Source organism: Bradyrhizobium sp. CCGUVB14, from assembly GCF_024199935.1.
Lineage (GTDB): Bacteria > Pseudomonadota > Alphaproteobacteria > Rhizobiales > Xanthobacteraceae > Bradyrhizobium.
The window spans coordinates 7,709,290-7,761,430 of sequence record NZ_JANADS010000001.1; the positions used below are offsets into that span (position 1 = coordinate 7,709,290).

The 52,141-nt window shown below is 63.7% G+C and carries 66 protein-coding genes and 1 riboswitch (2 of these 67 running past the window's edge); of the genes, 38 read left to right on the top strand and 28 right to left on the bottom strand.

The features are described from left to right. Together NLM32_RS35965 and NLM32_RS35970 are read left to right on the top strand one after the other, a co-directional pair. On the top strand, positions 1–187 hold the 3' end of the coding sequence (locus tag NLM32_RS35965) for an ABC transporter permease (RefSeq protein WP_254133434.1). The gene continues 1,076 nt to the left of window position 1, outside the view; the window shows 187 of its 1,263 coding nt (coding positions 1,077–1,263); its start codon lies off the left edge, out of view; it ends in the stop codon at positions 185–187. Further along, positions 184–1,014 carry an ABC transporter permease gene (locus NLM32_RS35970; protein ID WP_254133435.1) on the top strand — a complete coding sequence of 277 codons (831 nt, stop codon included), beginning with the start codon at positions 184–186 and terminating at the stop codon, positions 1,012–1,014. The genes NLM32_RS35965 and NLM32_RS35970 overlap by 4 nt, the downstream gene beginning before the upstream one ends. Positions 1,015–1,073: 59 nt before the next feature. On the opposite strand, the gene NLM32_RS35975 is transcribed toward NLM32_RS35970, so the two are convergent. After that, the gene (locus NLM32_RS35975) at positions 1,074–2,813 is read right to left on the bottom strand and encodes a caspase family protein (RefSeq protein ID WP_254133436.1); all 1,740 of its coding nucleotides are present in this window, start codon (positions 2,811–2,813) and stop codon (positions 1,074–1,076) included. Between the two features lie 328 nt (positions 2,814–3,141). Here NLM32_RS35975 and NLM32_RS35980 point away from each other — a divergent pair, with 328 nt between their 5' ends. Continuing rightward, on the top strand, positions 3,142–4,356 hold the full coding sequence (locus NLM32_RS35980; protein WP_254133437.1) for an ABC transporter substrate-binding protein: 1,215 nt from the start codon (positions 3,142–3,144) through the stop codon (positions 4,354–4,356). Between the two features lie 209 nt (positions 4,357–4,565). Here the strand turns inward: NLM32_RS35980 and NLM32_RS35985 are convergent, their stop codons facing one another. Beyond that, positions 4,566–5,096: a PRC-barrel domain-containing protein gene (locus NLM32_RS35985; protein WP_254133438.1), complete on the bottom strand. Its 531-nt coding sequence runs from the start codon at positions 5,094–5,096 to the stop codon at positions 4,566–4,568. A 219-nt stretch (positions 5,097–5,315) separates the two neighbouring features. Beyond that, complete coding sequence (locus NLM32_RS35990; protein ID WP_254133439.1) at positions 5,316–5,891, bottom strand: hypothetical protein; 576 nt, start codon at positions 5,889–5,891, stop codon at positions 5,316–5,318. A 180-nt stretch (positions 5,892–6,071) separates the two neighbouring features. Here NLM32_RS35990 and NLM32_RS35995 point away from each other — a divergent pair, with 180 nt between their 5' ends. Both NLM32_RS35995 and NLM32_RS36000 read left to right on the top strand, forming a co-directional pair. Further along, positions 6,072–6,812 (top strand): response regulator, encoded by a 741-nt coding sequence (locus NLM32_RS35995; RefSeq protein WP_254133440.1) that lies wholly within the window; start codon positions 6,072–6,074, stop codon positions 6,810–6,812. Between the two features lie 15 nt (positions 6,813–6,827). Further along, positions 6,828–8,165 carry an ATP-binding protein gene (locus tag NLM32_RS36000; RefSeq protein ID WP_254133441.1) on the top strand — a complete coding sequence of 446 codons (1,338 nt, stop codon included), beginning with the start codon at positions 6,828–6,830 and terminating at the stop codon, positions 8,163–8,165. Here NLM32_RS36000 and NLM32_RS36005 read toward each other — a convergent pair. Next, positions 8,162–8,377 carry a hypothetical protein gene (locus tag NLM32_RS36005; RefSeq protein ID WP_254133442.1) on the bottom strand — a complete coding sequence of 72 codons (216 nt, stop codon included), beginning with the start codon at positions 8,375–8,377 and terminating at the stop codon, positions 8,162–8,164. The genes NLM32_RS36000 and NLM32_RS36005 overlap by 4 nt on opposite strands. A 237-nt stretch (positions 8,378–8,614) precedes the next feature. Here NLM32_RS36005 and NLM32_RS36010 point away from each other — a divergent pair, with 237 nt between their 5' ends. The 7 genes from NLM32_RS36010 (at position 8,615) to NLM32_RS36040 (ending at position 14,936) form a co-directional block, all read left to right on the top strand. Then, the gene (locus NLM32_RS36010; RefSeq protein ID WP_254133443.1) at positions 8,615–9,169 is read left to right on the top strand and encodes a lytic transglycosylase domain-containing protein; all 555 of its coding nucleotides are present in this window, start codon (positions 8,615–8,617) and stop codon (positions 9,167–9,169) included. Positions 9,170–9,221: 52 nt separating this feature from the next. Then, a riboswitch (TPP riboswitch) is annotated at positions 9,222–9,366 on the top strand. Continuing rightward, positions 9,354–10,364 (top strand): FAD-dependent oxidoreductase, encoded by a 1,011-nt coding sequence (locus NLM32_RS36015; RefSeq protein WP_254133444.1) that lies wholly within the window; start codon positions 9,354–9,356, stop codon positions 10,362–10,364. It overlaps the preceding riboswitch by 13 nt. Before the next feature lie 7 nt (positions 10,365–10,371). Beyond that, positions 10,372–10,569 (top strand): sulfur carrier protein ThiS, encoded by a 198-nt coding sequence (thiS, locus tag NLM32_RS36020; RefSeq protein ID WP_254133445.1) that lies wholly within the window; start codon positions 10,372–10,374, stop codon positions 10,567–10,569. A 4-nt stretch (positions 10,570–10,573) separates the two neighbouring features. Beyond that, complete coding sequence (locus NLM32_RS36025) at positions 10,574–11,356, top strand: thiazole synthase (RefSeq protein ID WP_254133446.1); 783 nt, start codon at positions 10,574–10,576, stop codon at positions 11,354–11,356. Beyond that, positions 11,343–11,948, top strand: a complete 606-nt coding sequence (locus NLM32_RS36030) for a thiamine phosphate synthase (RefSeq protein WP_254133447.1) — start codon at positions 11,343–11,345, stop codon at positions 11,946–11,948. Before NLM32_RS36025 ends, NLM32_RS36030 begins: the two co-directional genes overlap by 14 nt. Before the next feature lie 164 nt (positions 11,949–12,112). Next, positions 12,113–14,011, top strand: a complete 1,899-nt coding sequence (thiC, locus tag NLM32_RS36035; protein ID WP_254133448.1) for a phosphomethylpyrimidine synthase ThiC — start codon at positions 12,113–12,115, stop codon at positions 14,009–14,011. Positions 14,012–14,246: 235 nt separating this feature from the next. Continuing rightward, positions 14,247–14,936 carry a hypothetical protein gene (locus NLM32_RS36040; protein ID WP_254133449.1) on the top strand — a complete coding sequence of 230 codons (690 nt, stop codon included), beginning with the start codon at positions 14,247–14,249 and terminating at the stop codon, positions 14,934–14,936. Between the two features lie 230 nt (positions 14,937–15,166). Here the strand turns inward: NLM32_RS36040 and NLM32_RS36045 are convergent, their stop codons facing one another. Together NLM32_RS36045 and NLM32_RS36050 are read right to left on the bottom strand one after the other, a co-directional pair. Next, the gene (locus NLM32_RS36045) at positions 15,167–15,712 is read right to left on the bottom strand and encodes a phosphohydrolase (protein WP_254133450.1); all 546 of its coding nucleotides are present in this window, start codon (positions 15,710–15,712) and stop codon (positions 15,167–15,169) included. A gap of 25 nt (positions 15,713–15,737) precedes the next feature. Next, positions 15,738–16,223, bottom strand: coding sequence for a DUF4262 domain-containing protein (locus NLM32_RS36050; RefSeq protein WP_254133451.1), 486 nt, complete (start codon positions 16,221–16,223; stop codon positions 15,738–15,740). A 96-nt stretch (positions 16,224–16,319) separates the two neighbouring features. Here NLM32_RS36050 and NLM32_RS36055 point away from each other — a divergent pair, with 96 nt between their 5' ends. After that, positions 16,320–16,829 (top strand): mismatch-specific DNA-glycosylase, encoded by a 510-nt coding sequence (locus NLM32_RS36055; RefSeq protein WP_254133452.1) that lies wholly within the window; start codon positions 16,320–16,322, stop codon positions 16,827–16,829. Between the two features lie 113 nt (positions 16,830–16,942). On the opposite strand, the gene NLM32_RS36060 is transcribed toward NLM32_RS36055, so the two are convergent. After that, positions 16,943–17,488: a hypothetical protein gene (locus tag NLM32_RS36060; RefSeq protein WP_254133453.1), complete on the bottom strand. Its 546-nt coding sequence runs from the start codon at positions 17,486–17,488 to the stop codon at positions 16,943–16,945. A 329-nt stretch (positions 17,489–17,817) separates the two neighbouring features. Here NLM32_RS36060 and NLM32_RS36065 point away from each other — a divergent pair, with 329 nt between their 5' ends. Beyond that, positions 17,818–18,750: a transposase gene (locus NLM32_RS36065; RefSeq protein ID WP_254127844.1), complete on the top strand. Its 933-nt coding sequence runs from the start codon at positions 17,818–17,820 to the stop codon at positions 18,748–18,750. Between the two features lie 310 nt (positions 18,751–19,060). After that, positions 19,061–19,705 carry a glutathione S-transferase family protein gene (locus tag NLM32_RS36070; protein ID WP_254133454.1) on the top strand — a complete coding sequence of 215 codons (645 nt, stop codon included), beginning with the start codon at positions 19,061–19,063 and terminating at the stop codon, positions 19,703–19,705. Between the two features lie 167 nt (positions 19,706–19,872). Here NLM32_RS36070 and NLM32_RS36075 read toward each other — a convergent pair whose 3' ends face one another. After that, positions 19,873–20,601 carry an SDR family oxidoreductase gene (locus NLM32_RS36075; protein ID WP_254133455.1) on the bottom strand — a complete coding sequence of 243 codons (729 nt, stop codon included), beginning with the start codon at positions 20,599–20,601 and terminating at the stop codon, positions 19,873–19,875. Positions 20,602–20,878: 277 nt separating this feature from the next. Next, positions 20,879–21,316, bottom strand: a complete 438-nt coding sequence (locus tag NLM32_RS36080) for a VOC family protein (protein WP_254133456.1) — start codon at positions 21,314–21,316, stop codon at positions 20,879–20,881. Between the two features lie 228 nt (positions 21,317–21,544). Between NLM32_RS36080 and NLM32_RS36085 the strand changes: the two genes are divergently transcribed. The 3 genes from NLM32_RS36085 (at position 21,545) to NLM32_RS36095 (ending at position 23,090) form a co-directional block, all read left to right on the top strand. After that, positions 21,545–21,769: a hypothetical protein gene (locus NLM32_RS36085; RefSeq protein WP_254133457.1), complete on the top strand. Its 225-nt coding sequence runs from the start codon at positions 21,545–21,547 to the stop codon at positions 21,767–21,769. A gap of 207 nt (positions 21,770–21,976) precedes the next feature. Continuing rightward, positions 21,977–22,369 carry a hypothetical protein gene (locus tag NLM32_RS36090; RefSeq protein WP_254133458.1) on the top strand — a complete coding sequence of 131 codons (393 nt, stop codon included), beginning with the start codon at positions 21,977–21,979 and terminating at the stop codon, positions 22,367–22,369. A gap of 25 nt (positions 22,370–22,394) precedes the next feature. Then, the gene (locus NLM32_RS36095; RefSeq protein WP_254133459.1) at positions 22,395–23,090 is read left to right on the top strand and encodes a glutathione S-transferase family protein; all 696 of its coding nucleotides are present in this window, start codon (positions 22,395–22,397) and stop codon (positions 23,088–23,090) included. A 117-nt stretch (positions 23,091–23,207) separates the two neighbouring features. On the opposite strand, the gene NLM32_RS36100 is transcribed toward NLM32_RS36095, so the two are convergent. Next, a complete protein-coding gene (locus tag NLM32_RS36100) occupies positions 23,208–23,642 on the bottom strand; it encodes a hypothetical protein (protein ID WP_254133460.1) in 435 nt (144 codons plus the stop codon). A 347-nt stretch (positions 23,643–23,989) separates the two neighbouring features. Between NLM32_RS36100 and NLM32_RS36105 the strand changes: the two genes are divergently transcribed. The 4 genes from NLM32_RS36105 to NLM32_RS36120 all read left to right on the top strand — a co-directional run bounded on the left by NLM32_RS36105 (position 23,990) and on the right by NLM32_RS36120 (position 25,945). Further along, positions 23,990–24,376 (top strand): RidA family protein, encoded by a 387-nt coding sequence (locus tag NLM32_RS36105; RefSeq protein WP_254133461.1) that lies wholly within the window; start codon positions 23,990–23,992, stop codon positions 24,374–24,376. Between the two features lie 107 nt (positions 24,377–24,483). Continuing rightward, positions 24,484–24,744 (top strand): hypothetical protein, encoded by a 261-nt coding sequence (locus tag NLM32_RS36110; protein WP_254133462.1) that lies wholly within the window; start codon positions 24,484–24,486, stop codon positions 24,742–24,744. A 218-nt stretch (positions 24,745–24,962) separates the two neighbouring features. After that, positions 24,963–25,214 (top strand): hypothetical protein, encoded by a 252-nt coding sequence (locus NLM32_RS36115; protein WP_254133463.1) that lies wholly within the window; start codon positions 24,963–24,965, stop codon positions 25,212–25,214. Positions 25,215–25,306: 92 nt separating this feature from the next. Continuing rightward, positions 25,307–25,945 carry a hypothetical protein gene (locus NLM32_RS36120; RefSeq protein ID WP_254133464.1) on the top strand — a complete coding sequence of 213 codons (639 nt, stop codon included), beginning with the start codon at positions 25,307–25,309 and terminating at the stop codon, positions 25,943–25,945. Between the two features lie 6 nt (positions 25,946–25,951). Here NLM32_RS36120 and NLM32_RS36125 read toward each other — a convergent pair whose 3' ends face one another. Then, positions 25,952–26,437 (bottom strand): J domain-containing protein, encoded by a 486-nt coding sequence (locus NLM32_RS36125; protein ID WP_254133465.1) that lies wholly within the window; start codon positions 26,435–26,437, stop codon positions 25,952–25,954. A 111-nt stretch (positions 26,438–26,548) separates the two neighbouring features. Here NLM32_RS36125 and NLM32_RS36130 point away from each other — a divergent pair, with 111 nt between their 5' ends. The 3 genes from NLM32_RS36130 (at position 26,549) to NLM32_RS36140 (ending at position 28,438) form a co-directional block, all read left to right on the top strand. Beyond that, positions 26,549–27,316 carry an SDR family NAD(P)-dependent oxidoreductase gene (locus tag NLM32_RS36130; protein ID WP_254133466.1) on the top strand — a complete coding sequence of 256 codons (768 nt, stop codon included), beginning with the start codon at positions 26,549–26,551 and terminating at the stop codon, positions 27,314–27,316. Between the two features lie 214 nt (positions 27,317–27,530). Further along, positions 27,531–27,779, top strand: a complete 249-nt coding sequence (locus NLM32_RS36135; RefSeq protein ID WP_237865850.1) for a helix-turn-helix domain-containing protein — start codon at positions 27,531–27,533, stop codon at positions 27,777–27,779. 122 nt (positions 27,780–27,901) lie between these two features. Beyond that, a complete protein-coding gene (locus NLM32_RS36140; RefSeq protein WP_254133467.1) occupies positions 27,902–28,438 on the top strand; it encodes a collagen-like protein in 537 nt (178 codons plus the stop codon). Positions 28,439–28,441: 3 nt separating this feature from the next. Here NLM32_RS36140 and NLM32_RS36145 read toward each other — a convergent pair whose 3' ends face one another. Beyond that, on the bottom strand, positions 28,442–28,654 hold the full coding sequence (locus NLM32_RS36145) for a hypothetical protein (RefSeq protein WP_254133468.1): 213 nt from the start codon (positions 28,652–28,654) through the stop codon (positions 28,442–28,444). 96 nt (positions 28,655–28,750) lie between these two features. Further along, the gene (locus tag NLM32_RS36150) at positions 28,751–29,017 is read right to left on the bottom strand and encodes a DUF2277 domain-containing protein (protein WP_254133469.1); all 267 of its coding nucleotides are present in this window, start codon (positions 29,015–29,017) and stop codon (positions 28,751–28,753) included. Positions 29,018–29,145: 128 nt separating this feature from the next. On the opposite strand from NLM32_RS36150, the gene NLM32_RS36155 reads away from it, so the two are divergent. The 4 genes from NLM32_RS36155 (at position 29,146) to NLM32_RS36170 (ending at position 31,807) form a co-directional block, all read left to right on the top strand. Further along, positions 29,146–30,207: an alpha/beta fold hydrolase gene (locus tag NLM32_RS36155; RefSeq protein WP_254133470.1), complete on the top strand. Its 1,062-nt coding sequence runs from the start codon at positions 29,146–29,148 to the stop codon at positions 30,205–30,207. Positions 30,208–30,350: 143 nt separating this feature from the next. Further along, positions 30,351–30,695 carry a hypothetical protein gene (locus tag NLM32_RS36160; RefSeq protein WP_234680080.1) on the top strand — a complete coding sequence of 115 codons (345 nt, stop codon included), beginning with the start codon at positions 30,351–30,353 and terminating at the stop codon, positions 30,693–30,695. A 43-nt stretch (positions 30,696–30,738) separates the two neighbouring features. After that, positions 30,739–31,173, top strand: a complete 435-nt coding sequence (locus NLM32_RS36165) for a DoxX family protein (RefSeq protein ID WP_254133471.1) — start codon at positions 30,739–30,741, stop codon at positions 31,171–31,173. Between the two features lie 31 nt (positions 31,174–31,204). Further along, entirely contained in the window at positions 31,205–31,807 is a 603-nt protein-coding gene (locus NLM32_RS36170; protein WP_254133472.1) for an MSMEG_1061 family FMN-dependent PPOX-type flavoprotein, read from the top strand. Positions 31,808–31,997: 190 nt separating this feature from the next. Here NLM32_RS36170 and bfr read toward each other — a convergent pair whose 3' ends face one another. The 3 genes from bfr to NLM32_RS36185 form a co-directional block, all read right to left on the bottom strand. Continuing rightward, the gene (gene bfr / locus NLM32_RS36175; RefSeq protein WP_011089420.1) at positions 31,998–32,486 is read right to left on the bottom strand and encodes a bacterioferritin; all 489 of its coding nucleotides are present in this window, start codon (positions 32,484–32,486) and stop codon (positions 31,998–32,000) included. A 132-nt stretch (positions 32,487–32,618) separates the two neighbouring features. Then, positions 32,619–32,891 (bottom strand): bacterioferritin-associated ferredoxin, encoded by a 273-nt coding sequence (locus NLM32_RS36180; protein WP_148750587.1) that lies wholly within the window; start codon positions 32,889–32,891, stop codon positions 32,619–32,621. A 166-nt stretch (positions 32,892–33,057) separates the two neighbouring features. Next, complete coding sequence (locus NLM32_RS36185) at positions 33,058–33,357, bottom strand: hypothetical protein (protein ID WP_254133473.1); 300 nt, start codon at positions 33,355–33,357, stop codon at positions 33,058–33,060. 134 nt (positions 33,358–33,491) lie between these two features. On the opposite strand from NLM32_RS36185, the gene NLM32_RS36190 reads away from it, so the two are divergent. Beyond that, entirely contained in the window at positions 33,492–33,830 is a 339-nt protein-coding gene (locus NLM32_RS36190; RefSeq protein WP_254133474.1) for a hypothetical protein, read from the top strand. 239 nt (positions 33,831–34,069) lie between these two features. Further along, positions 34,070–34,354, top strand: coding sequence for a hypothetical protein (locus NLM32_RS36195; protein ID WP_254133475.1), 285 nt, complete (start codon positions 34,070–34,072; stop codon positions 34,352–34,354). A gap of 84 nt (positions 34,355–34,438) precedes the next feature. Here NLM32_RS36195 and NLM32_RS36200 read toward each other — a convergent pair whose 3' ends face one another. Continuing rightward, a complete protein-coding gene (locus tag NLM32_RS36200) occupies positions 34,439–35,662 on the bottom strand; it encodes a lytic murein transglycosylase (RefSeq protein WP_254135505.1) in 1,224 nt (407 codons plus the stop codon). Positions 35,663–35,761: 99 nt separating this feature from the next. Here NLM32_RS36200 and NLM32_RS36205 point away from each other — a divergent pair, with 99 nt between their 5' ends. Further along, positions 35,762–36,253: a hypothetical protein gene (locus NLM32_RS36205; RefSeq protein ID WP_254133476.1), complete on the top strand. Its 492-nt coding sequence runs from the start codon at positions 35,762–35,764 to the stop codon at positions 36,251–36,253. On the opposite strand, the gene ettA is transcribed toward NLM32_RS36205, so the two are convergent. Continuing rightward, positions 36,213–37,862: an energy-dependent translational throttle protein EttA gene (gene ettA, locus NLM32_RS36210; protein WP_254133477.1), complete on the bottom strand. Its 1,650-nt coding sequence runs from the start codon at positions 37,860–37,862 to the stop codon at positions 36,213–36,215. The two genes, NLM32_RS36205 and ettA, sit on opposite strands and share 41 nt — an antisense overlap. A 16-nt stretch (positions 37,863–37,878) precedes the next feature. Further along, positions 37,879–38,082: a hypothetical protein gene (locus tag NLM32_RS36215; protein ID WP_254133478.1), complete on the bottom strand. Its 204-nt coding sequence runs from the start codon at positions 38,080–38,082 to the stop codon at positions 37,879–37,881. A gap of 14 nt (positions 38,083–38,096) precedes the next feature. Between NLM32_RS36215 and NLM32_RS36220 the strand changes: the two genes are divergently transcribed. After that, the gene (locus tag NLM32_RS36220) at positions 38,097–38,312 is read left to right on the top strand and encodes a hypothetical protein (protein WP_254133479.1); all 216 of its coding nucleotides are present in this window, start codon (positions 38,097–38,099) and stop codon (positions 38,310–38,312) included. 159 nt (positions 38,313–38,471) lie between these two features. Then, positions 38,472–39,434: a D-2-hydroxyacid dehydrogenase family protein gene (locus NLM32_RS36225; protein WP_254133480.1), complete on the top strand. Its 963-nt coding sequence runs from the start codon at positions 38,472–38,474 to the stop codon at positions 39,432–39,434. A 73-nt stretch (positions 39,435–39,507) separates the two neighbouring features. Here NLM32_RS36225 and NLM32_RS36230 read toward each other — a convergent pair whose 3' ends face one another. Next, positions 39,508–40,674 (bottom strand): L,D-transpeptidase family protein, encoded by a 1,167-nt coding sequence (locus NLM32_RS36230; protein WP_375143604.1) that lies wholly within the window; start codon positions 40,672–40,674, stop codon positions 39,508–39,510. 361 nt (positions 40,675–41,035) lie between these two features. On the opposite strand from NLM32_RS36230, the gene NLM32_RS36235 reads away from it, so the two are divergent. Next, positions 41,036–41,959, top strand: a complete 924-nt coding sequence (locus tag NLM32_RS36235) for a hypothetical protein (RefSeq protein WP_254133481.1) — start codon at positions 41,036–41,038, stop codon at positions 41,957–41,959. A 63-nt stretch (positions 41,960–42,022) separates the two neighbouring features. On the opposite strand, the gene sseA is transcribed toward NLM32_RS36235, so the two are convergent. From sseA to NLM32_RS36250, 3 genes are all read right to left on the bottom strand, one after another. After that, complete coding sequence (gene sseA / locus NLM32_RS36240; protein ID WP_254133482.1) at positions 42,023–42,880, bottom strand: 3-mercaptopyruvate sulfurtransferase; 858 nt, start codon at positions 42,878–42,880, stop codon at positions 42,023–42,025. 137 nt (positions 42,881–43,017) lie between these two features. After that, positions 43,018–43,431, bottom strand: coding sequence for a rhodanese-like domain-containing protein (locus tag NLM32_RS36245; protein WP_254133483.1), 414 nt, complete (start codon positions 43,429–43,431; stop codon positions 43,018–43,020). 38 nt (positions 43,432–43,469) lie between these two features. Continuing rightward, positions 43,470–44,645 carry a VWA domain-containing protein gene (locus tag NLM32_RS36250; RefSeq protein WP_254133484.1) on the bottom strand — a complete coding sequence of 392 codons (1,176 nt, stop codon included), beginning with the start codon at positions 44,643–44,645 and terminating at the stop codon, positions 43,470–43,472. Between the two features lie 123 nt (positions 44,646–44,768). Between NLM32_RS36250 and NLM32_RS36255 the strand changes: the two genes are divergently transcribed. Further along, positions 44,769–45,014 (top strand): GlsB/YeaQ/YmgE family stress response membrane protein, encoded by a 246-nt coding sequence (locus NLM32_RS36255; RefSeq protein WP_254133485.1) that lies wholly within the window; start codon positions 44,769–44,771, stop codon positions 45,012–45,014. Positions 45,015–45,119: 105 nt separating this feature from the next. Further along, positions 45,120–45,962 (top strand): MoxR family ATPase, encoded by an 843-nt coding sequence (locus NLM32_RS36260; RefSeq protein ID WP_063201884.1) that lies wholly within the window; start codon positions 45,120–45,122, stop codon positions 45,960–45,962. 261 nt (positions 45,963–46,223) lie between these two features. Here NLM32_RS36260 and NLM32_RS36265 read toward each other — a convergent pair whose 3' ends face one another. The 5 genes from NLM32_RS36265 to NLM32_RS36285 all read right to left on the bottom strand — a co-directional run bounded on the left by NLM32_RS36265 (position 46,224) and on the right by NLM32_RS36285 (position 51,311). Next, positions 46,224–46,766 (bottom strand): transposase, encoded by a 543-nt coding sequence (locus tag NLM32_RS36265; protein WP_254133486.1) that lies wholly within the window; start codon positions 46,764–46,766, stop codon positions 46,224–46,226. A gap of 144 nt (positions 46,767–46,910) precedes the next feature. Then, complete coding sequence (locus NLM32_RS36270) at positions 46,911–48,557, bottom strand: GMC family oxidoreductase (protein WP_254133487.1); 1,647 nt, start codon at positions 48,555–48,557, stop codon at positions 46,911–46,913. A 16-nt stretch (positions 48,558–48,573) separates the two neighbouring features. After that, on the bottom strand, positions 48,574–49,167 hold the full coding sequence (locus NLM32_RS36275; RefSeq protein WP_254133488.1) for a GNAT family N-acetyltransferase: 594 nt from the start codon (positions 49,165–49,167) through the stop codon (positions 48,574–48,576). 128 nt (positions 49,168–49,295) lie between these two features. Further along, positions 49,296–50,234 (bottom strand): SMP-30/gluconolactonase/LRE family protein, encoded by a 939-nt coding sequence (locus tag NLM32_RS36280; protein WP_254133489.1) that lies wholly within the window; start codon positions 50,232–50,234, stop codon positions 49,296–49,298. A 243-nt stretch (positions 50,235–50,477) separates the two neighbouring features. Beyond that, positions 50,478–51,311, bottom strand: a complete 834-nt coding sequence (locus NLM32_RS36285; protein WP_254133490.1) for an AraC family transcriptional regulator — start codon at positions 51,309–51,311, stop codon at positions 50,478–50,480. A 174-nt stretch (positions 51,312–51,485) separates the two neighbouring features. Here NLM32_RS36285 and NLM32_RS36290 point away from each other — a divergent pair, with 174 nt between their 5' ends. Then, positions 51,486–52,141, top strand: partial view of a mandelate racemase/muconate lactonizing enzyme family protein gene (locus tag NLM32_RS36290; RefSeq protein WP_254133491.1) — the 5' portion only. 448 nt of this gene lie beyond the right edge of the window; 656 of the gene's 1,104 nt are visible here — the first part of the coding sequence; its start codon is at positions 51,486–51,488; its stop codon lies off the right edge, out of view.

Below are 52,141 nucleotides of genomic sequence, written 5' to 3' on the forward strand. Positions count from 1 at the left end.
TGCCCTGGTCGGCGGCGCCGCCGACCAGATGATCAGCTACTTCATCGCGCTCTACACGACCGAGACCGCCAATTGGGGCCTCGCTTCGGCGCTCGGTGCCGTGCTGCTGCTGGCGACCATTCTGCTCGCTCTCGTCTACGGCAAGCTGGTGCAGGGCCAGCAGGTCACGGGAGGGATGAAGAATTGAGCGACAGTCCTTCCCTCCGCACGCCCAGCCAGCGTATCGCATGGACCTCGACCATCGTCATCTCGACGCTGGTGTTCATCTTCCTGATCGCCCCCATCCTTGCGATCATGCCGCTGTCCTTCAGCTCGGGCTCGTACCTGACCTATCCGCTGCCGGGCCTCTCCTTGCGCTGGTACGACGATTTCATCAATTCGCCGCGCTGGATGAATTCGCTGAAGAACAGCATGATCATCGGCGTCGCCTCGACGCTGCTGTCGATGGTGCTCGGCACGCTGGCAGCTCTCGGCCTCGCGCAATGGAAGAGCCGGTTCAAGCCGCTGGTGCTGGCTTTCGTGCTGTCGCCGGTCGTCGTGCCCGGTGTGATCACGGCGGTCGGCCTCTATTTCTTCTTCGCGCCGATCGGACTGACCGGCAGCTATCTCGGACTGATCCTGGCTCACACGGCGCTCGCGACGCCCTTCGTGGTGATCACGGTCGGCGCGACATTGCAGAGCTTCGACACCAACCTCGCACGCGCCGCCGCCTCGCTCGGCGCCTCACCGCTCGAAGCGTTCCGCCGCGTGATCCTGCCGCTGATCCTGCCGGGACTGGCGTCGGGCGCGCTGTTCGCCTTCGCGACCAGCTTTGACGAGGTGGTGATCGTGCTGTTCATGGCAGGGCCAGAACAACGCACACTGCCGCGCGAAATGTTCAGCGGCATCCGCGAGAACATCAGCCCGACCATCACCGCCGCCGCGGTGATCCTGACCACGGTCTCGGTCATCCTGCTCGCGACGCTCGAAGGCCTGCGCCGGCGCAACGAACGGCTCAAGGGTGGTAGCGGCTGAGCGACGGCCAATACCAGCAGCCTTGACCGACAGAGCTTTCGGGAGAAGGGCGAGCGCTCCTAGATCTTGCCTCCATTTTGAGCGCAGGCAGCAATCCGCGAGGAATCATTAATTAGCTGCCGGTGTGCCTGTTGGCGGCATCTTGCGACAAGATCTTCCCCCTCCGGCTTCGGCTGCTGTGTGAGCTGCATCTCACGGCCTCGGCGTTCGTCAGCAATCAAGGTCGTCGATGTTCTCTTTCCCGAACCGGAACGAGCTGAACTCTTCTTGTCCTCTCTCACAGGCTCGACGAGCTGCCAGACCGGATGAAGCTCTATGGAGGCCCTATCGGAAGACTTGCCCTGGCGGGCGGAGGTCATCGTCAGAGTATTCCGATCTAACTTGACCGCAATTGTATCACCCACTTGCAGTGTGAACGTATTCTTGGAAATGTACTCTGCAAACCGTGTATAGCCGGCTGGCGTCTGTTGCCACGATCGTTTCGTTGGCGGCCCCCAAAGATAATATCCGCTCGCGAGGCCGGTGGCGGAGACTTTGGTCACCACCAGCATGGTGTAGCGCCCCTCGCCGTTTTCCCATCCGAGCTTGTTCGACCACACCCCGACAAACTGCGAATTGGGACTTGAGCGATCGACCTCGTCGACTGAGATCGTAAACTGGGGCAGCGTGAGTTTCTGTTGTGCAGCGATCGCTTGGACGCGCTGGTTGTCTTCATTTGTAAAGGGACGAACTGACGCGGGGCTCGAACCTCCCGGTCCCTGCTTGAGGCTCGGGTCGGCTCCAGATGGAGGCGAGGTGGATGGTGAGGTCGCAGCCAGCTGGCTCGCACGGAGATCCACGAGCCGTTGGCGCGCCTCCCAAACATGGTTGCTTCCTGGGTATCGCGACAGAAATTCTTCGTACAGGCCCGGAACAGTTGAGGTCTGAATGGAGTGCCAGAATTGATCGTCTTCGGCGGTTGTCTGCGCGGACGGAGCGCCCTGCGTTGACGCTGCAGCGGGCGCGGACAACGCCTTCAGGTAGATTTCCTCTTTGGACAACGAACCATACACAAATGGTTGCTGCTCGCGCTTGGTCGCCGTCATGACGTCATCTCGGACCCGGCGAAACAGAAACGAGATTTCGAGCCCCGGAGTTTCGATGTGCTTCAGCAGAGCTGTCGTGAACGGACTATTTCGACCGTCGCCGTCGCTCGCCGTCGTACCATCGCGAGCTGCATACGCAACGAGGACATTGTCGGTTGGCTCGGTTGGCGCAAGTCCTCGGGTAACCGCCCGCGTGGCGAGCGAACGTTTCATCTTCGCAGCGAACGGGTCGTTTCGGCATGCATCCAGAATGATGAGACCGAGCTGGTGCGCCTTGCTGACCTGGAGATTGACTGACCGCAGGCTGATCGCCTCGCTCTCGACATCAGCGTCGCTTCGCAGCTCGGCATCCGTTGGAATCAGCCAGTTCTCGCCCCCGACCTCCATTCCATGACCTGCGTAGAAGACGACCGCAACAGACGCACCCTCGGCGGCATGGCCAAATTCTACGAACGCCCTTCTCATATCGGCACCCGTGCCATTGATCAGCCGTGTCACTTTGAAATCAAGCCGCTGCAGGGCGCTGGCGAGATCATTCGCGTCCTGTGGGGGATTCGAAAGTGCCGGGACCCGCTGATATGCACCATTGCCGATCACCAGCGCGACCCGATCGCCTGCTCTAGCGGCTCCTGTCCAGAATAGAGCGCAAAGAACAAAGACGCGGACTGTCAGACCAGCTCTTGCCCAATTCATCCTGCAATTCAGCATATCCATATCGCATCACTCGCAATTGCTGCACTGACTGCTGGTGGATCTGGCCAACCGCCTCTCCAGCAAACAGCCTGTGCCCCCGTTTCAAAATTAGCGGGTCATCTCTCTCCGCGGGCACAAAATAGCCAGCACGCTATTCAACCACTCTTTGTCAGAAATTTCGCAATTTGTGCCTTTATCGTCAATATCACGCACGTAACGCGAGCCCATCTCTCCCCCCTACTTATTTCTCAGCCCGCCGCATGCCTCCCTGGCTTTGCCCCCGCGACGGTTTGTCGCTAGAACAGTCGGCGCAAACAAAGCCCAAACAACAACGCTGAGGGAGAAACACATGCAAAAACTGATCGCCGCAGTTGCGGCCGGCCTTGCGCTCGCCGCCACGTCCGGCGCGGCGCAGGCGCAGATTTCCGACAACGTCGTCAAGCTCGGCGTGCTCACGGACATGTCGAGCCTTTATGCCGACGCGACCGGCAAGGGTTCGCTCGCCGCTGTCGAGATGGCGGTCGCCGATTACGGCGGCAAGGTCGCAGGCGTTCCGATCCAGATCGTGTCCGCCGACCACCAGAACAAGCCCGACGTCGGCGTCAATATCGCCCGCAACTGGTACGACAACGAGAAGGTGGACGCGGTGATGGACGTGCCGACCTCCTCGGTCGCGCTGCCGATCTCGGCGCTGACGCGCGAGAAGAACAGGATCAACATCAATTCCGGCGGCGGCTCCTCCGACATCACCGGCACCGCCTGCTCGCCCAACACGGTGCACTGGACCTACGACACCTATGCGCTGTCGAACGTCGCCGGTAAGGCGATGGTGAAGCGCGGCGAGGACACCTGGTTCTTCGTCACCGCGGACTACGCGTTCGGCATGGCGCTGCAGCGCGACGCTGCCAACGTCGTCAAGGAGAGCGGGGGCAAGGTGCTCGGCGAGGTCCGCCATCCGCTCAACTCATCCGACTTCTCCTCCTTCCTGCTGCAGGCCCAGGCCTCCAAGGCCAAGGTGGTCGCGCTGGCGAACGCCGGCGGCGACACCACCAACGCGCTGAAGCAGGCGGCCGAGTTCGGCATCACGCAAGGCGGCCAGAAAATGATCGCGCTGCTGCAGGAGATCACCGACACGCATTCGCTCGGCATCAAGGCCACGCAGGGCCTGATCGTCACCGACGCGTTCTACTGGGACATGAACGACGAGACCCGCGCCTTCTCCAAGCGCTTCAACGACAAGGTCGGCCACATGCCGACTATGATCCAGGCCGGTCTTTACTCGGCGACTATGCACTATCTGAAGGCGATCGAAGCCATCAAGACCGATGAAGCTCCGAAGGTGATGGAGCAGATGCGCAATACGCCGGTGAACGATTTCTTCGCCAAGAACGGCAAGATCCGCATCGACGGCCGCATGGTCCACGACATGTATCTGTTCGAGGTGAAGAAGCCGGAAGAGTCCAAGGGCGAGTGGGATCTCTACAAGCTGCTCGCCACCGTTCCTGGCGACGAAGCCTTCCGGCCGCTCGACAAGGGTGGCTGCCCGCTGGTGAAGGGGAACTGAATCTTTTCTCCCTCTCCCCGCCTGCGGGGAGAGGGTTGGGGTGAGGGGGACTCTCCGCGAGGACGGTGACAATTGGACTCGCGGAGACTCCCCCTCACCCGATCGCTTCGCGATCGACCTCTCCCCGCAAGCGGGGCGAGGTAAGAAGACACGACAGCGCGCCCGGTGAAAACCGGGCGCGCTGCGTTTAGGCCATCACGCGATCTGCATTACTCCGAGTACTTGAACTCGGGCATGTTCTTCAGCTCGTCCTTGGTGGCGTTGAAGACGGCGTGGTCCGGATACCATTTCGACGAGGACGACGCTGTGGTCGTGGTCTTCTCGGTGCCGGTCGCAGCGCCCGTTGTGGTGGTCGCAGCGGGCTTGGCACTCGGGTTCGCGCCGGTGCCGGTATAGGCCACCGCCTCGTTGACGAATTTCAGCTTCTCATAGGGCACGGCCACGAGATGCTCGCCCATGCCGAGGAAGCCGCCGACGCCGATCACAGCGATCTTCACGGCGCCGCTCTTGTCCATCAGCAGGTCGTTGATCGAGCCGACGCTCTCGTTGGCGTCATTGTAGATCTTCAAGCCGACCATTTTCGACGCGCGCCACTCGCCCGAAGCGGTCGTGGTGGTGGTCGTCGCGGTGGTGGCCGCGGTCGGCGACTTGTCGGTTGTGGCGGTCGGGTTCTGCGCGAACGCAACGGTCGCAAGCAGAGCGGTGCCGGCAAGGCCGGCGGCGATCGATTTCATCAACATTGTTGTCCTCTCCTTCAGCAGAAAACGCATGCGGAGAAAACAGCCACCATCATCCGCAGTTCCTGTGCTGCGGCAATTTCGTTGCCTCATTGCGGCGCTGCGCTGCGAGGAAGGTTCCTGTCGAGGAACGTGCGAAACGCACAGTTCCTCGCCGACGATCTTGCGCCCTGGGATGTAGCACGATCGCGGCGAGGAACGCGCCGACCTGCGTCGCGCGGGTCAGCTCTGGTAGTCGATCAGAAGCGCGGAGATGTCCGTGCTGCTCGCGGAGCTCGTCGTGCCGTTCGCGTTGTAGGACGAGTTCGACGAAGACTGCGACTGCTGCAGCGCCTGGAGGAACTGCTCGAGGATTTTCGCCGTGCTGGACTCGGTCGAGCTGCTGCTCGTCGAATCCGTCGACGACGAGGCGTCCGAAGAACCGCCATCCGACGGCGGCGGACCGGGAGGCGGGCCGCCCGCACCGCCCGGACCACCGGGCCCTTTGCCGAAGGCGGACTGGAAGACGCCCTTCAGCTCGTCGGCCTGGTCCGACGTCAACGTCCCGTTCGAGACCTCGCCTGCGATGAGATCGTCGATCTTCGACTTCAGGCCGTCCTTGGACGGCTTGGTGCCGCTGGACTGATCGCTGGACCTGCTCTGCTGAAGCGCGGTGTCGATGTCTTGCAGGGCGGTCGTGAGGGCGGACTGGTCCGACGACGAGATCGTGCCGTCCGACACTTCCGATTGCAATTCCTGCTGCAGCCGCTGCAGCGGCGACTGGTGATTACTGGCCGAGGTCGCCGAAATCGACGTCATGAGTGCACCGTGGTTTTTGCGGGGTTTCGTACATTCCGGCGCCACGGTATGGTTAACGGGCTTAACGAGACCTTGCCGTATGACTACCCAGTCGTTGCGGGGTGTTGCGGAAATACATTCGGAAACAAACGGAAACAAAAATCTTCGCCTTTTGGCCCGAATCTTGGACAAACAAAGCTCATGGCCATTCCTTCTCCCAACATCCTGATCGTCGAAGACGATCGCGAAACCCGGACGTTGATTGCGAAATATCTCCGCAACAACTCCTGCAACGTTACCGCTGTGAGCGACGGCCGCGAGATGTCGCGTGCCATGGCCGACCACCGCGTTGATCTCATCATCCTTGACGTCATGCTGCCGGGCGAGGACGGCCTCAGCCTGTGCCGCAAGGTGCGCTCCGAGGCCCAGACGCCGATCATCATGCTGACCGCGCGCGGCGAGGACGTCGACCGCATCGTCGGCCTCGAGATGGGTGCGGACGATTATCTGCCGAAGCCGTTCAACCCGCGCGAGCTGCTCGCCCGCATCAACGCGGTGCTGCGGCGGCAGGCTTCCGCACAGGCCGCGAGCTCGATCGAGGGCGCCTCCACCCTCGCCTTCGAGGGCTGGCGCATCGACCTGCGGCTGCGCGAGCTGCGCAATCCCGAAGGCGCGCGCGTCGCGGTGACCAGCGCCGAGTTCGACCTGCTGCGGACGTTCTGCGAGCGTCCCGGCCGCGTGCTCTCGCGCGACAGCCTGCTCGACCTCACGCAGGGCCGCAACACCGGCTCGTTCGAGCGCTCGATCGACGTGCTGGTCAGCCGCATCCGCCGCAAGATCGAACCCAATCCGGCCGATCCCACCATCATCAAGACGGTGCGTTCCGGCGGTTACCTGTTTACGCCCAGAACGGAAGCGGTTACGACGCCCCTGAGCAACTGACGGGGCGTTAAGACGATGAGGCCGTTCGGGTTCTTCCACCTCAAGGGCATCGGCGGGCAGATCGCCGCGCTGGTGCTGGCCTCGACCGTCGCGCTGCATCTCGTCGTCACCACCGCCTTCCTGATCAGCCGGCCCGACCGCCCGGACCAGCCGCCGGACGGTGCGCCGCAATTGATGGATGCCGCGCTGCTGCTCGGCTCGGCCAAGCCGGACGACCGGCCGCGTCTCGCCGCAGATATCGCGCGCGCCTTCCCGAAGCTCAACATCGAGATATCGGCGCCGGGCACGGCGATTGTGGTCGAGGACAGCGAAAGCCAGCACCTGCACGGGCTCCGTCGCCATCTCGGCCGCGGCTACAAGGTGGTGCAGCTTGCGCCCGAGGGCGGCGCCCACCGCATCGGCGTGCAATTGCCTGACGGCACCATGATCGCGGGCCATGTCGAGAACGGTCCGCGTCCGTGGTTCTGGGGCGCGCCATGGCTGGTGACGCTGATGACCGCCTTCATCTGCATCAGCGTGCTCGGCCTGTGGGCAGCGCGCGCGCTGGCGACGCCGCTCTCGTCCTTTGCCAAGGCGGCCGAGAATTTCAGCCTGGACGGCGGCGCAGAGCCCCTGCCCGAGCGCGGCCCGGAGGAGATCCGCTCGGTTGCCCGCGCGCTCAACCGCATGCATGAGCGGATCGCGCGGCTGATGTCGGACCGCACCCGCATGCTGGCTGCGATCAGCCACGATCTGCGCACGCCGATCACGCGGCTGCGCCTGCGCGCCGAGTTCATCGAGGACGAGGGCAACCGCAAGCGCATGCTGATCGACCTCGACCAGATGCGCTCGATGCTGGAAAGCGTGCTGTCGCTCCTGCGCAACGACCGCAAGATCGAGGCGATCACGCTGGTCGATATCGCGAGCACGCTGCAGCTGATCGCCGATCAGTTCGGCGACATGGGCCATGTCGTGCACTATGACGGCCCGTCGTCGGCGACAGCGGCGGCGCGCCCCGACGATCTGCATCGCGGCGTCACCAACCTCGTCGAGAACGCGGTGCGCTTCGGCGCCGAGGTGACGATCCGCCTCGATGTCGACGGCACAAGACTCGTCATCGACGTCGAGGACGACGGCCCCGGCATTTCGGACGCGCGCAAGCAGGAGATGCTCGAGCCGTTCGTGCGCGGCGACGACGCGCGCACCATGGACGATTCCACCGGCTTCGGCCTCGGCCTGTCGATCGCGCGCGCGATCGCGCTCGCCCATGGCGGCGAGCTGTCGCTGCACGACCGCCAGCCGCACGGGCTGATCGTGCGGATGCAGTTGCCGGTGTGGCAGCAGCCGCCGCTGGCGGCGCAGGTCGCTGCTTAAGCTGCGAGCGGCGGATAATCCACGGCAGACTCGTCGAAGATCGCGATCGCCTCGAAGCGATAGCCGCAGGCCTGGCAATTCCAGAGATAGGAGACCCGCCCCTCGCCCGGCTCGATCCAGTCGGGCTGCGCGATCGGCGCGCCGCACTGGGCACAGGGATTCTGTCTGGGAATGTCGCCGGTGTGGGTCTTCACCATGGTTGTTTTTGTCATGGCACCTCTCCCGATTCGCAGGGCGCTTCTTACTCGCTTTCGCGGACGAGCGCGAATAGACAGGCTTGCTGCCGCGACACGCGTGTCCACCTGAGGGAACTCTTGCGCCGGCATTGAGTCGTAACAGCGGCTCTGCGCCGCCAAATCGGTCACGGCGGCGTTTGGTCACATCATCGCCGCGTTCGGGAGGCCTAACGGCAACCGGGCGCAGGTTGCTCAGGCATTCCGGGGTATCTGATGAAAATTTTACGCGCTGCCGCGCTCATCGCGGCAGGAATGATGTTGCCGCTGGTGTCGCCGCAGGCCGCCTTCGCGGGCCAGGCCGAATATGCGGAGATGGTCGCGATGCATGCGCGCGCCAACGGCGTGCCGGAGGCGCTGGTCCATCGCGTCATCATGCGCGAGAGCCGCTATCAGCCCGGCCTGCTCGGCCGTGGCGGCGCGATCGGCATGATGCAGATCAAGCTCGCGACCGCCCGCGGCCTCGGCTACACCGGCGATGCCGCAGGCCTGCGCGACCCCAACACCAATCTCACCTATGCGGTGAAGTTCCTCGCCGGCGCCTATCACGCCGCCAATGGCGACCACGACCGAGCCGTGCGTTATTTCGCGGGCGGCTATTACTACGTTGCAAAGCATCAGCGCCAGCAGGCCATGCAGCAGGCGAGCTTCGTGGCGAATGACCAGGCCTGGCTCGAGCCCAACGGCAATCCGCAGCCGTTGTTCGGCGGCCCGGCGCATCGCAAGCTCGCCCAGCACGTCCGCAACGCGCGGGCGCAGGCGCCCAGATAACGCCCTGTTCCAGCCAAACGCGTTGACACAGGCCCCCACTAGCCTACATTAGAGCCGTTCCGAGGGGTGCTCCGAGGAGGAGCTGAGATACCGCTAAATGGGCAAGCCTGCACTTCAGCAAGCCGGCCCAGGACCGCGGTGACCCTTTGAACCTGATCCGGGTCATGCCGGCGAAGGGACAGGGATGTTGCAGACGACCAAGCGACCGGATTCTCCGGTATCCATCATCGGTGCAGGCATAGCCGGAGCCTGGCAGGCGCTGTTGTTCGCGCAGGCCGGCCATGCCGTGACGTTACACGAGCGCAGTGACGCCGGCATGACCGACGCCACCAGCCATTGGGCCGGCGGCATGCTCGCGCCTTATTGCGAGGCGGAGGTCGCCGAGCCCATCATCAGCCACCTCGGCCTGCGCTCGCTCGATATCTGGCGGCGCGAACTGCCGGATACCCCCTTCAACGGCTCGCTCGTCGTCGCCCATCCGCGCGAGCGCAACGATTTCGAGCGCTTTGCGCGGATGACCGAAGGCCATCGCCGCCTCGATGCCGCGGGCCTTGCCGAGCTCGAGCCGTCGCTGGAAGGCCGCTTCCGCGACGCGCTGTTCTTCCCGACCGAGGGCCATGTCGAGCCACGCCGCGTGCTGCCGAAGCTGCACGAACGCATCAAGGCCGCCGGCGGCACCATCAAGTTCGGCAGCGACGTCACCGCCAACGATCTGGAAGGCATCGTCATCGACTGCCGCGGCCTGTCCGCGCGCGAGGAACAAGGCGAGCTGCGCGGCGTCAAGGGCGAGATGATTTTGATCGAGAGCAGCGAGGTGCAGCTTGCGCGCCCGGTGCGGCTGATCCATCCGCGCTGGCCGCTCTACGTGATCCCGCGCGAGGACAATCTGTTCATGCTGGGCGCGACCTCGATCGAGGCCGAGGACACCGGCGTCAGCGTCCGCTCCGCGCTGGAGCTGTTGGGCGCGGCCTATGCGGTGCATCCGGCCTTCGGCGAAGCCCGCATCGTCGAATTCGGCTCGGGCCTGCGCCCCGCGTATCCGGACAATCTGCCGCGCATCGGCGTGCGCGGCGGCCAGATCAGCGTCAACGGGCTCTACCGCCACGGCTTCCTGCTCGCGCCGGCGCTGGCCGAGCTGACGCTCGCTTACGTCGAGCGCGGCCAGATCGACAATGAGGTGATGCAATGCGCGTGATCGTGCAATGATTGTGATCGTAAACGGCGAACAGCGCGAGATCAATGCGGCCAGCGTCGATGCGCTGCTCTCGGAGCTCGACTACGAGGGCACGCATTTCGCCATCGCGCTCAACTACGACGTCGTGCCGAAGAGCCGCTGGGCCGAGACCGCACTGAAGGCCGGCGACGAGATCGAGATCATCACGCCGCGGCAGGGAGGGTGAGGACATGGTGACCTTCTACGGCAAAACCTTCGCCTCGCGCCTGCTGATCGGCAGCGCGCTCTATCCCTCGCCTGCGATCATGCAGGACGCGATCCGCGCCTCGGGCTCGAACATCGTCACGGTGTCGCTGCGGCGCGAATCCGCCGGCGGCAAGACCGGCGACGCGTTCTGGAAGCTGATCCGCGAGCTCGACGTCGCCGTGCTGCCGAACACCGCCGGCTGCCGCAGCGTGCGCGAGGCCGTCACCACAGCCAAGCTCGCGCGCGAATTGTTCGGCACATCCTGGATCAAGCTCGAAGTGATCGCCGACAACGACACGCTGCAGCCCGACGTCGTCGGCCTGGTCGAGGCCGCGACGATCCTGATCAAGGACGGTTTTGAGGTGTTCCCCTATTGCACCGAGGACCTCTCGGTCGCGAACCGGCTGGTCGATGCCGGCTGCAAGGTGGTGATGCCGTGGGCCGCGCCCATCGGCAGCGCGAAAGGCATCACCAATCGCGACGCGCTGAAACTGATGCGCGAGCGGCTGCCCGATATCACGCTGGTGGTCGATGCCGGCATCGGCGCGCCCTCGCACGCCGCCGAAGCGCTCGAGCTCGGCTATGACGCCGTGCTGCTTAACACGGCGATCGCAAAAGCCGCCGATCCCGTCGCGATGGCCAGAGCTTTCCGCCTCGGAATCGAGGCCGGCCGCACTGCGTTCGAAGCCGGGCTGATGAACGCCCGCGACTTCGCTTCCCCCTCCACCCCTGTCGTTGGGACCCCGTTCTGGCATGCCGTATCCTGATCGCTTCTATCCCGTCGTCGACAGCCTCAAATGGGTCGAACGCCTGACCAAGCTCGGCGTCGGCACAATTCAACTCCGCGCCAAGGAGCTAAACGACGCTGACGCGCTGCAGATCGTCACCGATGCGCTGGCCATCACCAACGGCACGCAGGCCAAGCTGGTCGTGAACGACTATTGGCGCGCGGCGATCGTCGCCGGTGCAAAATATCTGCATCTCGGCCAGGAGGATCTGGCGGATGCCGACCTCAAGGCGATCCGCGAGGCCGGCCTGTCGCTCGGCGTCTCCACACATGATGACGCGGAGCTCGAAACCGCGCTCAAGGCCGAGCCCGATTACGTCGCGCTCGGTCCGATCTTTTTCACCACGCTGAAGTCCATGCGCTTCGAACCGCAGGGCATTCCAAAAATCACCGAATGGAAGAAGCGCATCGGCACCATCCCGCTGGTCGCGATCGGCGGCATCAAGTTCGAGCACGCCGCGGAGATCTTTGCCGCGGGTGCCGATTCCATCGCCGTCGTCAGCGACGTCACCCAGAATGCCGACCCGGATGCGCGCGTGCGGCAATGGCTCGGCCTGAAGGAGGCTGCGTGATGCGCCTCACTCAATCTCTATCCCGTCACCCTGAGGTGGCCGCTTCTTCAGCGGCCCTCGAAGGGCGACAGCCCGGCTCCATCCTTCGAGGCTCGCAAGTGCTCGCACCTCAGGATGACGAACAGCACGCGACGACGCGATAATCATATTCAACGGAGGATCCCATGAACATCCGCTCCAACCCCGACAAGACCGTGCCTGCCGTCACCACCGGCCCGCTGCCCTCTTCGCGAAAAATCTTCGCATCGCCCGATGCCGCGCCGGATGTCCGCGTGCCCCTGCGCGAGATCATCCTCTCGGAAGGTGCCGGCGAGCCGAACCTGCCGGTGTACGACACCTCGGGCCCCTACACCGATCCGTCCGTGACCATCGACGTCAACGCCGGTCTCGCGCGCGGCCGCAAGGCGTGGGTGCTGGAGCGCGGCGGCGTCGAGGAATATGACGGCCGCCAGATCAAACCGGAAGACAATGGCAGCGTCTCCACCGACCACGCCGCGCGCGCCTTCAGCGCCTATCACAAGCCGCTGCGCGGCCTCGACGGCCACAAGATCACCCAGCTCGAATTCGCCCGCGCCGGCATCATCACCAAGGAGATGATCTACGTCGCCGAGCGCGAAAACCTCGGCCGCAAGCAGCAGCTCGAACGCGCGGAAGCCGCCCTTGCCGACGGCGAGAGCTTTGGCGCCGCGGTGCCCGCCTTCATCACGCCGGAGTTCGTGCGCAGCGAGATCGCGCGCGGCCGCGCCATCATCCCCTCGAACATCAACCACAGCGAACTCGAGCCGATGATCATCGGCCGCAACTTCCTGACCAAGATCAACGCCAATATCGGCAACTCGGCGGTGACGTCGTCGGTCGAGGAAGAGGTCGAGAAGATGGTGTGGGCGATCCGCTGGGGCGCCGACACCGTGATGGACCTCTCCACCGGCCGCAACATCCACACCACCCGTGAGTGGATTTTGCGCAACGCGCCGGTTCCGATCGGCACCGTGCCGATCTACCAGGCGCTGGAGAAGTGCAACGGCGATCCGGTCAAGCTGACCTGGGAGCTCTACAAGGACACGCTGATCGAGCAGTGCGAGCAGGGCGTCGACTATTTCACCATCCACGCCGGCGTGCGCCTGCAATACATCCACCTCACCGCCAGCCGCGTCACCGGCATCGTCAGCCGCGGCGGCTCGATCATGGCGAAGTGGTGCCTGGCGCATCACAAGGAAAGCTTCCTCTACACCCATTTCGACGAGATCTGCGACCTCATGCGCAAGTATGACGTCTCGTTCTCGCTCGGCGACGGCCTGCGTCCGGGCTCGATCGCCGACGCCAACGACCGCGCGCAATTTGCCGAACTCGAAACGCTCGGCGAGCTGACGAAGATCGCGTGGGACAAGGGCTGCCAGGTCATGATCGAGGGCCCCGGCCATGTGCCGATGCACAAGATCAAGATCAACATGGACAAGCAGCTCAAGGAATGCGGCGAAGCGCCGTTCTACACCCTCGGGCCCCTGACCACCGACATCGCGCCGGGCTATGACCACATCACCTCGGGCATCGGTGCCGCCATGATCGGCTGGTTCGGCTGCGCCATGCTCTGCTACGTCACGCCGAAGGAGCATCTTGGGCTACCCGACCGCAACGACGTCAAGGTCGGCGTCATCACCTACAAGATCGCCGCGCACGCCTCCGATCTCGCCAAGGGCCACCCGGCCGCCCAGCTCCGCGACGACGCGCTCTCGCGCGCCCGTTTCGACTTCCGCTGGAGCGACCAGTTCAACCTCGGCCTCGATCCCGACACGGCCAAGAACTTCCACGACGAAACCCTGCCGAAGGAAGCCCACAAGGTCGCGCATTTCTGCTCGATGTGCGGCCCAAAGTTCTGCTCGATGAAGATCACCCAGGACGTCCGCGACTACGCCGCGACGCTGAACGATCCGAACAGCATCGGCATGTCGATGAGCGGCACGGCCGAGGACGGCATGGCCAAGATGAGCGCGAAGTTCAAGGAGATGGGCGAGAGCCTGTATCTGGATGCGGAGAAGGTGAAGGAGAGCAATCGGGTGCTGTGAGCCTATAAGCGCGCACCCACCAAACGACAGGCCGGGCGCTGAAGCGCCCGGCCTTTTTTGTTTGCGGCAATGAGCGAGCACGAAATCGTCATTCGCTTCCTTCTTTTGCATGGTGGTTGCACTTCGCTAACCAACCTGTGAAGTCTTCGCACCCTTTGGTTGTTATCTCATTTTATGTCGGTACAAGGTAGAACAAAGGCACGTAGGCGAGCCGTATCGCACCTTGAAGTACAGATTGCACCATCTGATATTTTCCTTCCTGCTCGCTGGGACGTCCGGCGCGCTGGCGCAGGAGCAGCCGCACGAGGTTGCCCGGCCGATCGCACCTGCGGAAGTCGTGCTCTACATCCAGTCAGACTTGAAACGCACGGACTTCGTTCAGCCGCTGGTTTGCGCGCTTCGGCGTGTGCTCACCGCCCCCGTCTCTGTGCAAGCTCTAGACCTTCCGCTCGGATCCGAATTGCTCGCAACGCCCACGCAATTCGAGGCGACCAAGGTGGCAGACCGGTTCATCCAGCGAACAGCGGACGAAGGAAATGCGCCCTCGTTCAAGTATCTTCTTGTTCCGTTCGATCTGAACGTCGAGGCCTGGAATTGGCGCTATGCGTTTTCCGCGAGCTTTGGCGACGAAACGACGTCCTACCACGTCGGTGTCGTCTCCACCGCGCGGATCGTCGCTGGCAATTGGTGGCTGCAATCTCCATGGGATCACGAGATCACGGCGACCCGAGCTTACAAGCTGATTCTCAATCAATCGCGTACCGCACAGGGCATCGCGGCACGGATGCCTGCATTCTCTCAACGCCACTTAGTCTCGAGGAGTTGGATCGAAAATCATCCGAGTTTTGCCCGGATGACCGTGCCGCGCTTGTTGCCGCTGGCGTCCTCAAGGAGAAAGAAGAGCAGAACGACCCCAGCTGCATGACCGTTGCAGGGCGATTGCTTGTGCCAATGCTCGTGACAGCACGCAGGATGCTGGACGATTGGTGGGCTACGCTGCACTAACCTACCCTGCGCAGCAAACCCGTAGGGTGGATTAGCGTAGCGTAACCCACCAGTTGGCATCCAACGCCTCTCCAGACGTGGTGGGTTACGCCTTGCGCCGTCGCGTGTTGAATGACCGCACTTGTGAGCGGCTAACCCACCCTACGCTGCTCAGCTCAACGACGCCAATTCACGCGCAAGATTCTCGCGCGCCCGCTGATCATATTTCGCAGCGAAACCGGCATCGGGATAGATGACCGGTCGGGCGGCGAACCGGCGCAGCACCGCGGCGCGGCCGGCGCGATAGTCGGCATCGCTGACGTGGATGAACTCCTGCCGGATGGCCGCGGCATAGGCGTCGTAGCGCGCCGGCTCCGCGCCCAAAATGCTGAGATCGATCGAGATCAGGATGGCCCCGAGGCGATCATCCGCCGCGACGTCGTGCGTCTTCGTCAGACGGATCAGGCGACCGACCTCGCGGCTGATATCGGCGCGCACGTGCGCTTCGGCCAGTTGTGCGCTGAGCTCTTCGTTATCCGACCGGGTCGGATCGTAAACGACATCGTGCCACCAGATCGCTTCCGACAGAACCTCGCGCTCGTGAGCCGAGAGCCCTTCCACCTGCGCAAGCGCGGCGAGGCAGTCCTCGATATGCGCGAGGTTGTGATAGTGGCGGCCCGGCGCGGCATAGGCGACGGCCAATTCTTCGCGGTCCATCGTCAGGCCATTTCGAAGGACAACATCAAGAGACCGTCCTCTTCAACAACGGTTGGTCCCGTCTGACGTCGAGCGAGCAGTCCGCCTCCCAGGGGAAATGACGATCAACGTCCTGCCAGACGACCTGGAGACAGGGGAATGCGAGCCGCGATTTTCGGTAGAACCAGATCGCAATGCCGAGATAATCAGGATAAGCCGCGAACGGCACCTGCCAGAAGCCGAGCTTGTAGCCGTTCTCCAGCAGTTCGTCGGAGATATCACCGTCGACGAATTTATGCCCCGCGGCGGCGCGATCGCGGATAAGATTGATGATGGCCTGCGCGCTGTGGAAGCTCTGGCCGAAGATGATAAGTTCGGGGTGGCCGTAGTTCAGGTACAGACCGATTGAAAATGCAAACGGCGGATTGGCATCAGGTATGCCCGTGATATGGCAGCCGTGATTCCGGACGTTGCGCAAAACGACCTTGTCGGCTTCATGTTCGGGCTCGGGCCACTCAAACTGGTCTAGCATGCTTCCCCCAACCGGCCTGAGGCACGCGGCGCTCGCGTGCCCTGACAATACCGACGGCAGATTCAGCGAAGAAGCAAGTCAATAGTCGCATCGAAAATGTCCAACACTAGTCACCGCCTCCCCGACCAGCTCCGCGAAAACCTCCGCCTCGTCTTCGTAGGCACCGCCGCCTCGACGCGCTCGGCTGAACTCGGGCATTACTACGCCCATCCCGGCAACCGCTTCTGGCGCGCGATCCATGAGGCCGGGATCACGCCGCGACGGTATCAACCGGGTGAGTTCGCATCGCTGATCGAGCTCGGGATCGGCTTCACCGATCTTTCCAAGTCGGGTGCGGGGATGGATCACCAGATCGCGGCGGAGACGATCGACGTGCCGGGCTTTCGGGCCAAGATCGAAAAATATCGGCCGCGGACGATTGCGTTCACGAGCAAGAAGGCGGCGAGCCTGTTTTATGGCCGGCCGTCGAGTGGGATTTTGTTGGGGCGGCAGGTGCGTGACGCGAGTTGGCCTGAGGTGTTCGTGCTGCCGTCGCCGTCCGGGGCGGCCTCGGGGCATTGGACGCTGGAGCCGTGGCGAGAGCTGGCGGCGTGGATTGGTGCTTAGGAGAGACGAGCGAGGCGCACCCCACAAGTGCTCCGCTAGTATCTAGCGGCGACCGAACAGGTTACGCCTCGCGCACAAGAAGACTCAAGCCGAGACTGCTAACGTTGTGAGCGCTAGTTGACCAACGTCAGATAGCAATCCGCGTTATATTGATTCCACGAGAGCAAACCAAAGTTGCCGTCGGTGTCGCCCTTGTCCTGCCAGTTCTCGTATCGTCCATCGGTAAAGTAGCAGGCCCAGGAATTGTTGACGTGCTCAGTCACATTGTTCTTGTTGGTCCCGGCGGCATCTCCCGCTTCGGCACGCCATACGCCTGTCTCCTTGTTGTAAAAAAACAGGAAGTGGCGGGAGGCGACGCGCCCAGTGTCGTCCCAATTGTGCATTCCGATCCGAACAATGCAGCCATCTTTCCCGCTGCAAAACTTCACGACAACTTCTTCGGGGATTATCGTAGTGGTTCCACGCTGGGTCTTTGGCGCCACGAACGTTGCCCTATCGGGCTTGTTTGGCGTCGGATACGCGTCGCTAAGCGCCTTCATTTCATTTGGGTCTACCCTCGGCAACGTGATCGCGGGGCCGCTCTGAGCGCTCTCCTGCCCGTGAGAACTTGAAAAGCTCAGGAGAACGACGGGCATCAAAACGAATAGCAATGGTCGCATTGCACTACTCCTTCGATAATGAACTTTGGAAAAAAGCCGACTGGTTCTTATTGTTTGGTTCCAAGTTTAATATATGCAATTATTGGGTGCAACTACCTTGTGATGTCACTCTTACGGGCAGACGCCGCTCAACACGCGAAGCACCTCATCCTTGTAAGTCAGATCGTGCCGGATCGGCTAAGATAGCCGGCGCGGTAACGGACGGGAGACCGCTTCATCCAAGGGCCGCGAAGCCCGTGCCTCAGCGCGGCGCCCCGTCCGTTGTTCCATCGAACCCGAACAGTCGCGAGGGCCGCCTGGCGAGCCCGGTTGCGCAAGGAGGGGTGCAGATGGACGCGATCTATGTTGGCATTGATGTGTCAAAGGACCGGCTGGACGTGCATGTACGTCCAAATGGAGAAGCCTTTGCCGTCGCGCGCGACGGCAAAGGCTTGGAAGAGTTGGTTACGCGTCTTGCGGCTTGTTCGCCAACGCTGATTGCGGTGGAGGCGACAGGCGGGTTCGAGACCATCGTTGCGGCAGCGCTGGCCGGCGCCGAATTGCCGCTGGTGGTGGTCAATCCGGCCCAGATCCGGCACTTCGCCCAAGCCGTTGGTCGGCGTGCCAAGACCGATCCGATCGATGCGGCGGTCATCGCACGGTTCATCGAGGCCGTGAGACCAACGCCGCGCGCTCTGCCGGATCAGCAGGCGCGGCTGCTGGCGGAGCTGGTCAGTCGCAGGCGGCAGATCATCGAGATGATCGTTGCCGAACGCCAGCGCGAGAAGCGGGTCGAGAATGTGCGCGTTCGCAAGAGCCTTGTTCGCCACATCAAGGTTCTCGAGAAGGAACTACCGGAGATCGACAACGACATCGACACCTTGGTGCGCGGATCGCCGGTCTGGCGCGACAAGGAGGAACTGATGATCAGCTTTCCGGGAGTGGGCAACACGCTCGCTCGCACGTTCTTGGCCGAGGTGCCCGAACTCGGCACCCTCAACCGTCGCCAGATTGCAAGCCTTGCCGGCCTTGCTCCGTTCACCCGTCAGTCCGGCCGCTGGAAGGGCAAGAGCATGATCGGGGGCGGAAGAGCCGCGCTGCGCGCTGGGCTCTATATGGCTGCTCTATCCGCTAGCCAGCATCATCCGCAGCTCAAAACGTTCTATCGACGCCTGCTGGCCGCCGGAAAGCCCAAGATGGTTGCCCTCATCGCGGTCGCGCGCAAGGTTCTCACCATCCTCAACGCCATGCTCAGAGACCAAAAACAATGGCAATCCGCTTGACAAAGAACACAGTCGCTGAGGAGACCGCGCAGCGGTCGTCTCGAAGGATGGCCGCGGGCGAGATCGGGGCCTGCATGGTTCGAGACGGCGCTTCGCGCCTCCTCACCATGAGGGGTTGGCTCTCGTAGGGTGTGCAAAGGCGCCCCAGCGCCGTGCCACGATCTCTCCACCAATCGACAGAACGTGGGCACGGCGCGCGAAGGGCGCGCCTTTGCCCACCCTACGGGACCGTGCGCACCGGAGAGACTGTCGGAATCCGCTCCGCTCGTTCGTCCTCTGGTCCAAACCGCCATCACCCCGGAGATCTCGCATGCCCACCATCACCGCCTTCGCAAACTCTCCCGACCGCGGCAGGGGTCTGGCGCGCGACATGCGGATTCGGTGGGCGTTGGAGGAGGTGGGCCAGCCCTACGACGTTCGCCTCGTAACGTTCGATCACATCAAGCAGCCTGAACATGTTGCGCTGCATCCGTTCGGGCAGATCCCGACCTTCGAGGACGGTCACCTCGTCTTGTTCGAGACCGGCGCCATCGTGCTGCATATCGCCGAGCGTCATGCCGGTCTGCTGCCGGGCGAGCCGAACGCCAGGGCGCGCGCCATCGCGTGGATGTTTGCCGCCGTCAACACCGTCGAACCGCCGATCGGCGAGCTGGGGACGGCGATCCTGACCGAACGTGACAGCAGCTGGTATGAGGTGCGGCTGCCGATCCTGAGGGACCGGGTCTGCGTCCGGCTCGGCGAACTGGCCCGCCATCTCGGCGGCGCCGACTGGCTCGACGGCGCGTTCAGCGCCGGCGATCTCCTGATGGTGACGGTGCTGCGCAGGCTGGCTGCATCGCGCATCCTCGACGACTATCCGACCCTCTCCTCCTATGTCGCCCGCGGCGAAGCGCGGCCGGCGTTCCAGCGCGCGTTCGATGCGCAGCTGGCGGTTTTCACGGCGGCGGCCGGCTAGGCACGGTGCCGTATTCCGTAGGATGGGTAGAGCGAAGCGAAACCCATCAACTGGACCGAAGCAACAGGTGCGCCTGTTCGACTGCGCCACAGGGCTGGCTAGACCGCAGACCGGGTGATGGGTTTCGCTGCGCTCTACCCATCCTACAAAAGCTACGGCACCGCGCCCTACAGATCGAAATTGGTCGGCATCATCACCACGTCGCGGATGGTCATGCCGCGCGGCCGCGTCAGCATGAACATCACGACGTCAGCCACTTCGCTGGCCTCCAGCAGGCTGCCGGAATCCCTGGCTTCCCTGAGCTTCTCCGCCGGCCAGTCCGCGAGCAGCGCGGTGACGACCGGGCCGGGCGAGATCGAGCCGACGCGAATGCCGTGCTTGAAGACCTGGCGCCGCACCGTCTGGACGAAGCAATTGATCGCCCATTTGGACGACGCATAGACCGGCTCCCATGGCGTCGGAAAATGCGCGGCAAGAGAACTCGTGACGATGATGTCGCCGCTCCGGCGTTCGATCATGTGCGGCAGCACGTCGTGCACGTTCTTCATCACGACGTTGACGTTCAAATTCAGCATCCGGTCGATCGCCATCGTGTCGGCATCGATGAGGTCGCCACCGACATAGGTGCCCGCATTGGCATGCAGGATGTCGAGCTGCCCTGCCTTCTCCAGAACGCGCGGCAGCAGCGTCGCGCAATCCTTCGGGTCTAGCAGATCGACCACCAGCGGGATCACCGCGTCACCATGCCTGCTGCAGAGCGCCTTCAGCGCGGCCTCGTCGCGATCGACCATCACCACGCGCGCACTCGCGGCCAGCATCGCCTCGGAACTCGCCAGGCCGATGCCCGACGCGGCCCCGGTCACCGCGGCAACCTTGCCTGCCAATTCGTTTGCCATGAGATCACCATCCTGCTGATGTCGGCAGTATAGCGATGCAAAGCGCGCTCGCGAAGTAGATCGGCGTGAGCGTGGATTAGCGATTGTACGTCACACTCAGCCGTCGTCCCGGCGAACGCCGGGACCCATACCGCGGATTCTATCGGTTGTGGCGACAGCAGTACCGGACTTCGAGTCCTCGCCAAACCACTCCCTGGGGTTATGGGTCCCGGCGTTCGCCGGGACGACACTTTCGGTTTGGATACGACATTCCGCCAAACCGCGACGCGTCACTGCGTCACCCCGCATACGCCTTATCGAGATCCGCGATCACGATCTTTCGCATCGCCATCATCGCCTGCATGACGCGATTGGCCTTGGTGCGATCGGCATCGCCGAGATACCGGCCGAGCGCGGTCGGAACCACCTGCCACGAGAGCCCAAACTTGTCCTTCAGCCAGCCGCACCTCGATTCCTCGCCGCCGTCGGCGGTGAGCCGGCTCCAGAAATAGTCGACCTCGTCCTGCGTCTCGACGCTGATGAAGAACGACACCGCCTCGTTGAAGCGGTATTGCGGCCCGCCATTGAGCGCGTTGAAGCGCTGTCCTTCCAGCTCGAACACCGCCATGAAATCGCTGACGGTCTCGACCTTCGCGTTAGGGAATACCGATTTGTAGAAGGCGACGGCTTCCGGAACATTGTTGTCGAACCAGAGAAACGGCGTGATGGAGGTCATATGCGAATATCCTTTTGTCTGGGACCGGACGGGCGAACTGCAAGCCGCCATCCCAAGGACGAGCCCGGGCACGTCGCCCCGACAGCGATACGGAATTTTTTAGGCCCAAGCAGGTCCTGGGGCGAATTTTGCTCCGCTCCTCGCGTCCTGCGCTTGCCTTGCATCAGTGTGCACTGCTAGCCTGCACTACCATAGGTTTATTATTTTGCAGCGATTGGAGGATTGGATATGACAGACCGATACACCAAATCCGTGCTGACGGTCATTGCAGCAGCGCTCAGCATCATCGCGGCCCGGCAATTCCTCCAGACTGCGGAGGCGCAAACAGGCCAATGTGGAAATCAGGCGCACCCATGCGCCACTTACAACGTCTATTGGGACAGTAGCTTCAGCGAATGGAAGCCGTGCTACGAAAGCTCGCGCGGCTGTTACGTGGTCGGCACGGTCAGATGAGTTCGCACAAGTCCACGGCGCGGTAAGCTAACCCGCAATTCGCCTTACCTCCGTCAAATGAATGACGCCGGCCGTCCTCCGATCGATCGACGTCGCATGCAGCCTATTGCAAGGGCGTGATGGCGGCGATACGACTTGGAGTGAAAGAACGTGGGACGGAACAGCCGAGCCTCAACCGGCGCACGTCATGTCGAGGAAGCCGCCGCCATGAGCGACGATCTCTCCGGTGTCTGGGACGGCACTTACATTCAACCCGGCACGGGAATGGTCACGTTCACCGCGACGCTGGTCGAGGCCGGCGGCGCGCTCGCAGGCCACGTCACCGAACCCTGCTCGAATCCGCGCTGTCCGGTGCGAACCCACAGCGCCTCGATCACGGGCCATCGCTCAGGCCACGCCGTGTCGTTTGTCAAACGCTACGAGCCGCCAGGTTACGGCTTCGACATCGTCCATTACGATGGCATCATGAACGGAGAGGCGACCGAGATCGACGGGCGCTGGCGGCTGCCGGGCACATCAGGCTCGTTCCTGATGATCCGCTCCAGCAAGCGCGCGCAGGCGCACACCATCGGCAAGCGCGCGGACCAACCGGCCCCATAGTCCAATTTTACTGGGAGGAGCCATCATGCTGACCCTCTATTCGTATCCGGAGCTGTTCGGCGTCGCCGACAACAACGGCTACGGGCTCAAGGTCTACGCTTTCCTGAAGCTCGCCGGTGTGCCGTTCGTGCACGAGCATGTGTTCGACGCCTCCACGGCACCACGCGGGCAGCTTCCCTACGTGGTCGATGACGGCGAGACCATCGGCGACAGCGAGACCATCATCGCGCATGCGATCGCCAAATATCATCTGACCATCGATGCCGCGCTGTCGCCCGCGCAGCGCCGCACCCATCATCTCGTCACGCGCATGCTCGACGATCTCTACTGGGTGATGTCCTATTCGCGCTGGAAGGACGAGCGCTATTATCCCGCGTTTCGCGACGGCTTCATTGCGCAGCATCCGCAGATCGACGCCGCAGGCTTCGAGAAGGCGAAGGCCTACAATGCGCAGCGCTATCACTACCAGGGCATCGGCCGCTACACGCCCGAGCAGGCCTACGCACGAGGACTGGCCGATCTGCAGGTGCTGGCCGAGATCGTGCCCGCAAACGGTTTCGTCGATGGCGAGCGGCCGACCAGCTGCGATGCCGGCATCTACGGCTTCATCGCCAACATCTATTATTTCCCGATCCCGACGCCGCTGAAGGCGTTCGTCGATGCGCACAAGAACCTCGTCACGCATTGCGAGCGGGTTCATGCGATGGTGAGCGGAAAGTAGCCACGGCCGGGATCTCGTAGGGTGGGCAAAGCAAAGCGTGCCCACGCATTTTTCGCGATCGAGAGAGATGGTGGGCACGGCGCAAGTGCGCCTTCGCCCACCCTACGACACCGTCTCCTACCGCATCGTGATCGCAAGCCCGCTCAGATCGGCATTCGCCATCAACCCCGTCTGGTAGCCCGACAGCTCCAGCACCGCGCCCTTCTGGTTGGTCAGCACGATGGCGCGGGCGCCGCGGCCGACCGCGAGGCCGGCACCGGCGGCGCCATAGACGCCGGCGACATCGGAGGGACGGTTGATGTTGGAGACGCGGCCGCGCAGCACGGTCTTGGAGCCGCCGAAGACGAGCCCGTAATCGAGCCCGCCGGTCGAGAGCGAATAGGCGCGGCCGCGGAAGTTCAGCACGCCCGAACCGCCGGAGCCACCGATGATCCAGCCCGCCTTGTAGATCGTCAGCACCACGGTGCCGCCATCGGCCTGCGCCGCGGTCGAGAGGCCGGCCAGTGCTGCAAGGGCGACGAGCGCGGCACGCAGGGTGGAAGCAATCTTCATGAGGCGTCTCCGGGGGCTATTTTTCAAGGGGAAAGCGAATCAGTCGCTGCAATGTATCCGATCGATCGCGGCGGCAACATGATGGGGAGCGCCGTCGGTGCGCTCCCTCGCCTCGTTCTTACGGGGAGAGGCGAAGCAACCCGCCCGCGCTCCCCCGCATCACCCCACCATGCCATCCTGCCAGTGTTTTGCCCGACGGGTCAAACATTTTTTCTGTCTTCCCGAAATCTCGATTTCGCCAATGATCCGTACTGTGCATGGGGTTGTTTTCGCGTTTTGTGTTGGAGCATGCCCCGCATGACGCTACGCTCTCCCGCACGCCATCATCATTGCATGCGAGGTCCCCCATGCCGATCCAGCATTTCGCTGCCCCGCCGCACGTCAAGGCGCCGCCGCTCTCCTTCGCGACCCGCGTCGGCGACCTGCTGTTCGTCTCCGGCATTCCCGGCTTCGACGCCCATGGTGCGCTGCCCGACGGCTTCGAGGCGCAATTCGCCAATGTCGTCGTCAACATCAAGCGCGTGCTGGACGAGGCCGGCGCCACGATGCGCGACCTCGCCAAGGTCAACGTGCTCCTGACCCGCGCCTCGGACGTGGCCGCGATGAATGCGCTCTATGCCGGCGCGTTCGGCCCGCCGCCCTTTCCCGCACGCACCACCTGCGTGGTGCACGCGCTGCCCGATCCGAAGATGCTGATCGAGATCGAGGCGGTGGCCTCGCTGGCGAAAGGATAGTCAACCGGGATCTGCCTGACATATCCGTGATCGGTCACGCCGGGCTTGCAAGCTGCGCAGTTTTGCCGCACCAGTCTCCCGTCACGTTTCCCATCAGGAGATCTTTCATGCGTCGCGTTCTCGCCCTTTGTGCCGTTGCCGGCATCGCTTCTTCCGTGTTCGCCGTGCCGGCGTCGGCGGCAGCCGGCTATTACGTGATCCGCTGGGACAACACTGGCATCTGCCAGGTCTGGAACGAGGATCTCCGCTACAAGCCGTTCCAGTGGGGCGCGTCGACCTACAAGGTCGTCAGCAAGCCGCTCCCGACCTTCACGCAGGCCTCCGAGCTGCAGATCAAGTTGCGCGCCGAGCGCCGCTGCTTTCTCTGAGCCGATCGGCCAATCGAGTTTCGAGGGCGGGTTGCGCAGGCAGCCCGCCCTCTGCTTTTGGCCAGCGAATTCCGCCATTTCCGCCATTTGCGGTTTGAACCTGATCAGCACACGGAACTACTCACCTCTTGTTCGGGGCACAGGCTGAGAGCGCCCCGCAACCCCTCCCCGCCATTGTCGGGAGGCGCATCACATCTTTCATTTTGAGGAGCTGATCCATGCGTCGTCTTTCCATGCTGTGCGCTGCCGCCGGTGTCGCTGCTGCCGCCTTCGTCGCCGCGAGCCCGGCCGAAGCCGGCTATCATCTGATCCGCTGGCAGGACAGCGGCGTGTGCCAGATCTGGGACGAGAGCATCCCGACCACGCCGTGGCCGGCCGGCTACCATCGCGCCAGCGCGTCCGTGCCGACCTTCCTCGACGCGCTCGCGCTGAAGGATAACGCATTGAAGGCCGGTCACTGCAGCTGGTAAGAATTCGATCGGCGGACGACAGGGCCGGGCAAGGATGCGATACTAGCATCCTTGCCCGGTCGTTTTTTCACCTCGCGGATTGGAGCAGGTCGATGCGCGCACGGACGACGACGCTGGCTGCTTTCTCCGCTTTGCTGCTGCTCGCCGCAGCGGCGCAGGCGCAAGCCCCGCAATCCTTCCGCGTGATCTCGCCGATCTTCAGCCAGCTCGTCAGTTTCGCGATGCCGTCGAATTTCGCGGCCGTGTTCGAGAACACCAAGGGCGGCCACTACATCCGCGAAGCCGTGCTCAAGGGCGAGACGCCCGAGCGCTGGACGCAGATGATCACGGTCACCGGCGAGAAGGGCATGACGCTGACGCCGGGCGCATCGCCGCAGATTTTTGCGGGCACCATCGCAGGCGGATTCAAGACGGCCTGCCCGGACAGTTTTGCGGCGAGGCCTTTGGGCGAGACGACATTCGGCCGCTTCGAGGGCTTTGTCGCCGTGGTCGGTTGCGGCCGCATCGACAGCGGCCCGACGCGGCACAGCGAGACTGCGCTGCTGATCACGCTCAAGGGCACGACCGACTATTACACCATCCAGTGGGCCGAGCGCGGCCCCGAAAGCGACGAGCCGCCGGTCAACGACGACCGCTGGGAAGCCCGCCTGCGCGATCTGAGCCCGATCGATCTCTGCCCGATCATGCCGGGCGAAGCCGCGCCCTATCCGAGCTGCGTCAACAAGAGCTGAGCGCCGTCAGGCGTCCTTGTGCGCGCCGGGGTGAATGAGAATATCGCGCGCGGAGCTGAGGTCGATGAAGGCCTGCGCGCTGCCGCCCTGGTCGGGATGCATGCCCTTGGCGGCGCGGCGATAGGCCTGGTTGATGTCGTCGCAAGTGAGCTGCACCGCGAGCGGCAGGCCCAGCATCTTGCGCGCGCGGTCCTCGCTGGACAGCTTCTTCGGCGCGGCGTTGCGGCGGCCGAAGCGTGGCGCGGTCAGATCATGGACGACGTCGAGGATCACGCCGACGCGGCGCCGTGCGGCCAGCGTGACGCCGTGATCGTCATTGTCGGCAGCCTGGCGCAACACGGGCAGCGCCTGCTCGGCGGCCTGCCGCAGCGTGGCATTGGTGCTCATCCGCACGATCTCGGCCACCAGCCGCCCTGCCTCGGCCCAATCGGCGAATTCCGCCGACCGCAGGCGCTCGAGCGCCAATTTCCAGGATTCAAGTCGTTCCATCATGCGCGCAACGTTTAGCAATGAAGACGAGTATGCCAAGGCGGCCGTTTCCGACCCCTTAATTTCGAGTTAGCCTTTCATGAAACTTAGAAACGAATCCGGGAGGAAATTGTCATGGCATTGCTCGCAAACCACATCGCTGTCGTCACGGGCGCCGGTTCCGGCATCGGCCGGGCCATCGCCGCCGGCTATGCCCGCGAGGGCGCGCGTGTGGTGCTGCTCGACGTCAACGGAGACACGGTCGCGGCAGCCGCCGAGGAGATCCGCAAGGCCGGCGGCAAGGCCGAGAGCTTTGCGCTCGACGTGACCAAACGCGACGATTGCTTTGCGCTGGCGAAGACCATCGCCGACAAGGTCGGGCAGGTCTCGATCCTCGTCAACAATGCCGGCATCACCCGCCGCAACGCCTTCACCGCCGAGACCGAGGCGGTCGCGAAGGACTGGAACGACATCATCTCGCTCAACCTCAATGGCGTCTTCAACATGACGCAGGCGTTCCTCGCGCCCTTACGTGCAGCCAAGGGCCGCATCGTCAATATCGGCTCGATCCAGTCCTTCGTGCATCTGCGCACGCCGAGCTCGGCGGCATACACCACCTCGAAGCACGGTGTGCTCGGCTTCACCAAGGCGCTCGCGGTCGAGCTCGGCAAGGAAGGCGTGCGCGTCAACGCGATCGGGCCGGGCTTCATCGAGACCAACATCAACGCTCATGTGCGCGCCACCAATCCGGCGCTGGTGCAGGCCTTCGTCGACCACACCCCGCTCGCGCGCACCGGCAAGCCGGAGGACATCGTCGGCCCAGCGATCTTCCTCGCCTCGGACCTGTCGTCCTACGTCACGGGTACGATCGTGATGGTGGACGGCGGATATCGCACGGTGTGAGGCGCGAAATCGGTCCGCATCGCTATGCATCTCGTGCCAATCGCGGCGGCGCGGCGGCATTCCCAAGGTCAATTCGTGCGATCGCGCGCAATTAACCTTTCGTTAACCAAACCCGCCCACCGTAGATGTACGGCTTAGGATATTCGGCTTGGGGGTCGTTTGTTCTCGATCCGCTTCCAACGATGGAAGCGGGCGTTGATCGGGGAGTGTATTGATGACCACTGTTCATGTCGCGGCGCCCGAGCAGGGCGCGCAATTTCTTGCACCCAATGAGATCGTTCCACTGTTGATCGGCGCGACCGTCGGCGAGGTCGAGCGTGAGCTCGTGCTCCAGACGCTCGCACGCTGCGACGGCAACCGCACGCGTGCCTCGCGCGTGCTCGGCCTGTCGGTGCGCACGCTGCGCAACAAGATCAGGATCTACGCGGCGTCCGGCATCGAGGTGCCGGCGTATCACGATTGACGCGCCGGGCCGCGCTCCGCCGCGCCGATTGATGTTGATCAAGCCCGCCACGAGGCGCGGGCGGAATTGCTGCTGTCGTCAAACGCCGCTAAGTAGCTTGCGTGCGCAAAAGGAGCAGCGGCGTGGCAGACGAACAGGGACGGCAGGGACCCCAGGGTCCGCGCGGACGGCAGGGCGAACCGGGACGGCCGGGACCGCAGGGTCATCCGGGCAAGCGGGGCCCCGACGGCGCACGCGGCAAGCCGGGCCCGCAGGGCAAGCCGGGACCGGCCGGAAAAGCCGGAGCGCAGGGCAAGGCAGGTCTGCCGGGCAAGGCGGGCGAAGCCGGTGCGCGGGGCGCCGCCGGATCGCAGGGCGCCGCAGGTCCGCAAGGGCCCGCCGGTCCTCAAGGCCCGCGCGGCGAAGCCGGTCCGCCCGGCCAATTACCGTCGATCGAGCAGGTGCTCCCCTGGCTCGAGCAACTCTTCGACGCCTGGGATGAGCGCCGCCGCCGGCGCGAGCAGCAGGCCGCCGAGCGCGAAGCGCAGGAAGCTGCCGAGCGTGCGGCGCTGGAGGCCGCCGTGCAGGAGGCTGACGATGCCTCCGCCGATGGCGAGGATGACGAAGACGACGATCACAAGAAAAAGAAGAAAAAGAAGAAGCACGGTCACAAGGACTAGCGCCTACTTCCGATCCTCACGCCGCGGCAGCATGCCCATGCGCTCGAATTGCCAGCGCATGGCGCGGTACCAGAGATAACCGACCGCCGCGCCGCAGATGGCCAGGATCACCATGTTCGCGCTCGAGAACGAGCCGCTCCACCACATCATCCACGCGGTCCACAACAGCGTGAAAACGATGGCACCTGCTTTCAGCGGAAGAAGGGGGCGGTTCATGATCGTGCTCCGGGTTGTCAAAACCCCGGCGAGCATCATCGCGCGTGACGGCCATCGCTTCCGTGAGCCAGATCACGGTCGAGCCCGGCCGGACCGTTAGCCGAAACGCAGCCGCGAACGTTCCTTCGCCTTCTCCGCCTCGACCTCGCGGTCGCGCGCCGGTGCATGGGTGTGAAGCGACGTCAGGAGTTTTCGCGCAGCCTCCGAGACCTCGACGACCGCGCGGTCGAAGGCTGCCTCATTGGCCTGCGACGGCCTGCTGAAGCCGGAGAGCTTTCGCACGAACTGGAGCGCGCTGGCATGGATCTCGCCCTCCGTCGCCGGCGGCTCGAAATTGAACAGCGTCTTGATGTTGCGACACATGCAGTCTCTCCCGATGATTTCCTCATAAGACGATCGGCGGAGCCGAAATCCTACATCCTTCCGGACACTTCTGCTAAAGTCCATCCCAACGCGGCCACGAGCCATGAGCCGCTTATGGGGAGACAAACATGAAAGCTTCTTGTGCGGCGCTGTCGGTCATTCTGCTGTCCATCTCGACATCGGTATTCGCCGCCGACTATCCGGCGCCGAAACAGGGCGATTGGGTTGCCAAGGATTTCAAGTTCCACACCGGCGAGGTCATGCCGGAACTGAAGCTGCATTACACCACTGTAGGTGAACCGACCGGACAACCGGTGCTCGTGCTGCACGGCACCGGCGGCTCGGGCGCGAGCATGCTGACACCCGCATTCGCCGGCGAGATGTTCGGCGCCGGACAGCCGCTCGATGCGTCCAAATATTACATCATCATTCCCGACGCGATCGGCCACGGCAAATCGTCGAAACCGTCCGACGGCATGAAGACGAGCTTCCCGAAATACAATTACGACGACATGGTCGAGGCGCAGCATCGCCTCGTGACCGAAGGCCTCGGCGTCAAGCATCTGCGGCTCGTGATCGGCAACTCCATGGGCGGCATGCAGACCTGGCTGTGGGGCGAGACATATCCCAAGGACATGGACGCGCTGGTGCCGATGGCCTCGCAACCGACCGAGATGGCGTCGCGCAACTGGATGATGCGGCGGATCATGCTCGACACCATCCGCAACGATCCCGATTACAATGGCGGCAATTACACCAGCCAGCCGCGCATGATGAAATACGCCATCACGGCCTATGGCATCGCCAGCATCGGCGGCACGCTGGCCTATCAGCAACAGGCACCGACTGCCGCAAAGGCCGACAAGATCGTCGACGATCGGCTGGCGACACCGATCACCGCGGATGCCAACGACTACGTCTACCAGTGGGATTCCTCGCACGACTACAACGCCGGCGACAAGCTGGAGCAGATCGAGGCCTCGCTGCTGCTGATCAATTCCGCCGATGACGAGCGCAATCCGCCCGAGACCGGCGTGACCGACGCTGCAATGAAGCGTGTCAAGAACGGCAAGCTGTATCTCATCCCGGCAAGCACCGAGACGCGGGGCCACGGCACTACCGGCAACGCGAAATTCTACACCGAGCAGGTTCGGCAATTGCTGCAGACTGCACCGCAGCGCACGATGTAGGCATCGTCGGAACGACCTCGATGTCGCAACGCATCATATGCGGCGCATCAGCGCCGCATATTATTTGAGCATGCAATGAGCCGGCGGCTCGGGCTTAATCGCGTCAACGATACGAATCGACACGCGATGAGGAGGAGGATTGCATGCACAGGCTTGCGCTGTGCGTTTGGCTCGCCGCGATGACGAGCGCCGCGTTCGCGTTCGACAACGGCCAATACGACAACGTTCCGCCCGACATCCGCGCCTGGTTCAAGAGCGTGATCGCGCCGAACGGCGTACCCTGCTGCGACATCTCCGATGGCCATCGCACCGACTACGACGTGCGCAAAGGCACCTATTGGGTGCCGATCGAGGGACAATGGATGGAGGTGCCCGAGCGCGCCATCATCCGCGATCGCGGCAATCCGGTCGGTCAAGCCGTGGTGTGGTATGTCCACCACCGCGGCGCCATCATCATCAGTTGCTTCGTGCCCGCCGACGCAGTGTAGCGCGCATGATGGCGCCTCGCCGCCGCGCGTGCTAGTTCAGCTGATGCCCCCTGCAAACGACCGAACACGCGCCGTGATGCGCTTCGTGCTGGCGGCGTTCTACCTTGCAGCGGGGATCGCGCATCTCCGTGTTCCGGACAAGCTGCTCGCGATCACACCGTCCTGGGTCCCGTTTGCTGCGCGGCTGATCCTCATCACCGGCCTCTGCGAAATCGCAGGCGCCATCGCGCTGGTGACGCGACCATTGCGCTGGTGGGCTGGCGTCGCGCTTGCACTCTATGCGCTCTGCGTCTGGCCGGCGAACATCAAGCACGCCCTCGAAGGCATCGACCTTCCGCCCATCCCCAACAGCTGGCTCTATCACGGGCCGCGGCTGGCGCTCCAGCCGGTGATCATCTGGTGGGCGCTTTACTGCGCCGGCGTGATCGACTGGCCATGGCGGTGTCATAAAGAGGATAGTGGTCAGGCCGGGGAATGATATCCTTGAAGCCTCAATCAGGGAGACCTTCGTGACCGACCTCTGCGCCGAAGACCTTGCCACCATCTATGCGAAGCCGACCCCGCGCGTGATCGCGAAGGCGCGTCCGGCGATCGACGTGCATGCGAAGAAATTCATCGAGATGTCGCCATTCTGCGTGCTCGCGACATCAGGCCTCGATGGCAGCGTCGACGCCTCACCGCGCGGCGGCGGCATCGGATTCGTTCATGTCGCCGGCCCCAATCAATTGCTGATGCCCGACCGCGCCGGCAATAACCGCATCGACAGTTTCCGCAACGTCGTCGAAGGCTCAGGCTTCGTGCACCTGCTGTTCTTCGTGCCGGGCATCGACGAGACGCTGCGCGTCGGCGGGCGCGGCACGCTGTCGGCCGATCCGGAGCTGCTCGCGTCGATGGTCGAGTTCGGCAAGCCGCCGCGTGCGGTGCTGAGCGTCGCTGTCAGCGAGGTCTATTTCCACTGCGGCAAGGCGCTGATGCGCTCAAAGCTATGGGCACCGGAGAAGGTAGAGCGCTCGGTAATGCCGAGTGTCGCCCAGGTGATCCACGACCAGACCGGACTCGGCGAGCCGGAAAGCCAGGAGATCGTGGAAGAGCGTTACAAGACTCAGCTGTGAAAGGCACGACAATCACGGTGTCGTCCCGGACAAGCGAAGCGCAGATCCGGGACCCATAACCACAGGGAGTGGTTTGGCGAAGACTTGGAGTTACCAGCTCGCGCCGCAACCACTCTCTGTGGTTATGGGTCCCGGCGTTCGCCGGGACGACAGCTGAGCTTGTGGCAACCGCGATGGACTTGGACGGAGCTTAGTGCCCCTCGCCCTCGAGCCCGCCGACGTGCTTCTGGGTGTAGAGCTCAAGGCCGATGCGGCCGATCAGATCAAGCTGGGTTTCGAGGAAGTCGATGTGGTGCTCCTCGTCGCTCATCAGCTTCTCGAACAGGTCGCGGGTGACGTAGTCCTTGACGCCGTGGCAGTAGGTCGCCGCTTCCTGGTAGAGCGCGCGCGCGCTCATCTCGGCGGCGAGGTCGCACTCGATGATTTCCTTGACGTTCTGGCCGATGCGCAGGGGATCGAGCACCTGCATGTTCGGGAAGCCGTCGAAGAACAGAATGCGCGCGGTGAGCTTGTCGGCGTGCTCCATCTCCTCGATGGACTCCTTGCGCCAGACCTTGGCCATGTCCAGCAGGCCCCAATTGTCGAGGAAGCGATAGTGCAGCCAGTACTGGTTGATCGCAGTCAGCTCGTGACGCAGCGCCTTGTTGAGATAGTCGATGACTTTTGCGTCGCCCTGCATGGTTCACTCCAGATCTTGCAGTCCAAATCGGACCTATCCGACTTTAGAATGCTTCTAAATGAGATTAAACGCGAGAGCAACCGGCTACGGGGACGCAGCCGGGGAAAAACTCAGCCGAATTTGCGGAAGTTATCAGCAGGCCGCGAGGGCGAACTGGGCGGGCTGGGCCGCCTCATCGTTGGCGGCCACGGTGTGGCTGTGCGGGCAGCCGGAACAGCAGGACTTGGCACAGGGGCCGAGCGCTTCGTCGATGATGGTCTTGATCGTCCGGGCGCAGCGGCCGCACTCGGCGCTGCAGCCGAGGCATCCGTAGATCTGCTTGGCATGACGCACGGCATCGTCGGACTCGGCGACGGCGGCGCGGATGTCGTCATCGCTCAGCACGTTACAGGAACAAACGATCATGGAAGCGGTAGGCCCTTCGGTGATGCGCCATCATCGATATTTAAGGGGCCGTCCGGATGCAAAAGGAAAAACCGGTATTTCAAGCTATTCCAAACTGGCCAGGAAACAGCCTAGAACGGCTCTAAAATAGCGCGTTGCGCTGGATCAAGATGATACCGAACTGGGCTCAATCGCTGCTCCCGCCTCCCCCGCTATCGCCCCCGCCACCGCAATCTCCGCCACTGCTGCCGCTATCGCTGACGGCGCAACTGCCGCTGTCGGTCGAACTTCCGGAACTGTCGCTGGAAAACCAGCTTCCGAGCGAGAAGCCGTCATTCGTCGTATCCGAATAGCTGTCGCCGCTTCCGCCGTTACCGCCTGCCCTCGCGCGCGGGCGCGCCGCGCGGTTCTGAAAATGGGTGATTAGGGCATAGCCAACCACGCCGACGGCACCCAGTGCGATCAGGGCATTGGTCAGGACGTTCATCGTCGTCTCCCAGGCTTGAAAGCCGCCATTTCCACCAATTGGTCGCGGCCGACCAACGCGCCGTTCATTGATCATTCAAGCGAAATATGGAACTTTGGCCGGAAGAGTTCCGTGTTCGCTGAAAGGTCGCCCGAATGAAGAAGTCGCTTATGGCGGTCGCCGCCGCCGTCACCCTGGTTTTGGCCGCGGGCACACCGGCCCATGCACAGCGCGGTGTCGCTGCCGGCGTCGCCGCCGGGATCATCGGGGGCGCCATCGTCGGGGGCGCACTGGCCTCCCCGTATTATTACGGACCCGGACCGGGCTACGCGTATGGCCCGGGTTACGGCCCCGGCTACTATCCGCCCCGCTACTACGCGCCGGGTCCTGGCTACGTCGCCGACGATTATTATGGCGATGGCTGTGTCTGGCAGAGGCAGCGCTTCTGGGACGGCTACGCCTGGCGCGTCCGGCGCGTCCGAGTTTGCGGCTGAGGCGCGTTAAGCCGCTCGGCTGGACCGATTCAAAATGAGCCGGTTCACTACGGATGCGCCGTTCATCTGCGGGCCTGAAAAAGACCGCTTTTTCTCGTCACAGCTCCGTGTGCGTTTACCGCGGATTGACCATTTGCGCGCTTCCTAGCTGCAAGGCCAATTCGATCCAAATGCGCGTGAACTTTTAAATCCCGGGCGCCTCTAACAAGGTGCGTCCATCTCCCAGGAGAGCCAAGAGCATGAAGAAGACTATTGTTGCCGCCCTCACGGTTGCGACGATCGCCGGTTCGCTGGTGACCGCCACGCCGTCCGCCCAGGCCCATGACGGCGTCGGTGTCGGCATCGCGGCCGGCCTGCTCGGCGGCGCGATCATCGGCGGCGCCATCGCGTCGAGCCGTCCCGCTTACGGCGGACCGGTGTACGTGGCCGAGCCCGGCCCGCCGCCCCCGCCCTGCTACTGGCAGCGCCAGCGCTATTGGGACGGTTACGGCTGGGTCGTTCGCCCGGTTCGCGTCTGCTACTGATCTGATCGCACGGCGCTGATCGAGCGCCGCGATCGAAGCCCGGCCGAGACCATCGGCCGGGCTTTTTCTTTTTAGCGGGCCTTGTCAGCGCGCCGCCTGGATCGAACGCAGCACCTCTTCGCTCGGCCAGCAATCGACCTTGAGCCCGGCCGACTTCTGATAGGCGCCGAGCGCAGCGCGCGTCTGCATGCCGGCCTTGCCGTCGATCTTGTCCTTGTAGAGACCTGCGCGCGTCAGCCCGCGCTGCATCGTCTCGACGTCCTTCGTGCGCAACTGCTTCGACGCGGACCACGGCGTCGCGAACGGGAGCGGACTCGTCATGCGGTCGCTGAGATGACCGACGAACAGCACATAGAGGTCCGAGAAATTGTATTCCTTGATGACGAAGTAGTTCTTCGTGGTCAGGAACGCCGGACCATAGATGCCCTCCGGCTGGAGCAGTGATGCCGGCTGTGCCTGCTCGGCCGCGCTGAGCTTCTCGCCACGCACCGGCACGAAGCCTTCGCGCAACCACTGGCCGATCGGCTTCGTCACCTCGGGCACGCCGGTGGTGCAGTCGACCTTGGCCGGCGCTTTGACCTCATAGGCCCAGCGCACGCCGCTCTGCCAGCCCTTGTTGACGAGCTGCTGCGCGGCCGAGGCCAGCGCATCCGGCACCGAGTGCCAGATGTCGATGCGGCCGTCGCCGTCGAAATCGACGCCATGCTTGTAATATTCGGACGGCAGAAACTGCGTGAGCCCGGTGGCGCCGGCCCAGGACGAGCGCATGTCCTTGCGCGTCACCACGCCCTCGCCGAGGATCTTCAGCGACAGGATGAACTCGTTGCGATAGGTGTCCTTGCGCCGGCCGACATAGGCCTGCGTCGCCAGCACGCGGACGAGATCGTAAGGTAGCGTGTAGCGGCCATAATCGGTCTCGCGGCCCCAGATCGCGAGCATCACGGTGGCGGGCACGCCGGAGCTGTTCTCGATCTTCGTCAGCGCAGCATTGTATTTCTGCAGCAACCGCTGCCCCTCGCCCGCGAGATTCGCAATCGAGCCTTCCCGGACATAGTCCGCCGGCACCTGCACGAATTCCGCCTGCGACGGCGCGCCGGTCGCAGGCCGGCCCGGCAGGATCAGATCAGGCAGCTTGTAATCCGGCTCGAGCCCGCGCGTCTGTTGATCGAACGTCGCGCGCGAGACACCGGCCTCCTGTGCTTCCGGCCAGAGCGAGGCGATGAACTGCGTGAAGGCGGCATCGGCGGCGTGGATCGGTTGCGAGCCGAGCAGAACCAACCATAGCAAGGCGCCGGCCAGCTTGATCATTGTCCGATATTGCATTTCCGCACCTGTTCCTGAAGGCTCGGACATCGACCGAGTCGCAACGCTCGTTTGCGGTTGTAGCCGGAGAAGGTCGGAAGCGCGATGTTCTTCCCGAAGGTCAACGTCAAGGATGACCCTGTTCGTCGATGGCACCGACCGGACCGCCAGTTCTTCGCTAATGGCGCCTGCCAGGTGCTGGCCTATGCATTTCTGGAACGATACGCGGATCTCGGCTTTCACGCGCGCTGGATCAAGCCGGCGCCCGGCTATATCGGCCACCACATCTTCGTCACCGATGGCCGCAATACGTTCGACTACCACGGACTCACGACGGAAGCTCAGCTGCTGTCGCTCAGCTTTCGGCGGGCACGCCGGTTCTTTCCGGGTTGGGACGCAACGCTCGTCGATCTGCCGATGGACGTCCTGATCTCGAATCAACGATCTCGCGAAATCGAAGGGCTTTGGCTGCGTGAGCCAAAGCAGTTTCTTCACGACGCGCTGCCACGCGCCCACGCCTTTCTCGACAGGTTCGGGAACCTGCGAGACCGGCTGATCACCGCGTCAGCTTCTTGTACTTCACGCGGTGCGGAATGATGCTGTCCTGGCCGAGCCGGCGCATCTTGTCCTTCTCGTAGTCCTGGAAGTTGCCTTCGAACCACTCGACGTGGCTCTCGCCTTCGAAGGCCAGGATGTGGGTCGCGATACGGTCGAGGAACCAGCGATCGTGGCTGATGATGACGGCGCAGCCGGCAAAATCCTCCAACGCCTCTTCGAGCGCGCGGAGCGTGTCGACGTCGAGGTCGTTGGTCGGTTCGTCGAGCAGCAGAACATTGGCGCCGGATTTCAGCATCTTGGCGAGATGGACGCGGTTGCGTTCACCGCCGGAGAGTGCGCCGACCTTCTTCTGCTGGTCGGCGCCCTTGAAGTTGAACGACGAGCAATAGCCGCGCGAGTTCACTTCCTTCTTGCCGAGCAGGATCAGTTCGTTGCCGCCGGAGATTTCCTCCCACACAGTCTTCTTGCCGTCGAGCGCATCGCGCGACTGGTCGACATAGCCGAGATGCACGGTCTCGCCGACCGTGATCGTGCCCTTGTCCGGCGTCTCCTGCTTGGTGATCATCTTGAACAGCGTGGTCTTGCCGGCGCCGTTGGCACCGATCACGCCGACGATGCCGCCGGGCGGCAGCTTGAAGGTGAGATCGTCGATCAGCAGGCGATCGCCATAGCCTTTGCTGAGGGTTTCGAAATCGACCACGTTGGCGCCGAGACGCTCGGCGACCGGGATGATGATCTGCGCGGTCTGGGTCTGCTTCTCGCTCGCCTGCTTGAGCAGCTCCTCATAGCGCTGGTAGCGCGCCTTCGACTTGGCCTGGCGCGCCTTCGGCGAGGACGCGACCCACTCCTGCTCGCGCGCAATCGTCTTCTGGTGCGCGGCGTCCTCGCGGCCTTCCTGCTCCAGACGCTTCTGCTTCTGGATCAGCCAGGACGAGTAGTTGCCCTCGTAGGGGATGCCCTTGCCGCGATCGAGCTCGAGGATCCACCCCGTGACGTTGTCGAGGAAGTAGCGATCGTGGGTGACGATCAGGATCGCGCCGGGATAGTTGCGCAGATGGCCTTCGAGCCACGAGACGGACTCAGCGTCGAGATGGTTGGTCGGTTCGTCCAGCAGCAAAAGCTCGGGCTGGTCGAGCAGAAGGCGGCACAGCGCGACGCGGCGGCGTTCACCGCCGGAGAGCTTGGTCACATCGGCATCGTCGGGCGGGCAGCGCAGCGCGTCCATGGCCTGGTCGACCTTGCTGTCGAGATCCCAGAGGCCCTGGGCCTCGATCTCGTCCTGCAGCTTGGTCATCTCGTCGGCGGTCTCGTCCGAATAGTTGACCGCAAGCTCGTTGTAGCGGTCGAGGATCGCCTTCTGCTTGGCGACGCCCTGCATGACGTTCTCGCGCACGGAAAGCGCCGCGTCGAGATGCGGCTCCTGCTCGAGATAGCCGACGCGGGCGCCTTCGGCGACCCAGGCCTCGCCGGTATATTCCTTGTCGAGGCCCGCCATGATCTTGAGCAGGGTCGACTTACCGGAGCCGTTGACGCCGAGAACGCCGATCTTGGCGTCCGGGTAAAAGCTCAGCCGGATGTTGTCGAGGACCTTGCGGGTCGGGTAGCTCTTGGTCAGGCCTTCCATGAAGTAGACGAACTGGCGCGCCATCTGTCCCGTGAAACCTTCAATTTGAGGAGTTTTGCTTGCCGCCGATGTAGCGATCCCGCCCCCAAAGGGCAATGTTTTCCCTCCGTTCACCACGGATGAATACCGGGCGGACACCATCCTGACCCCGTTCCGGACAATTGAAACCATCTTTTAATAAATCAGGCCAAAGCTCGGTTTCGCGCGGAAACAGCGCCACCCGCTCAGAACGAACGGGGAGCACAGCGAGGCCCCATCATGGCTCTGATCGAGACCCATTCCCTCCCCGTTCCGGCAGAAGCCGGCCGCACCTCCGCGCTCGTCTCGGAGATCAAGGGCTTCTGGAAACGCTTCTTCGCCACGGCCTTCAACCCCTACCGGCCCGAACTGCACTACATGCGCGGTCCTGGACCTGCCTGGCGCGCCAAGCACGGCATGGATGCGCCGGTCCGGCTGAAGCCCCGCGACCTCTGAGCCGCCGTTCCCTCCCGGATTTGCCAACGGATTCTTGAAGACCCAGACTGCTTGCGCACAGGCCTGATTGCGCGCAACCATGGCCCGGTTCCGACGATGGCGCCCTTCCGCCTGGCGCCGCCACCTCTCGCCGTCAACTCTGGTCCTGGATGAACGCTAATGACGCGGCTGCGCTGTGCAATTCTCGACGACTATTTCAATCTCGCCCTCGACGTCGCCGACTGGTCGAAACTGTCCGACCGCGTCGATGCCACCGTGTTCAGCCATCCCTTCGCCTCCGAGCAGGCCGCAGCCAGCGCGCTGGCCGATTTCGACATCATCTGCGCGATGCGTGAGCGCACGGCATTCCCCAAGAGCCTGTTCGAGAAGCTGCCGAAGCTGAAGCTGCTGCTCACCTCCGGCATGCGCAACGCCGCGATCGACATGGAGGCTGCCAAGGGACGCGGCGTCGCCCTCGGCGGCACGCAATATTCCCGCGATCCGACCGCGCCGCTCACCATGGGCCTGATCCTGGAGCTGACCCGCGGCATCGGCCGCGAGAATGCGCGCATGCATGCCGGTGAGCCCTGGCAGACCTTTGCCGGCGTCGAGATCGAGGGACTGACGCTCGGCGTCGTCGGGCTGGGCAAGCTCGGCACCAAGATGGCGGGCATCGCCAAGGCCTTCGGCATGAACGTGATCGCCTGGAGCCCGAACCTGACGCCGGAGAAGTGCGCGGCCGCCGGCGTCGGCTATGCCACCAAGGAAGAGCTGTTCGCCAAGGCCGATATCGTCACCATCCATGTGGTGCTGAGCGAGCGCTCACGCGGCCTCGTCGGCCGCGCAGATCTGGCGCGGATGAAGCCGACCGCCTTCCTGGTCAACACTGCGCGCGGGCCGATTGTCGATGAGACGGCCCTGCTTGAGGCCTTGCAGCAGCGCAAGATCGCCGGCGCCGGCATCGACGTGTTCTCGGTCGAGCCACTGCCGGTCGATCATCCCTTCCGCAAGCTCGACAATCTCGTGCTGACGCCGCATCTCGGCTACGCGACCGAAGACGGTCTGCGCATCCATTACGGCCAGATGGTCGAGGCGATCGACGCCTTCACCAAGGGCAATGATCTGCCGCGCAAGCTCGCCTGAAGCGACGCGGACCTGAAACGACGAAGGGCGCGCCGATGGCACGCCCTTCGCAATTTCAATTGTCTTGCAGCGCTTAGCGCACGGTGACCGGCGCGGGCAGCGGCGGCACCACCGTCGGCTGCGTGCCCGGGACCGGACCGGCGGGAGCCGCGCCCGGCGCAGGCGCAGCCGATGCGGTCGCCGTTCCCGGCGGCGTACCACCCTGCATCACCACCACGCGGGTGCCGACCTTGGCGCGGTCGAACAGATCCGAGACGTCCTCGTTCAGCATGCCGATACAGCCGGAGGAGACGAACTTGCCGATCGTCGAGGGCTGGTTGGTGCCGTGAATGCGGTACACGGTCGAACCGAGATACATGGCGCGAGCGCCGAGCGGATTGCCTTCGCCACCGGCCATGAAGCGCGGCAGATAGGGCTGGCGCTCGATCATTTCCGCCGGCGGATGCCAATCCGGCCACTCGGCCTTGCGGGTGATCTTCTGCACGCCGGTCCAGGTGAAGCCGTCGCGACCAACGCGGACGCCGTAACGGATCGCGCGGCCATTGCCGAGGACGTAATAGAGATAGGTGTTCGGAGTATCGACGACGATCGTACCCGCGGGCTCCTTGGTCTGGAACGCGACCTCCTGGCGGCGCAGATTCGGCGCGAGCTGCGCCGGCGCCGCATCAGGCTGCTCCTCGGGCGGCAATGACGCCACCGACATCGGCCGGTTACCGGCGCCGGGCTGCGGCGAGACCGCACCGGTCGCGGCCGGGCCAACGGCCTCCGGCGGACGCATGCCATCATTGCCGGGCGCCTGGCCCGAACGATCGCCATAGATCACCGGGGGCGGACCGGCGGGGCGGCCGTAGCGGGGATCATCGGGCGACATCACCGGCCCCTGCGGCGGCGCGGCCGAATAGACCGGCGGAGCGCCAGCCGGGCGGCCGTAACGCGGATCATCCGGCGACATCACCGGGCCCTGCGGCGGGGCAGCCGAATAAACCGGGGGAGCGCCGGCCGGACGGCCGTAGCGCGGATCGTCGGCCGGACCGGGCGGCGGCAGCGCGGCCTGCGGCATCGCGTCGTCGTCATCCTCCAGCGAGTCGAAGTTCGGCGTGCGGTCGCCGGGCCGGTATTCGGCCGGAGCGCCGTAGCTCGGCGCCTGCTGAACCGGATAGCTTTGGGCCTGTGCGAGCGAGGTTCCCGCCGCAGCGACTGTTGCGGCAGCGCATATCGTCAGAAAATGTTTGATCATCATCGCTCTTGTATAGTCCCCGGGCCCCGTCCGAGCCGTCAACGGCCAGATGACCGAAGATAGCGGCACATTCAAGACATAACAGGCTGATTTGGCCTGATTTAGCGATTTGTGATGCAATCGCACATAGTTGCCCCGTTGCATCACGGGGATGGAAATCGCATTACGCCTTAGATTGCCGGAGTCTTCGGCCCCGATTTTTGCGGAACGGCGCGGAGACGTTGCGATATGGTCGAATCAGCCTGATTCGCCACCGATTTGAGCTCGGATCCCATGTGGCGAAGGCGGCAATCAGTACCGTCACCGCGTTCAGATGGCTCATGGGCCCTGGCCAGCCGCCGGGGCGGAAACGCGTAACCCGTCAATGCTTCCCGGCTTTCGCTTCCTGCTTGCCGCGATCCTGCTGTCTGCCTCCATCCTGGTGTTCGGCTTGGGAGCCGCCTCGCTGCTGCGGGCGAGCCACGAGCAGTATGTCAACAACCCCTCCTGGCGGAATGGCCCGCAGGAACAGGTGTTCGCGCAGACCTCCGAGCCGACCCAGCCGGTGCTCGCGGCGCTCCGCGTGGAGCCGGTCGCGCCGGTCGTCAATGAGCCGGCGCCCGCGATGCAGGACCAAGCCCTGAGCAACGAGGTCCCGAGTATCGGCCTGCCCGCGGTCGAGACTGCGCCCGAGCAGATGGCCGCCGTGGCGCTCGAGGCCAAGGTCCAGTCTGAGCCCAAGCCTGCCCCCAAGTCTGATCCCAAGCCTGAGGCCCAGCCTGACCCCAAGTCTGAGCCTCAGCCTGAGATCGTCGCCGTCGCGCCGCCTGCAGAGCCCGCTCCGCCCGCCACCGAGGTGCCGGCGCCTGAGCAAGCCGAGATCCAGGCTGCGGCTCCGGCCCCCGCCGACACACTCACCCCCGCTGACACGACCGTTTCCATGGCCCAGACGACGCCCGCACCAGCCGTGAGCGCCACCGACGTGCCGCGAACCGCAACACCAGCGCTGGCATCACGCGTCAGCGACATTGCAGCAGCCAGGGTGGCTGCGCTCAACGACCTCGCGCCGGCGAAGACCAAAGCCAACAGCGCCGCGCCCGACAGCAAGCCGCGCGCGCTCAAGAAGAAGCGCCACCGCATCGTGCGGCGCCCGCCGCCTCAGCAGCTCCAGCAATCGTATGATCCGTTCGGCCAGCAGCGGCAGATGCAGCAGCAGCAGCAGATCCAGCAGCAGCAGATGCAGCAGCGACAGATGCAGCAGCAACAGCAGCAGCAGGTGCTCGCCACCACGGCCTCGCGCACGCGCTGAACGTCTCCTCACCTCGCCCGTTCTCGTCCGCCGAAGCGAAGGCGGATGTGGGGCCGCGACGCGTTACGCCGGCCCCGTCGCGATCGGCGGGCCCTTCTCCTGGCCCCATTCCGACCATGAGCCGTCATAGAGCGCGGTGTCGGTGACGCCCAGGCGATAGAGCGCGAGCGTCAGCACGCCGGCCGAGACGCCGGAGCCGCAGCTCGTCACGATCGGCGCGTCAAGCTTGACGCCGGCGCCGGTGAAGGCGGCGCGGAGATCGTCCAGCGGCTTCATCGTGCCGGTCGCGGCATCAAACAGCTGACCATAAGGCACGTTGCGCGAGCCGGGGATGTGGCCGGAGCGGATGCCAGCGCGCGGCTCGGGGGCGCGGCCTTCGAAACGATCGGCAGCGCGTGCGTCGATCACCTGCTCGACACGGCTTTCGACGTTGGCGATCAGCTGCTGCATGCTGCGCACGCGCTTTGAATCGTAAGTCGCCTTGAACGTCGCGGGCTTCGGCTTCACCTCGCCGCTCTCCACGGGGCGCCCCTCAGCGCGCCACTTCTTCAGACCGCCATTGAGGATGCGGACGTTGCCGTGGCCGAAGGCCAGAAACATCCACCACGCACGCGGTGCAGCGACCCAACCGCCGGCATCGTAGAGCACGACCGTGTCGGCATTGGAGATGCCGAGATGACCGACATCGCGGCCGAACTGCTCGGCGCTCGGATACATGTGCGGCAGCGGGTTAGAATGATCCGACACCGCTTCGACGTCGAAGAACACGGCCCCCGGCAGATGCGCGGCGAGGTAGTCATCCTTCGGCAGCGGCAGCACGCCCGGCAGCTTGAAGCTGGCGTCGAGCACCTTGACGTTGGCATCGTTGATGTGGGCGGCGAGCCATTCCGTGGAGACGAGGGGATCGGTGGGGGTGGTCATTGGCATGCTCCGGCAATTGTCTCAGTCGTCATGGCCGGGCTTGTCCCGGCCATCCACGTTCTTGCTGTCAGCGGGTGAGGACGTGGATGCCCGGGACAAGCCCGGGCATGACGGTGTGGCTGATAGTTGAAACTCAATCAGGCTTTCTTCTTCGGCTCCCACTGCTCCGTCGGACCGCCGGCATCGCGCCAGGCGGCGTAGCCGCCGGCGATGTGGGCGACGGGCTTCAGGCCCATGTCCTTTGCGGTCTTGGCCGCGAGCGCGGAGCGCAGGCCGCCGGCACAGTGGAAGACGAACTTCTTGTCTTCCTGGAAGATCGGCTTCGCATACGGGCTCTGCGGATCGATCCAGAATTCGAGCATGCCGCGCGTGCAGGAGAATGCGCCGGGGATGCGGCCGTCACGCTCGATCTCGCGGGGGTCCCTGATGTCGACGATGACGACGTCGCCGTTCTTGGAGATCTCGATGGCGTCCCTGGCGGTGAGCGTCTCGATCTCGGCATTGGCCTCGTCGATCAGCGCCTTGATGCCGCGGGTGATGTTCTGGGGCATATGCTTCTCCCTCTTGTCGTCGTTCGCAGGCGCGCGTGCTAGTGCGTCAATTCCTTCATCGCACTCTCCAGACCTTCGATCGTGATCGGGTACATGCGGTTGGCAAAGATGCGTTTGATGATGGTGGTCGATTCCGAATAGTCCCAGTGCTTCTGGGCAACCGGGTTCAGCCACACCGTGTGCGGATAGGTCCGGATGATGCGATCGAGCCAGACCGAGCCGGGCTCCTCGTTGACGTGCTCGACCGAGCCGCCGGGCACCATGATCTCGTAAGGCGACATCGACGCGTCGCCGACGAACACGACCTTGTAGTCGTGCGGGTATTTGTGCAGCACGTCCCAGGTCGGCGTGCGGTCCGTGAAGCGGCGCTTGTTCTGCTTCCACACGCCCTCATAGAGGCAATTGTGGAAGTAGAAATACTCCATGTGCTTGAACTCGCTCTTCGCCGCCGAGAACAGCTCCTCGACCTGCTCGATATGCGAATCCATCGAGCCGCCGATGTCGAAGAACACCAGGAGCTTCACCGCATTGCGCCGCTCGGGGCGCATGTGAACGTCGAGATAGCCGTGATTGGCGGTCTCGCGAATGGTGGTGTCGAGATCGAGCTCGTCCGGTGCGCCGGTGCGCGCGAACTTGCGCAGGCGGCGCAGCGCCACCTTGATGTTGCGGATGCCGAGCTCGACATTGCCGTCGAGATCCTTGAACTCGCGTTTGTCCCACACCTTCACGGCGCGGTTGTTGCGGTTCTTCTCCTGGCCGATGCGGACGCCTTCGGGATTGTAACCATGCGCACCGAACGGCGAGGTGCCGGCGGTGCCGATCCATTTCGAGCCGCCCTGGTGCCGGCCCTTCTGCTCCTCGAGGCGCTTCTTCAGGGTCTCCATGAGCTTGTCCCAGCCCATGGCCTCGATCTGCTTCTTCTCTTCCTCGCTGAGGTATTTTTCGGCGAGCTTCTTCAGCCACTCCTCGGGGATCTCCGCCTTCTCCATGGCGTCGAGCAGGCTTTCCAGCCCCTTGAACACGGTGCCGAAGACGCGGTCGAACTTGTCGAGGTTGCGCTCGTCCTTCACCAGCGAGGTGCGCGACAGGTAGTAGAAATTCTCGACCGAATAGTCCGACAGATCGGCGTCGAGCGCCTCCATCAGCGTGAGGTATTCGCGCAGCGTCACGGGGACCTGCGCATCGCGCAGAGACGTAAAGAATTGCAGGAACATGGGTGACAGATTGCCCGTCGGGTGGCGAACGTCAAGGGGCGGAGGCCTTCGCTGCGCGCTGGACCGGCAGGCTTTTTGCTCTACAATTGGGGACCTCAAGGGGTCTTTTTGGGGACGTTTGCAATGGGAATTCTCGCAGCGCTCATCATTGGCGCGATCGCCGGCTGGTTGGCCGGCAAGATTGTCCACGGGGCGGGATTTGGGCTGATCGGCAACATTGTCGTCGGCATCATCGGCGCGCTGGTGGCGGGCTGGGTGCTGCCGCAGCTCGGTATCGCGCTCGCCACGGGCACGCTGGGCTCCATCATTGATGCCACGGTTGGCGCGGTGATTGTGCTCGTCATCCTTTCGCTGATAAAACGGGTCTGAAAGCCTGACCGAACCAGGAACGGCCGCCATGAGCGGCCGTTCCCATGTCGTGACCACGGCAATGCCATTGGCAATTCCCGGGACGACGACCAACAAGGACGCGCAATGAAATTTACCGGCACCAAGGACTATGTTGCGACCGACGATCTCAAGGTCGCCGTCAATGCCTCGATCGTGCTGGAGCGCCCGCTGCTCATCAAGGGCGAGCCCGGCACCGGCAAGACGGTGCTGGCGGAGGAAGTGGCGAAGGCGTTGAACGCGCCGCTTCTGACCTGGCACATCAAGTCCACCACCAAGGCGCAGCAGGGCCTCTACGAATACGATGCGGTATCGCGCCTGCGCGACAGCCAGCTCGGCGATAGCAGAGTCTCCGACATCAAGAACTACATCAAGCGCGGCAAGCTGTGGGAGGCCTTCACCGCCGAGCAGCGCCCGGTGCTGCTGATCGACGAGATCGACAAGGCCGACATCGAATTCCCGAACGACCTGCTGCTCGAGCTCGACCGCATGGAATTCCATGTCTACGAGACCGGCGAGACCATCAAGGCCAAGCAGCGCCCGATCATGATGATCACCTCCAACAACGAGAAGGAGCTGCCGGACGCTTTCCTGCGCCGCTGCTTCTTCCACTACATCAAGTTCCCCGACGCCGACACGATGGGCCGCATCGTCGACGTCCACTTCCCCGGCATCAAGAAGCGTCTCGTCGAGGAAGCGCTGCGCATCTTCTTCGAGGTGCGCGAGGTGCCCGGCCTGAAGAAGAAGCCGTCGACGTCGGAATTGCTCGACTGGCTCAAGCTGCTGCTCAATGAAGACATGAGCGTCGAGCAACTCCGCGAACGCGACCCGCGCAAGCTCATTCCACCGCTGCACGGGGCGCTGCTCAAGAACGAGCAGGACGTGCACCTGTTCGAACGGCTGGCGTTCCTGAGCCGACGGGAAGTTTAGGGCACAATGCCGTAGGGAGGGCAAAGGCGCAAAGCGCCGTGCCCACCATTCGGTAATGATTGGCAAGATGCGTGGGCACGCTTCCGCCTTCGCTCTTCGAGCTACGGCGGACAAGTCGCTTTGCCCACCCTATGATATCTGGCGTTCTTGAGCAGAAGGGAAGTGTAAGGACCGGACTTGTAGGATGGGTAGAGCGCAGCGAAACCCATCATTATGCTGCGTTCGCTAAAGCCCGATGGGTTTCGATTTGCTCAGGGCCCCTCAACTTCGCTCTCCAAATTTGGTATCGCCGTCATATTGTGACAGATCCCCGGCCCAATCTTCCGGATAGGCGCCGAGCTCCACTTGCCGATGGAATGACGACGGCGCCCAGTCACGGACTCGATTGACCAAGCCGTGCTTCACCGGATTAATGTGCACGTAATCTATATGCCGAGCATAATCTTCCTCATCGCGAATGGTGTGTTCCCAATACCTACGCTGCCAGATGCCGCGCTCCGCTTTGCTTGAGCGACTTGCTGAAACCGGTTCTTTGGTCACAAGGCTGCGGGAGAACGCCGCCTTGATCTGCCGCCAGCGCATTGCAAAATCAGCATCTCCGTCGGGCATCGTCCAGACAGTGTGAAGATGCTCAGGCAGCACCACGATCGCGTCGATGGTGAATGGGTGCCGTTGACGGACTTCGCGAAAGGCCGCGCGCAGCAGGTCAATGTTCGCCGTCAGGAGGGATTGCCGGCGGTCGAGCAGATTGACAGTGAAGAAAAAGCTTCCGCCGGGGACGAAATTGCGCCGATAGGAGGTCATACCTGATGATAGCACAACTTAAGATAAGCATCGAAATCTTGTAGGATGGATAGAGCACAGCTAGACCCATCGTGCCTCCACGAGTGCTGCACGATGATGGGTTTCGCTTCGCTCTACCCATCCTACGAAGTTACGAAGTTTACCTCACGCCACCGCTGCGTCCGGAAGCCGCACAGCTTCCATCGGGACCTTGCCGCGGATCAGGTCGGAGGCGCGGTCGGCGATCATCATCGTGGAGGCGTTGAGGTTCGCCGAGATCATGCGCGGCATCACGGAGGCGTCGATGACGCGCAAGCCTTCGAGGCCGTGGACGCGGAGCTGGTCGTCGACGACCGCCCACGACGAATCCGCCGGGCCCATGCGGCAGGTGCAGCCGGGATGGAAGGTGGTGGTGCCGCGTTCGGTGGCGGCGTGCAGGAATTCGTCGTCGGTGTTGACGTTGGGGCCGGGGAAATCCTCGTAGGCATAGTAAGGCGAGAGCGGCGCGGACTTCAGCAGGTTGCGCGCGAGCTTCATGCCGCCGACGATGACGCGGCGGTCGAGCTCGGCGTCGAGATAATTGGTCTGGATGATCGGCGGCGCAAAGGGATCATTCGAGCGGATGCGGACATAGCCGCGGCTCTCCGGGCGCTGCTGCCAGGAGGCGACGGTCATGCCGGGTTCGTCCTCGAGCTGGCCCTGCACGCCTTCCTTGTAGCTCGCCGGCGTGAAGGTGAGCTGCAGGTCGGACGAATCCGCGCTCTCGCCGGAGTGCCAGAAGCAATAGACCATGGTCGGCGACAGCGAGAGCAGGCCCTTGCGCGCGGTCGCCCATTTCAGCGCCTCGATCCACAGCGAGAAGCCACGACGCAGCTCGTTGATGGTCTTGATGTCCTTGACCCGCGCCACGGTGCGCGGGGCGTAATGGTCCTGAAGCCCCTCGCCGACCGGCAGGGCGTGACGCACCTGGATGCCGTGGGCGTTCAGCAAATCCGGCGAGCCGATGCCGGAGAGCTGCAAGAGCTGCGGCGAATTATAGGTGCCGCCGGAGAGGATGACTTCCTTGTTGGCGCGTACTTCCACCGGCGTGCCGCCACGGCCGCCCTTGGTGTAGCGCACGCCGACGGCACGCTTGCCCTCGAAGATGATCTCGGTCGCATGCGCATGCGTGTGCACATGCACGTTCGGCCGCTTCATCGCGGGCTTGAGGAAGGCGGTCGAACCGGAGACGCGCAGGCCCTTGTCGATGGTGCGCTGGCAGTAGGAGACGCCTTCCTGCTTCGCGCCGTTGTAGTCGGGATTGCGGGGGATGCCGAGCGAGACCGCGCCTTCCATGAAAGCTTCGCAGAGCGGATCGCGCCAATCCATCGTGGTGACGGTGAGGTTGCCGTCACGCCCGCGAAAGGTATTGTCACCCTCGCCGACCCGCTTCTCCAGCCGCTTGAAGTAGGGCAGCACGTCGGCATAGCCCCAGCCGCGATTGCCCATCTGCGCCCAGGTGTCGAAATCCATCCGCTGGCCGCGGTTGTAGATGTGGCCGTTGATCGAGGACGATCCGCCGAGCGTCTTGCCGCGCGGCGCGTAGATGCTGCGCCCACCGGTGTAGGGCCCGACCTCCTGCTGGTAGGCCCAGTTGATGCTCTTCATGTGGAAGGTTTTGATGAAACCCGCCGGCAGATGAATGTAGGGATGCCAGTCGTTCGGGCCCGCTTCGAGCACGCAGACGCTGGTGTTGGGATCTTCGCTGAGCCGGCTGGTGAGGACGCAACCGGCGGAGCCCGCGCCGATGATCACATAGTCAAATCTATCCATGGTGCCCCGGCCGCCCCTAGCGCGGCTTGTCGTTGAGTTGATAGTTGAGATGCGCCTTCACCGTCGGCCATTCCGCCGCGGTGATGCTGTACACGACGGTGTCGCGCAGCGTGCCGTTCGGCGCGACCTGGTGGCTGCGCAAAATGCCGTCCTGTTTGGCGCCGAGGCGCTCGATGGCGCGCCGGCTCTGGTGGTTGAAAAAATGCGTGCGGAATTCCACCGCGATGCAGTTCAGCGTCTCGAAAGCATGAGTCAGCAGCAACAGCTTGCACTGCGTGTTCAGAGGCCCGCGCTGCGCGCTCTTGCCATACCAGGTCGAGCCGATCTCGACGCGGCGGTTGGTGGCATCGATGTTCATGTAGGTGGTCTGGCCGACGATCTTGCCGCCGGCATCGAACACGGTGAACGGCAGCATCGAGCCCGCGGCCTGGAGGCCCAAGCGGCGGTCGATCTCCTTGGCCACGTTCTCCGGCGTCGGGATCGCAGTGTACCAGATCGTGTAGAGCTCGCCGTCCTTCACGGCCTCTACCAGCCCCTCGCGGTGCTCTTTCGACAGCGGTTCGAGACGGGCGTGCTGTCCACGCAGGGTAATGGGATCAGGCCAGGGCATTGAAGTCTCTCCTTACGTACGGCGTCGCGTCATTGCGAGGAGCGAAGCGACGAAGCAATCCAGACTGTCACCTCGGCGGCATTCCTGGATTGCTTCGCTCCACTCGCAATGACGGTAACTAGCACCGTTTATTTGTTTAGGAAATTGAGAGGCAAACCACCGCGCGGCCAGTCCATGGCGATCAGCTCGCCCTTGCCTGACAGCGTGATGTAGGCGGTCTTCAGCTCGGGGCCGCCGAAGGCGATGTTGGTGGTGACGCGGTCGCCGGTCGGGACCTGCTCGACCAGGGTGCCATCCGGCGCGATCACCGAGATGCAGCCGGAAACGAGCGTGGCGACGCAGACATTGCCGTTGGCCTCGACCGCGAGCGAGTCGAACATCTGGTAGCCGCCGAGGCCGCAGATCGGCTTGCCCCGCTCGCCGCGATAGATCACCTCGCGCGGCTTGAGCACGCCGGGCGCGGAGAGTTCATAGGCCCACAGCCGCGCCGTCGGCGTCTCCGCGATGTAGACGGTGTTCTCGTCCGGCGACAGGCCGATGCCGTTGGCCGGCAGCACGCCGTGCACGATTTCGACGATCTCCTTCATGCCGGGCTTGAGGTAGTACATGCCGCCGACATCCATCTCGCGGGGACGGCGTTTGCCGAGATCGGAGAACCACAGGCCGCCATGCTTGTCGAACACGAGATCGTTCGGCCCGCGCAGATCGTGCTCGCCGCATTTGGTCACGACGGTCTCGATCTTGCCGGATTGCAGATCGACGCGCTGGATCGAGCCGCCGAGATAATCCTCGGGCTGCGGGCCCGGCATGATCATTTTGCCGGTCGGGATCCAGGAGAAGCCGCCATTGTTGCAAATGTAGATCTTGCCGTCGGGACCCAGCGCCGCGCCGTTCGGGCCGCCCGGCACTTTCGCGACGACCTCCTTGCGACCATCGGGATAAACGCGGGTCAGGCGCTGTCCGCGAATTTCCACCAGCACCACCGAGCCGTCCGGCATCACGACCGGCCCTTCCGGAAATTCGAGGTCGGTGGCGAGAACACGGATATTGGGCGTGGCAGTGGACATTTGGGGGACTCTCCCGGCTGCTTGTTATGGCTTGCTCGGGATGTCCGGCACGGGCCCCGCTGGCAAGTTTTGCCAGCGGTTATGACAAACCAGGTCCCCCTTGCCAAGCAAGCGGGCGCAATGCTGCGTTGCAGCCGCGAAGCGCGATGAGGGCATCGCGCCTTGCGCTATTGTTTGAGCATGATCTTTTCGGAAAACCGCTCTGCACTTTGCGCTAACGCGGCCCTTCGGGTCCGGATCATGCTATTCTTTGATGGGCACCCAGATTTCGAAGCCGCCATTGCCGGTCACGGGATCGAACTTCTCGTCGTAGCGTTCGAAGTTCGGCGCATCTGCGGCCTTGTGGCCCGACCCCGGCAGCCATTGATTCCAGATCGCATTGACGGTGCGCCTGATGGAAGCGACGTGATCGGCGTGCGTGAACACCGCGTAGCGCTGCTCGGGGATGCGGATGCGGCCGAAGCCGCGTGGCAGGTCGGAGAAGTCAGCGACCTCGACGCCGGCGATGTAATCGAAATTGCCGGAATCATCGCCGTTGCAGCAGACACCGTAAGCGACGTTGCCGATGCGCTCGGGAATGTCGGCAACCTCCTGGTGGAAGCGCGCCCACATCCCCGGGATGATGGCGCCGTTGTCGCAGGAGATGCGCTCGGCGAGACCGGCGACGAGAATGGCCTTTGCGGTTTCGAAACGCGGGGCTTTGAGATTGTCTGACAGGGTGGAGTCCATGAGGATCGGCTCCTGAAGCTTGAGATGGTGGGTGCACGTCGCCGCCCTCACCGCTTCGGGCGTGGTGCCGAACTGGTCGCGGAACGCGCGGGTGAATGCTTCGTGCGAGCCGTAGTCCGCCTCCAGCGCCAGCGACAGAATGTCCGGCGCTCCCCTGGCAAGGCTGCGCGCCGCCTCGCTCAGCCGCCGTGCGCGCACGTAACGCATCACCGGATAACCGGTGGCTGCGGCAAACGCACGCACCATGTGGAACCGCGACACGCCACCGATCGCAGCGATCTCGTCGAGCGTCATCGGCTCGGCCAGATGGCTTTCGATGTACCAGAGCGCGCGCTGGGCTGGGTTCATGGTGACTAAGCTCTCGTTCGAAGCACGGCCATGATGCGCGCCGCCGCCGGAGCGCGCTTGATCGGCATTGCGGTCTGCGCATGAGGATAGTCCGGGAATGGCCAGTGGCAACGCCCCGATATTCGCAGCTACACTGTCTGGAACCGCTCAAAGAAAGCATGGAGGAACCGCGTCATGGAAATCACCGATGTGCGGGCGCACCATATCCGCATTCCCTACGACGCCGGTGTCGCGAGCTTCCGCCAGGGCGCATCCGCCATCTCAGCCCTCGACATGGTGCTGGTGGAGGTGACGACCGATGCCGGGCTGACGGGATGGGGCGATGCCTTCGCCTATGTCTGCCCGGCCACCACGCGGAGCGCCGTCGAGGAGATGATCGCGCCGCAGGCGCGCGGGCTGAAGGTGCCCGACGCGGCCGGCATTCCGGCCGCCATGGAGCAGATCCAGCGCAACCTGCATCTGTTCGGCCGCTACGGCATCACCATGTTCGCGATCTCAGGGCTCGACATCGCACTGTGGGACCTTGCCGCGAAGATCGAGGGCGTGCCGGTGCATCGCCTGCTCGGCGAGACGAAGCGCGCAAAGATTCCCGCTTACGCGAGCCTGCTGCGGATCGGCTCGCCCGAGAACATCGCCGGCGAATGCAGGAAGGCGCTCGCGCTCGGCTATGGCGCCATCAAGCTGCATGAGACCACGACGCCAGCGGTGTTCGCCGCGCGCGAGGCGATCGGGCCCGGTATCCCGCTGATGGTCGACATGAACTGTCCGCTCACGGCCGAACAGGCGATCGCTTTCGCCGGAGCGTGCAAGGACGCGCAGCCGATGTTCCT

Excerpts from the sequence above, each read along its gene's own strand:
- NLM32_RS36085 (WP_254133457.1), top strand. The coding sequence starts at position 21,545 with ATGACAGACCGATACACCAAATCCGTGCTGACGGTCATTGCAGCAGCG.
- NLM32_RS36145 (WP_254133468.1), bottom strand. The coding sequence starts at position 28,654 with ATGAACCGCCCCCTTCTTCCGCTGAAAGCAGGTGCCATCGTTTTCACG.
- NLM32_RS36185 (WP_254133473.1), bottom strand. The coding sequence starts at position 33,357 with ATGAACGTCCTGACCAATGCCCTGATCGCACTGGGTGCCGTCGGCGTG.
- NLM32_RS36075 (WP_254133455.1), bottom strand. The coding sequence starts at position 20,601 with ATGGCAAACGAATTGGCAGGCAAGGTTGCCGCGGTGACCGGGGCCGCG.
- NLM32_RS36255 (WP_254133485.1), top strand. The coding sequence starts at position 44,769 with ATGGGAATTCTCGCAGCGCTCATCATTGGCGCGATCGCCGGCTGGTTG.
- NLM32_RS36220 (WP_254133479.1), top strand. The coding sequence starts at position 38,097 with ATGGCTCTGATCGAGACCCATTCCCTCCCCGTTCCGGCAGAAGCCGGC.
- NLM32_RS36200 (WP_254135505.1), bottom strand. The coding sequence starts at position 35,662 with ATGATCAAGCTGGCCGGCGCCTTGCTATGGTTGGTTCTGCTCGGCTCG.
- NLM32_RS36205 (WP_254133476.1), top strand. The coding sequence starts at position 35,762 with ATGTTCTTCCCGAAGGTCAACGTCAAGGATGACCCTGTTCGTCGATGG.
- NLM32_RS36155 (WP_254133470.1), top strand. The coding sequence starts at position 29,146 with ATGAAAGCTTCTTGTGCGGCGCTGTCGGTCATTCTGCTGTCCATCTCG.
- NLM32_RS35980 (WP_254133437.1), top strand. The coding sequence starts at position 3,142 with ATGCAAAAACTGATCGCCGCAGTTGCGGCCGGCCTTGCGCTCGCCGCC.
- NLM32_RS36090 (WP_254133458.1), top strand. The coding sequence starts at position 21,977 with ATGAGCGACGATCTCTCCGGTGTCTGGGACGGCACTTACATTCAACCC.
- NLM32_RS36195 (WP_254133475.1), top strand. The coding sequence starts at position 34,070 with ATGAAGAAGACTATTGTTGCCGCCCTCACGGTTGCGACGATCGCCGGT.
- NLM32_RS36110 (WP_254133462.1), top strand. The coding sequence starts at position 24,484 with ATGCGTCGCGTTCTCGCCCTTTGTGCCGTTGCCGGCATCGCTTCTTCC.
- NLM32_RS36275 (WP_254133488.1), bottom strand. The coding sequence starts at position 49,167 with ATGCCCTGGCCTGATCCCATTACCCTGCGTGGACAGCACGCCCGTCTC.
- thiC (WP_254133448.1), top strand. The coding sequence starts at position 12,113 with ATGAACATCCGCTCCAACCCCGACAAGACCGTGCCTGCCGTCACCACC.
- NLM32_RS36270 (WP_254133487.1), bottom strand. The coding sequence starts at position 48,557 with ATGGATAGATTTGACTATGTGATCATCGGCGCGGGCTCCGCCGGTTGC.
- NLM32_RS36070 (WP_254133454.1), top strand. The coding sequence starts at position 19,061 with ATGCCCACCATCACCGCCTTCGCAAACTCTCCCGACCGCGGCAGGGGT.
- ettA (WP_254133477.1), bottom strand. The coding sequence starts at position 37,862 with ATGGCGCGCCAGTTCGTCTACTTCATGGAAGGCCTGACCAAGAGCTAC.
- bfr (WP_011089420.1), bottom strand. The coding sequence starts at position 32,486 with ATGCAGGGCGACGCAAAAGTCATCGACTATCTCAACAAGGCGCTGCGT.
- NLM32_RS36055 (WP_254133452.1), top strand. The coding sequence starts at position 16,320 with ATGTCCAACACTAGTCACCGCCTCCCCGACCAGCTCCGCGAAAACCTC.
- NLM32_RS36005 (WP_254133442.1), bottom strand. The coding sequence starts at position 8,377 with ATGACAAAAACAACCATGGTGAAGACCCACACCGGCGACATTCCCAGA.
- NLM32_RS36125 (WP_254133465.1), bottom strand. The coding sequence starts at position 26,437 with ATGATGGAACGACTTGAATCCTGGAAATTGGCGCTCGAGCGCCTGCGG.
- NLM32_RS36165 (WP_254133471.1), top strand. The coding sequence starts at position 30,739 with ATGCCCCCTGCAAACGACCGAACACGCGCCGTGATGCGCTTCGTGCTG.
- NLM32_RS36080 (WP_254133456.1), bottom strand. The coding sequence starts at position 21,316 with ATGACCTCCATCACGCCGTTTCTCTGGTTCGACAACAATGTTCCGGAA.
- NLM32_RS36160 (WP_234680080.1), top strand. The coding sequence starts at position 30,351 with ATGCACAGGCTTGCGCTGTGCGTTTGGCTCGCCGCGATGACGAGCGCC.
- NLM32_RS36030 (WP_254133447.1), top strand. The coding sequence starts at position 11,343 with ATGCCGTATCCTGATCGCTTCTATCCCGTCGTCGACAGCCTCAAATGG.
- NLM32_RS36130 (WP_254133466.1), top strand. The coding sequence starts at position 26,549 with ATGGCATTGCTCGCAAACCACATCGCTGTCGTCACGGGCGCCGGTTCC.
- NLM32_RS36230 (WP_375143604.1), bottom strand. The coding sequence starts at position 40,674 with ATGATGATCAAACATTTTCTGACGATATGCGCTGCCGCAACAGTCGCT.
- NLM32_RS36115 (WP_254133463.1), top strand. The coding sequence starts at position 24,963 with ATGCGTCGTCTTTCCATGCTGTGCGCTGCCGCCGGTGTCGCTGCTGCC.
- NLM32_RS36000 (WP_254133441.1), top strand. The coding sequence starts at position 6,828 with ATGAGGCCGTTCGGGTTCTTCCACCTCAAGGGCATCGGCGGGCAGATC.
- NLM32_RS36050 (WP_254133451.1), bottom strand. The coding sequence starts at position 16,223 with ATGCTAGACCAGTTTGAGTGGCCCGAGCCCGAACATGAAGCCGACAAG.
- NLM32_RS36015 (WP_254133444.1), top strand. The coding sequence starts at position 9,354 with ATGTTGCAGACGACCAAGCGACCGGATTCTCCGGTATCCATCATCGGT.
- NLM32_RS36250 (WP_254133484.1), bottom strand. The coding sequence starts at position 44,645 with ATGTTCCTGCAATTCTTTACGTCTCTGCGCGATGCGCAGGTCCCCGTG.
- NLM32_RS36235 (WP_254133481.1), top strand. The coding sequence starts at position 41,036 with ATGCTTCCCGGCTTTCGCTTCCTGCTTGCCGCGATCCTGCTGTCTGCC.
- NLM32_RS36135 (WP_237865850.1), top strand. The coding sequence starts at position 27,531 with ATGACCACTGTTCATGTCGCGGCGCCCGAGCAGGGCGCGCAATTTCTT.
- NLM32_RS35975 (WP_254133436.1), bottom strand. The coding sequence starts at position 2,813 with ATGGATATGCTGAATTGCAGGATGAATTGGGCAAGAGCTGGTCTGACA.
- thiS (WP_254133445.1), top strand. The coding sequence starts at position 10,372 with ATGATTGTGATCGTAAACGGCGAACAGCGCGAGATCAATGCGGCCAGC.
- NLM32_RS36245 (WP_254133483.1), bottom strand. The coding sequence starts at position 43,431 with ATGCCCCAGAACATCACCCGCGGCATCAAGGCGCTGATCGACGAGGCC.
- NLM32_RS35995 (WP_254133440.1), top strand. The coding sequence starts at position 6,072 with ATGGCCATTCCTTCTCCCAACATCCTGATCGTCGAAGACGATCGCGAA.
- NLM32_RS36150 (WP_254133469.1), bottom strand. The coding sequence starts at position 29,017 with ATGTGTCGCAACATCAAGACGCTGTTCAATTTCGAGCCGCCGGCGACG.
- NLM32_RS36280 (WP_254133489.1), bottom strand. The coding sequence starts at position 50,234 with ATGTCCACTGCCACGCCCAATATCCGTGTTCTCGCCACCGACCTCGAA.
- NLM32_RS36025 (WP_254133446.1), top strand. The coding sequence starts at position 10,574 with ATGGTGACCTTCTACGGCAAAACCTTCGCCTCGCGCCTGCTGATCGGC.
- NLM32_RS36260 (WP_063201884.1), top strand. The coding sequence starts at position 45,120 with ATGAAATTTACCGGCACCAAGGACTATGTTGCGACCGACGATCTCAAG.
- NLM32_RS35990 (WP_254133439.1), bottom strand. The coding sequence starts at position 5,891 with ATGACGTCGATTTCGGCGACCTCGGCCAGTAATCACCAGTCGCCGCTG.
- NLM32_RS36095 (WP_254133459.1), top strand. The coding sequence starts at position 22,395 with ATGCTGACCCTCTATTCGTATCCGGAGCTGTTCGGCGTCGCCGACAAC.
- NLM32_RS36190 (WP_254133474.1), top strand. The coding sequence starts at position 33,492 with ATGAAGAAGTCGCTTATGGCGGTCGCCGCCGCCGTCACCCTGGTTTTG.
- NLM32_RS36065 (WP_254127844.1), top strand. The coding sequence starts at position 17,818 with ATGGACGCGATCTATGTTGGCATTGATGTGTCAAAGGACCGGCTGGAC.
- NLM32_RS36060 (WP_254133453.1), bottom strand. The coding sequence starts at position 17,488 with ATGCGACCATTGCTATTCGTTTTGATGCCCGTCGTTCTCCTGAGCTTT.
- NLM32_RS36105 (WP_254133461.1), top strand. The coding sequence starts at position 23,990 with ATGCCGATCCAGCATTTCGCTGCCCCGCCGCACGTCAAGGCGCCGCCG.
- NLM32_RS36120 (WP_254133464.1), top strand. The coding sequence starts at position 25,307 with ATGCGCGCACGGACGACGACGCTGGCTGCTTTCTCCGCTTTGCTGCTG.
- NLM32_RS36045 (WP_254133450.1), bottom strand. The coding sequence starts at position 15,712 with ATGGACCGCGAAGAATTGGCCGTCGCCTATGCCGCGCCGGGCCGCCAC.
- NLM32_RS36010 (WP_254133443.1), top strand. The coding sequence starts at position 8,615 with ATGAAAATTTTACGCGCTGCCGCGCTCATCGCGGCAGGAATGATGTTG.
- NLM32_RS36100 (WP_254133460.1), bottom strand. The coding sequence starts at position 23,642 with ATGAAGATTGCTTCCACCCTGCGTGCCGCGCTCGTCGCCCTTGCAGCA.
- NLM32_RS36225 (WP_254133480.1), top strand. The coding sequence starts at position 38,472 with ATGACGCGGCTGCGCTGTGCAATTCTCGACGACTATTTCAATCTCGCC.
- NLM32_RS36285 (WP_254133490.1), bottom strand. The coding sequence starts at position 51,311 with ATGAACCCAGCCCAGCGCGCGCTCTGGTACATCGAAAGCCATCTGGCC.
- NLM32_RS35985 (WP_254133438.1), bottom strand. The coding sequence starts at position 5,096 with ATGTTGATGAAATCGATCGCCGCCGGCCTTGCCGGCACCGCTCTGCTT.
- sseA (WP_254133482.1), bottom strand. The coding sequence starts at position 42,880 with ATGACCACCCCCACCGATCCCCTCGTCTCCACGGAATGGCTCGCCGCC.
- NLM32_RS36265 (WP_254133486.1), bottom strand. The coding sequence starts at position 46,766 with ATGACCTCCTATCGGCGCAATTTCGTCCCCGGCGGAAGCTTTTTCTTC.
- NLM32_RS36180 (WP_148750587.1), bottom strand. The coding sequence starts at position 32,891 with ATGATCGTTTGTTCCTGTAACGTGCTGAGCGATGACGACATCCGCGCC.